This window comes from Mycobacterium triplex (genome assembly GCF_000689255.1).
Classification (GTDB): domain Bacteria; phylum Actinomycetota; class Actinomycetes; order Mycobacteriales; family Mycobacteriaceae; genus Mycobacterium; species Mycobacterium triplex.
This window is the reverse complement of sequence record NZ_HG964447.1, coordinates 1-55,581: the sequence shown is the minus strand read 5'-3', so window position 1 is coordinate 55,581 and position 55,581 is coordinate 1. Positions and strand designations below refer to the sequence as shown.

The window sequence follows — 55,581 nt, the reverse complement described above, 5'->3', positions numbered from 1 at the left end:
CGAGATCACCCACCACGGGCACCCGGTCGCGCAATTGATTCCCGCTACCAACGACGCCTGGTCGGCCCTGATCGCCAGCAAGGAAGTCACGCCCGCCCGCCTCACCCCGGCCCAGATCCTTGACCACCCGCACCGCCGCTACAGCCCCCAGTCCCCGCCGCCGTGATCTACCTGGATCCCACCGCCATCATGAAACTCATCACCACGACGCCTGAGTCCCCGGCCCTCGCCGACTACCTGCGCTCGCGCACCGACACCACCTGGTTCACGTGCGCCCTCAGCCGCGCCGACGTCATGCGCACCGTGGCCACTCTTCACCCCGACGCCGCCGAGCACGCCCACCACGTCCTGGCCGGCCTGGACCTCGTCGCAGTCACCGACCGGCTCCTCGACGTCGCGATCGAGCTCGCCCCCGCCCCGGGGCACACCACCAACGCGCTCCACATCGCCGCCGCCCTGTCCGCCGGCCCCCGACTCCACACCTTGATCACCTACAACCCCGAGCTGACCCGCGACGCCGCAGCCCACCACATCACCACAACTTCGCCCGGAGGTTCACCGTGATACGCGCCCTGATCGCCGCGGTGCTGCTCACCGGCGCCGCCGTCCACTTCTTCGGCGCCCCCGAAGACGCCGCGCTCGGTTACAGCCTTCTGCTGTGCGGAGCGCTCTGGTTCACCTGGCCCGCCGCCCGCGTGGCCGCCCGCCAGATCCGCCGTGTGCGCCGCCGGCGCCATCCCCGCCGCGCTCCCGCCAAGGCCGCCGCTCCCGGCCCCCACCTGACGCAGATCAACCACCATCACCACTACTACAGCGGTCCGCCTATGGCGACACCGCCGGTCACGCTACGCCCGGACTACAGCCGCCCGGCACTACCTGAGCGCAGCAGCCAGCAGCTCGCCCATGACGCCATCTACAACACCATCGACAGCGACACCCTGTAGCCCATGAGCAGCACAGACCAAGTCCTCCACACCGACCACGGCTGGGAAAACGGCCGCCTCATCTTGGCCTCGCTGGCCCCACGCACAACCACCCGGCCCGCCCGCCGCGGCCTACCCCCACCACCCGACGACGACACCCCCAACGACAGTCAACCGCCGGACAAGCCGGGCCTGCTCACCCGCGCCCTACGCGCGTCCGGACGCGCGGCCCGCGCCGGCGGCCGCGCGTTCAACAAGCGAGTGCCGCCCGATCGCCGAATGCACACCGCATTCATCACCGCGGCCGCCGTGGTGATCCTGCTGGTGGCCCTGGCCGCCGTCAACTACCTCACCTCTGACATCAACCCGCAACCCCACATCACCACACCGGCCGCGACCGCACCGCCACCACCCTCACAGGCGCCGCTACGGCAAGACACCATCCTCAAAGGGGTCACCGCCAGCGACGTGTGCCCGCGCGACGCCAACTACTCCGACGCCAACCGGGCCTTCGACGGCGACTTCAACACCGCATGGGTCTGCACCCGGGTCAAGAACCAGGACGGACAAACCCTGCAAGTCGACTTCGGCCGCCAAGTCACCCTGACCCAACTCCGGGCCATCGGCGGCTTCGACGCCACCGCGCCCGACGGCTCCGACCAATGGTCCAAGCACCGCATTGTCACCCAACTCGAGGTGTGGTTCCCCAAGGACCTCAAACGCGACCCCGTCGTCATCGACACCGCAGGGGCCAGGGATTGGCGCTTCATCACCTTCAATCCACCAGCCACTGTCAGCAAACTACTCATCCGCGTCAAAGCAACCTCTGATCCGCCTCAATCCGCAACGTCCCCAAGCCCAACCGCGTCGGGGACTCCCGATGAGGTGACCACCGTAGCTATCAGCGAGATTCAATTCATCGGCACCGAAGGCACCCACCCGACGTGAGGTATGACGTGCAGATCCGTCGCGCCGGCGAAGCGCCGCGGAATATCGTCCACGCCCACTAAGCCGTGATGCAGGCTGCATCACCGGACCATCACCACGCAGATAGATCCCACCGCCGAGCGGGCGGGTACCGTCGATCCGGTGGCCACCCAGACGCCTGTGCGAAATCCGGCATGGGCACCGATGCTGGCGACGCTCGGCACCCCGCCACGACGCGCGGATGGCTGGGCCGTCGAGTGGAAGTTTGACGGCCAGAGAGCAACCGTCCACGTCCAGCACGGCGCGGTCACGGTCTTCACCCGCCATGGTGCAGACGTGTCGCGGACCTTCCCCGAACTCGCCGGCGTGGCCGCCGCCATCGGCGATCGCCAAGCGGTTCTCGACGGCGAGATCGTCGCCGTCGATCACACCGGCCGGCCATCGTTCACCCGCCTGCAGCGCCGCTGGCCACAGCAACGTCGACCACACCCCGAGCTGCTGCGCGAAGTGCCCGTCCGCCTGCTGGCTTTCGACCTCCTAGCGCTCGACAACCGCAGCCTCACCACTCAGGCGTATATCCAACGCCGCGAACTGCTCGACGCACTCATGGTCGTCGACAAGTCGCCCACCCTGACCATTCCGCGTGCCCTGACCGCGGTGGTCCCGGCAGACATGCTCGACGTCGCGGCCCGCCACCAGATGGAGGGAATCGTCGCCAAGCGCCTTGACGCGCCCTACCGGCCCGGCCGCACCACCCAGTGGATCAAGTCCCTCGTCCGCCCAACTTGCGAACTGATCATCGTGGGCTACTGCCACGCCGCCGGTCCCGGGGGACGCACCAGTATCGGCTCACTGCTGCTAGCCGGCCACAACGACGACGGCGACCTGATCGTCGTCGGACAAGTCGGAACCGGATTCAGCGACACCACCCGCCGGTACCTCTATGCCATGCTCCACCCCATCACGCGCACCGCCACACCCGCCGCCAATCCCGTTGAGGCACACGGGGTGTCGTGGGTCGAACCCGAACTGGTCTGCGAAGTCGCTTACCGCGAATATGTGGCCCACCGCTGGCTTCGCCACGCCAGCTTCAAAGGATTACGGAACACCGACCCCGCCCACATCCGTATCCCGAGCGACCGCTGAAGCAGCTACGACGCGGTTGCCTCAGGCGGGGACAAACCCGGACCCTGTTGGGGGACCTCACGCTTTCTCATCGAACCCGGGGCGAACCGCCTTCTGGTGACTCGCGACCGGGCCGTACCGCGGGTATATATCGCGCGCCTCCCTGTATATACTAGGCACGTGGGCAAGCATCTGATCGACATTGACGAACAGGCATTGGAGATGGCTCGCGCAGAACTGGGAACAACCACGATCAAAGAGACGGTGAACGCGGCTCTGCGCCGCGCGACGTCGCACCGCGCAGAACACGTGGCCTCCGCTCTGGATGCACTGGCCGCCGCGCCGTCCGAAGATCGCGCCGAGGCATGGCGCTGACGTTTCTTATCGACACCAGTGTGATAAAGCGACTCAGCCAGCCCAGCGTCCGGGAGGTGGTGGAACCGCTCGCGGCTTCGGGCGAACTCGCGCGGGCCCGTATCACCGATCTCGAGGTCGGCTATTCGGCGAGGAATGAAGCCGAGTGGGACGACTTAATAGCGGCGTTGGATGCATTCGAGCTTGTGGAATCGACCGAATCGCATCATCGTCGCGCGCTTCAGGTCCAGCGACTCCTGGCTCAGCGAAGCCAGCGCGGCCGCAAGATTCCTGACCTACTCATCGCCGCCGCCGGAGAAGAACACGGACTCACTGTTCTTCACTACGACGCAGACTTCGACCTGATTTCGGCAGTGACTGGCCAACCTTGCCAGTGGGTGGTGCCTGCTGGGACCGTCGACTAGAGCGCCCTTGACCAGTTACGGGCACAACGACAGCCCGTCACGTGACGAAACGCGGAGAGGGTCAGAGGACGCGTGAAATCGACGCCATAACCTTCAGACGCCGGTGCGATACTTGTCCGATCTCAGTGAACCTTGGGCAGCATTCTCATCGAAACTGGGGAATCTGGCCATGTCCGCGATTAGCTGACAGCGGATCCAGCGCCGGCTACGACCGAGGCTCTTTTCCCCGCCCGCTAAACCGAACTGCCCTCAATCACGTTGAAGCGCAACGAAGCTGCTACAAGCCGGACGTTGGGATGGTGGTGACCCCACCATCACGCGGTGGTTGGTCAGCGACCCTTACGCTCGCGAGGCCCACGATTTATAGCCACGTATAGGCGCGTATAGCAATCGGCTATACCGCGCTGGGGGCCGGCCATCCGGGAGATGCCGGTTGGGTAGGAAAGTCGCCGCGAGGATATCGGCCGCCGCGTTTGAGATCGGGGTGTTGAGGCGCCTTGGCGATACAGGTGTTTTCGTCTTCGATGACATTTGGCCATTCGTCGCCGATCCCGGTCTGCGCGAAGTAGCCGCCTTGATGGCTGGTGATCCGCCAGCCGTTGAAGACGTCGGCCGACGGTGCGCGAGCCGGTCCCTGCTGGGGGAATTGGGGTGCCGGCTTTGCGGGAGCCGTCATGGTGATCCGCATGGATGTAATGCCTGAATGCGGTGGCGGCAGAGCGATGTTGGGTTCGTACCCGTCTCGGGCTAGTTGAGCTGTGCCAAACGTGTATTCGCAAGCCAGCACCGTCACGTCGCGGCCGGACGTCGTTACAGAGGAGATGTGCACCTGGTCAGTGCCCACCCACGGGTGTTCGCGTTCGTAGTGCTTCGGCCAGAGGTATTGCGTGCCGGTGGGATGGTCGATGGATTGGTTGGGATCGACGGACTGCTGGAAGCCGGGATACAGGTAGCGATTGTCTCCTGTGATGGAGGCGAGTAGGTAGGACTCGGCGTAGGCGCGTACCGCTACCACGGGCCCGGTCGTGACGTCGATGCCGGGTTCAGCGGTCCAGACCACCGTGAAGTCGTTCAGGGTTGTCGGCCAGCCGGAGGCGCGGGCCGTCGGCGTTGGACTTCCCTGAGCGTGACGCGTTGAATCGCAGCTCGCGGTGGCACAAAGGGTCGCGATGATGGTCGAGACCGCGGCGAACCTGGGCAACGCGCGATGGGTGGCGGTCATCCTTGGTCCTTGTCTGGCCCGCGCAACCGAGCCGTACATCAAAATTGGCTCGACGAGCGGGAGATGCGCCAGAATCCCGGATCGAGTTCTTCGGCCAGGTCTGCCAGCTCGTCGACGAACTGCGCGGCAGACGGACCCTCGATCACCAGCGTCACGTAGTCACTGCCTCCTCGAGAGGAGGTCATGTGTGCGCCTTCACGCCCGGCCCAGGCCGTAGCGGTGAGCTGCTCGACCCGCGCCACGTCATCACTGGTCTCCAAATCTCCTGTGGCAACAGACAAATAGTGCTTCCCGTGCGCCGCATCCTCTGCTTCGGCGACCAGCTCAGCCTGCCGAAGCTGTTCGAGATATGCCTCAACCGCGTTGCGCGGCCGCCCAGCGTTCCCATCCTGCCGCATCCCTGGATTATGCGGTCCACCGCTGACAAGGTGATGCAGCCTGCATCACGTGACGATTGAGGGAACAAATCCACCTATCTGGCTCGTACCTTCAGCGGGCCTCTTGCGATAGCTTCCGCTGGGCCGGGGCGAGGATATGCGTCTCTTTCTTCTCGGGCAGGTCGCCGGCGCAGGTGCTGATCCCTTCAATGGTGGGGGAGGGCTGCTCGTTGATCTGCCGCCTCACGGGGATCGCCAGCCGACCGGGCCACCGGTATATCCGCTGCTGTCGCTTCGCGGACTTACAGTCCCACCAACGAAAGGCGGAAGACACATGACTCACCTCGCGAGCGCACACCACACCGGTCACGGATTTTTCAACACGCTGGTACACGGATTCGCTTGGCGCACTGGCAGTGACGCGGCCGGCGCTCTCTTCCGCCTAGCGCCAGGACTCGTCATCCTCACGGTGGTCGCGGTGGTGATTTTCATCGGCGCGCGTTGGCTGCGTCGCCGCAACCTTTGACCGACTGAAGGTCGGTGCGAGCGCCTTGTCCTGGCCGCTGCCAGTTGTCGACGGTGTCTGGGAGCCAGCCTGGGTGGCGGATGTCGGCGCCGTCGGTCAGTTCTCCATCGGGCTGCGGGAGTCGGCCTTCGACGTGGTAGCGGCGCACGGTCCCGTGTGCGAGGCCGCGGCGGTTGGCGAAGCCACGCAGGGACAGCAGCTCGATCACACGCACGACTTTACAACACAATTGACCTTACAGCGTGTTCGCTGTAAGGTTCGTGGTATGCCCACCCCCACGGTGCCTTTCAAGGCCGGCGACTATCTCAGCGCCGGCGAAGCATGCCAGGACGCCGTCAGCCGGCTCGATGCCTTCGACGACGTCGCAAAGATCGTGGCCAGAAACGCCGTCGTCGAACTCATCAACCTCCAAAACGGCACCATCAACTGCCACCAGGTCGCGGTCATCGCCAGCATTACGCCAGTTGGCCAGCCTTCATGGCGAAGGCGACATCAAATCAGAAGCCGGCGCGCTTCGCGCGTTGCTCCACGCCGGCGCGGAAGCGGTGGGGGAGCGCGTGCTCGACGTCGGGTACGCCGAACTGGCGGCCGAGTTCAACAGTGAACCCGCCAGCGTTGAGCGGCGAACTGCGCGCAACCTGCACGTCCGTAGGAGCAGGGCCGAGCGGTGAATCGCGGGGTGCGGAGCAACGTATACCGCGTCGATTTTGGACACGGACCCGAATCCTGGGTGGTCCTGAGCAACAACTCTCGCAACAGGAACCTCGACACTGTGTTGGCGGCGCGGGTCACCACGACGACCATGAGTGAACGCCGCCTACCCACCGTTGTCTCGTTGACCGACGCTGACCCGCTCGACGGCTTTGTGCTTGTCGACGACATCGTGCAGCTCTATCACGACGAACTCATCGAATCGCTCGGCAGCCTTTCGCTACCGACAATGCGGGAGATCAGCGCAGGGCTGCGGATATCTCTGCCCTAGGGGATGGAATCGGAGGGGATCTGAATGCTCACCATGTCACTGGACCGGGATACCGCGATCGCGTTGATTGTCCGAGCGCGCCAGCTCCCGGCCGCGGACTTGGATGCCCTCGACGACCGCGAGTTGCAGGACCGACTCCGAAGTGTCGATATCCGCCGCATGCTTGCGATCACTGACGGCTCGACAGAGGAGCCCGCTGCACATACAGTGCGGCACAACGGAATCGGGCTCGACATGCAACTCACCCCGCCTGAGGCGCGAGTTGTCGCCGACGAGTTGGTGCTGGTTGGGGATAACCTGATCCGCAAAGCGCTCGCCCAGCTCGACCGCGGCGCGGTGCTCGATGAGCTGATGCGGGCGGCGAACGGCCTGCTGCAGCGCGGGAACGAACTCCTTCTTGCCGCGGAACGGGCTGAGAACGGGCAGGCGGCGCTCTAAGCGTCTATCGGTTTCGACGCCCAGTATTCGCGCAAGCTGGCGATCCGATCGCCGTCGAGCTCGAGGATGGCCACCTCTCGCATCAGTTTGCGGTGGCCTTTGACGAGGTCGTCGAATCGGGCTTCCCATTCCGCGATGACGGTGGATCCGTCGACGTACAAGGTGATGAGCCGCGCGTCGATGTTGGCCTGCTCGCGCGCAACTTTGGTTTCCCAGTACCGTCGAATCTCGGCGGTGGTGCGCATCGGCTCGTCGAGGACGCGTTCGTGATACGTCGCCCCGGGCGTGAAGATCGTGACGATCAGGTCGGGGTCTTGCGTTGTCCATGCGCGCAGATAGGTGTCGATGAGTTGGCGCACGTGCTGGTGGCGTGTGGGTGCGTTCACGGGTGCTCCGTTACCTGGGCGAGCGGGATTGGCCCGTCGAAACGTGTTCGGTCGCTGAGGATTTGGAAGATCGTTTTGGGTTCTGCCAGCTTCACGGTCGTTAGATCCACGCCCGCGCGGGATCCAGGATCTACTCGAGCCCATCGCCATCGCTCCGAAGTGACCTCGGTGTCGGTTAGGACTGCGGTGTAGTAGCCGTCCATTGACGTTTCGCCGGGCAAGACGGCCAGATGGATGGAGCCATAGAAGTAGCGGTCGTTGACATTGCGCCACTTTCCGATGATGTGGCGGCCGAAGACTTCGGCTTCGATGTCGTTGGCATAGCCGCGTTCGTGGTCTTCGAGTCGTGGGCTCGGTGGGTAGTTGGTCGCTGTTATGCCGCCTTTGGTGACGTCGACCTGTGATAGATCGGCGTGATGCAGCCCGTCGACCATGTAGCTCGTCACCCATAGGCCGGCGAGGTCGGTCGGTTCAATGCCGGGCCGGACACCGGTCAGCAAATCGCCCCGGTGCGGGGTGTCGGGGTGTCCAAACAGTTCTTTGGCGGACCAGCCGGGGAACATCCGCTCTAACACGGCGCAATGGTAGCCGCGTGGGAGATTCTGGATTTCGCCTCCGAGCCAGCGGTAGTACTGCGCCTTCGTGGGGGGTGCTGCTTGGCGTGAGACGCCCAATTCCTTTGCGGTCCGGTTGTATTCGGCGACGAACTCTGAATAGGCGTGCAGGTGGCGTTCCTCGAGGAGGGATTTCAGAGCTATCACACGCACGTTGATCAGCCTACCTATCAACGAGACTGAACGAGACGCAGAGAGACTTACCGCGCACTCCACGCGCCCCTTCGAAGGGCTAGACGCCTACGGCTTTAGGTCGTCTTTCCCTAGGCTATATGTCCATATTATATTGACTGTCGGTTTTATCCGGACATATGATCGGTTTATGCGTACTGCGGCGCCGGCGTTGCTTCCGGTCTTTCGGTCCCAGCACCAGGGCGAACTCCTGGCGCAGCTGCTGCTCAATCCCGACCGGGAGTACACGGTCACCGACCTCGCGCGCACACTTGGCGTTTCGAAGCAAACCGCCCAACAAGAGGTCGAACGCCTCGTCACCGCCCACGTGTTGCGCGATCGCCGCCAGGGCCGCAACCGACTGATCAGCGCCAACACCAGTCATCCTGCCTACACGCCACTGACCCAGCTCGCGCTGCTGACTTTCGGTCCGCACACGGTCATTGCCGAGGAATTCGGCGCCATCCCCGCTGTGGAGCAAGTCCTGATCTTCGGGTCCTGGGCCGCGCGCTACACCGGGCAGCCCGGGCCGCCGGCCAATGACATCGATGTCCTCGTCATCGGCCAACCCACGCGTACCGATCTGTTTGATGGGGCCGACCGCGCCCAGAAGCGCATCGGCATTCCGGTCAATCCCGAGCAGGCCACACCGGCGCAATGGGCCGACCCCAGCCAGTGGGCTCTACTTGCCGAGATTCAGCGGCGACCCTATGTCCAAGTCTTTCCCACACAGGACGCAGCATGAGCGGTTGGAAGACGGGCCGAGCGGAGATCTCTGCGCTGGTTGAGCGCGGGCACCTTGAGCGGGTCAGCGGGGACGCCGCCAACGGCGCTTACCTGCTTCAACAGGCTCGACAGCGGTTGGCCGGTGCACGCGCCGCCCTCGCTGCAGATCACATCGGGGCTTTTGAGCTGGCCTACGACGCTACCCGCCAGGCGCTCACCGCGCTCCTGGTGCAGCAGGGCCTGCGTCCGACGACTGCAGGGGGCCACATCGCTGTCGCCGATGCGGCCGAAGCACAGTTCGGCGCATCGTTTCGGGCGTTCAACCGAATGCGCAGAATCCGTAACCAGCTCGAATACCCACGCAGCACAACCGATCTCGATCTTCCTGCCGCAGACACCGACCATGCGCTCGCTGACGCCGAACAGATCATCGACGCCGCCGACAAACTTCTCCCCGAACTGGGGATGTGGCCATGACCTCGACAAGGCGCAGGTCAGCGTTCAAAGCGGTTTCCATTGTCGGCAGATGCTGGGACAATGCACCCATGGGGACCAAATCGAAGCTGCAGATCGACACCCAAGAGTTGGCGTCTGCGGGCGGTAAAGCAACGCAGACGCTGACCGGTAGCGCCGCGCCGACGTTCGCCCCGCCACCGCCTGCCGCCGCATCCAAACTCGACGCAGCATTGGTTGGCGTGATCGCGAAAACCGAAGCTGTACGCACGAACGTGGACACCCAAGACTCGCTGTGGGCCACCAAGCAGCAAGCGGCACTCACCCAGTCACCACCGGTGCTGGCCCAACAGGATCAGCACGCCGCCCAGGACTACAACCAGGTCCAGTTCCCGATGCCGGTCATGAAACCAGGCAGCGGACCCAACCTGCCAAAAGCTACTTAACCAGGAGTTTTCACCATGTCGATCGCCCCACCGGCCCAACCCGCGTGGCCGCCGCCCCCACCGCTGCAGCGGCTGCGCCGCTGGCCGGCGATCGCGGCAGCCGCAGGCGTCGGGGCAGTCATCGCCGGAGTCATCACCACACTGGTCACCATCGCCGCCACACCCCGCGTGGCCAATAACAGCACGCCAGCCCAGGCACCGACGGTCACCGTGACCGCCGCACCCCCAGCACCAACCGCTCCACTGCCGGCCGCTGAGGCCGACAAGAAGACCTGCCAAGCGTGGGCGATCACCGACGACCTGGTCACCACCGCGGCCTCGGGCCTCAACGTCATCCCGCAGAACATGCCGTTCACCGACCCCGCCGTACAGGCCAACCCCACCTGGAAGGCAGCAGTGGACCGCGCCAGCCAGCTCTACGGCCAGGCCGCCGAAACCCTGGCAGGCCAGATCGCGCCCGGCACCAGCCCAATGCTGGCTGGGTTCGCTGACAGCACCGTCAGCGCGCTACGCACCCTCGCGGTGGCCTACAAGACCTTCGACCCCACCTCAGGAAAAGTTGTCGACATGTTCACCGCCGGCCGTGACTCCCTCGATTGGGTGTGCGGACGATGACTCAGCACCACACCGTCGACATCGCTTTCCCGCCGCCGCTGCCTCCGCCGCCGGATCCAGGGAAGTGGCCGCCCCCGCCCGGGCCGCCGCCACCTCCTCCTCCTGGCGGGTCGCGGCGGAGCTGGCCCGCACTCGCCGCCGCAGCAGCGGCGGGCGCGGTTGTGGCCGCGATCATCGCCGCGGTGATCACCATGCAGGTCCGCGACACCACGCCGGCCGCCGCGCCGACGCACGCGCCCGTGACGAAGACCGTTCAGCCGCCGGCGCCGGCGTCCCCGGCGCCTCTGCCGAGCGCGCAAGCAGACCACCAGACCTGCTACCAAGGCTGGGACTCCGCCGACCACTACGCCAACATGGCGCACGATGCACTGCCGGTATTGCCGAAGGACGTCAAGATCGGCGACCCCGCGATCCAGTCCAATCCGGATTGGACAGCCGCCTTGCAAAAGTCTGGCAGCCTTTACCAGCAGGCTAGCGATGCCTTGCGCTCACAGATTGCGCCGGGCACGACGCCGGTTCTGCTTGAAGCGTCAAACACCGCAGTCAAAGCACTGCAGACGTTAGGAACCGCTATCGCCACCGGCTCGCCTGCCAATGGCAACGCGTTCGGCATCGCCGACGCCGCCGCCAAGGAAGTTGGCACTCTGTGCAATCGCTTGGCACCTTAGGCCGAAAGGACTGGAATGGCTTCTGGCGCTGGCGATCCCGCAAAACCTACTACTGAGCACTCGCAGGCGATCTTGGGGACGTCCTGGCCGTTGCAGATGGCCTCCGCGTGGTCGGCTTATGCGGAGAGCTTCATGGGCGCGGCAAACAAGTTATTCCCTGAACTCCATACGCAGCACGACATCCGCAGCATCGTCGCGCCGATGGAGGGCGCCTTTATCGATGCGGCCCGCAGACTCGTCGACGGTCGTCAGACGACGCTGGAGAATCGTATTGAGGGCTACCGTTACCTCGCCAAGAGAGCGTTGTGGGCCTCGGGCGAGATCCATGCCACGAAGGCCGATTTGGTCGAAATCGTCAATAAGGCCGAAGAGGACATCAAAGCCGCACGCGAGGCCGCCGAAAAGGCCAAGCAGGCGGCCGCGGCCGTCCCGGGTGCTGCTGCAGCGATCGACGCTCAGCTCAAGGCGGACATCGCTTCAATCGTTGCCGGCGCCGCGGGTCTGGCCCAGGCGCGCGATGCCGAGGGTGCAGGGAAGATAGCGACATTGGCGGCCGATGTCGGCAAGTGGGCGGTGCCGTACGGCAACCCAACACTGCCCGAATCCGGCGGCGTCCCCGGCGTCGGCGCTCCCGCGCCTGCCGCACCAGCTCTACCTGCGCCTCAAGGCGGTGGCCCTAAGGTCGAGTCCGTTCATAACGGCACCGGGCTAAAAGATAGCCCGGATACAACCCAGTTCAACAAGGGTGACACTCCGCAGTCCCAGCAGCAGAATCAGGTGCAGCAGACCGCCTTTCACAAGCCGGATGGAACTGATCAGAACGGGACTAACCCGAAGCAGGCACCGGCTGCTCCGCAGATGGGATCGGGCGGTAGCAATCCGAGTTCGGTGATCGGACAGATGATGAAACCGATCTCGTCGGGCGCCGGGGGAGGCGGATCGCCCGCGTCGATGGGATCGATGATGTCGCCCGGATCGGCAGGTGCTGGCAACGGTATGGGTAACCCGGGTGGGATGAATCCTGCTGGGACACAAGCCGGGCAGTTCCCCAACGCTACCGGCGCGGGCACTGGAGTCGGGACCGGCACCGGCGCGGGCGCGGGGGCCGGTCGTGCGCCGGGGTTGGCGGGTTTGGGGTCCGGTATTGCTGAGACATCGGCGCGGATGGCGACTGGAGCGGTCAGCGGTGTCGCGAATGGTCTTGGCGCGGCAGCCAATGTGGGTCACCAGGTCGCGCAGAATGTTGCCGCGGCGGCGGTGCCGGCTGCTACCACTGTCAGTTCGTCCGCGGTAACAACTCCTGCGGCTGCCGCACCCGGCGTTGGTGGTGCCCCGATGGCGATGATGCCGTCGGCCGCCGCGGGTGCGACACCGGTGACTCCGGTGAGTAGCACGGGGCCGGCCGGGCCTGTGACGCCGTCAACGCCCGCGGGCGGTCCGCCAGGGGGTAGTGGGCCGCCCCCGGCGGCGGGCGGCGCGCCGAATGGGGCGCAGGTGGCGCCGTTGGCGATGCCCCAGCAGCATGCCCGTATTCAGGCCATCGGTGCCGACGGTGCCAGCGGTGAGGTGTTGTTCCAGCAGGCCATGGACGCCGGCCATGACGTCATCGAGGCCATGCTGGCCCAGACCCTGGCCCAGGGCTATATCCAGACTCACTACGCGGTCTCGCTGATTTACGAACGCACCGGGGGAGTTACGGCGTGGCTGGCGACAAGCGAGGGCCCCTCGAGCATCCCGCTGGGGGTACGGGTGCCGCAGGATGTGCGGCTAGCGGTCACCGATCCGGTCGTGGGTCGCGAGCTGTGGGAGGCCAGCGCCGCCGTCGGCGGGATCAATCCCCTTGATGTGGTGGTGCGTCACGCCCAAGCCCGAGAGATGGCCGCTCCAGGTGCACGCGTGTTGGCGATCGCCTCATCACTGCCTATGCAGCAGATGACCGACTGGACCCATCAAGTCAATGCGCGGGCTGTCGAGGTCAACCCTCGCGACGTCTCGCCGACCACCAACCCAGGCGGGCATTTTGTGCATCGCTGCCAAGTCGCGATGCCGTGGGAGTGGCGGCAGGCCAACGCTTTTGATGAGCAACAGCGGTTGCAGATCGCGGCCCGGCACATGCACATGGCGGCCCTTTCTGGTCACCTGCACGGGGCTGCGAGCGAGAAGGTTATGCGGCTGTTCGAGGAACGCAAACCGATCGGGGACGAGTTATGGGCGCAGGTTCGCCAAGAGCGGTTCATGGCGCTGATCGAATACGAACAGGCCATAGGCGGCCAGGGCCATGGCGGATCAGAGCCAGCGTTGTCCTTGGCGACGGTGCGGGCCGCTGAAGTAATTGAGTCGTTGCGTCACTACGACACCGCGGAGGGGTGTGCGGACTTGTTGTATGCGACGCGGTTGGCCGGCGCCCCGTTGAGTCCCGCGGCCGCCGTCGCCTGAGCAGGGGCGTGTGGCGGGTGGAGTACGGCAGTGAGTGTTGGCAGAAGGCGGCAACCGTCACCTACGTCGAACGGCGCCGCAGCTGCGCGGAATCGATTCTCGATCGGTCGCGGCGGGGCGCGTTGGAGGTTGATTGGCGCGACCAACTCGTCGACGCGGCTTTGCTGCGCGTCGCCGCGGTTCCCATCATGCAAACCTACGTCGACATCGATGTGATGGTGGCGATGGAGGTGGCCGGCTGGCCCTGTCGGCCGTGGGAGCCGTATGCCGCCAACGGCGACTGGCGGCTCGCGCTCGAGACGTGGTATGAGGATCGGTTGGCCGTCGAGGAAGCTTACGAGGCGGCCGGGCGGACCGGGCTGATCAACCTTGCCCGTGCAAGAGAGAGCAGCTGGTGGCGCGACCAGCAGCGCGGCCGAGACTTCATTGGCGCGTGGTATCGCGCCGGACTTGCCGCCGGCGGCGAGCCGTGCGACTGGAGGAGCTGGTTCAAACAGCGGATCAGATTGCGTGAGGAGACCGATCCGCTGCGGATCCGCGGCCGCGATCGCAGCTTAGCGGGCGTCGACGCGAACAGCTGGATGGAGGTTCTTCCCGAATGTTGGACCCGCACTCAGCCTTGACGTCAGGCGGCGCTCGCCTTGCATGCCACGCCGATCCTGCTGCGGCAGTGTTGAATTCGCCGAGGAGTCGTTGAGTGCCGCCCACTTCATTGCTTGACGCGGCACTGCCGGCGACTCCGGTAGTCCCTGCGGTCGATGAGCGTTGGGTTGCACCACCAGCTAGCAGCGTGCGTCGACAGCAGACCGTCTCGACGCCGGCGGCCACAACGACGATGGCGGGCGCCCGCCACGCGTTCTGGCTCAACCCTGATGATCGCAACGCTCATCAGGCGCAATTCCGTGTCCGACGGCCCGATAACACCGCAGGCCCGAGCGTGCTGCTTTCAGTGACCGTTGAAAGCACGAAAACCGTTGTCACCCAGCGCGGATCTGATAAGTCCGGTTTCTTGTCGTTCGAGCTGCGTAGCGACACCGCGATGATGACGGGAACATTCACTTTCACACGGGCCGGCATCGTAGGGGCCAAAGTTGTTGACGCGCTACCGAGCATCGAGCTACTTCAGGACTTTCGGGCGCCGAACGTGTTACAGGTGTCCTGGGCGTCGGGGGAGTTCGTCGACTTCCAGGAGCTCCCGCCTTCGGACGAAATGTTCCCGGAATCGCTGATGGAGTACTTGCGCGCGTTGGCGAGCCTGCAGCCATACGCGGGTACGCCGGTGGTGATTCCCGACTTGAGCAGGGTGAGCCGCCGGGACGCGCGAGCTGTCAAAGACGCTGCCCGCCTAGTCGGAGGCGACACAGTCGAGGGCGAATGGGAAGCCTTCACTCTGGCGCCGGGAACAGCCATCGACCCCAGGGCGCACTACGAACTGATCATCGTTGAGCCGCTAATCGTGCCCGTCGGCACACACACCTACACGCTGGGCGCCATGCACACACACTTGCCGTCGGTACGGTTCGTCGTCGACGACGAACGCCTGCGGGCCCAGCCCTTCCTCAACGACACGATGCGGCGGACATTCGCGCCAGGGGAGCCGGTACCGAAGCGTTCCCATCGCCCCGTGAAAGGCAGACCGGTCGGCTTCATCGACCACCCCGAGGCGAGCGCGGCGTCGGCAGAAGCTGAGAGGCCTGAAACGTTGCCTGAGCGCGACAGCGTCGCGGTGCATGCGGCGCTGCGTACACGCGTCTTGGTCGATGCGCTGGCCGAACCGGTGTCACTGCGGCAGGCGTTGTGGCATGCCGTCGACGAAAGCCCCTTCGCGACACGGCAGCAAGCGTGGGCTGATGCCGCGGCGGCGGTGCGGTCGCTGGCCGCCGACGGCCTGATCACCCTCGCAGACGAGACCACCGGCGACGCGACGCCGCTGGCCGACGAACAGGAACACCTCAACGCCGTTTTGGACACAGTCACCGCGGAGGTTGAACAGGGCGGGCGGCCAGCGTGGACCGAGGGTCCCTGGCTCACCTTGACCGGCAACGGTCAACAGGCGGCCTCGCAGTTAGCGCCACATCCTGAGCGGCCCTCGGCGAGGCGCCGGCGGCGTTTGCATGCCGCGGCCGCCGGGCGCAGCGCGCGCAGTGATAGCTCCGAGCGTGTCGACGAAATCCTGGCCAATGAGGTGTGGAAATAACCGCGGTCATCGTCGACGCCGGGCCGTTGATCGCCTACGGCAACGCCGGCGATAAACATCACGAGACGTTCCTCGATTTTCTCGAAACCCATTCGGGCCCTTTCATTGTGCCCATGCTCGTCATCGCGGAAGTCACTCATGTTCTGTGTCGCGACCTAGGTGTAGTGGCCGAGCAGAAGTTCCTCAACGACCTCGATGAGGACGACTTCCAGGTGGAGCCCGTCGTCGATGAGGACTGGCCGCGGATCCGCGAACTGGTCGCCCAGTACCGAGGATTTCCGCTCGGCACGGTGGACGCATCGGTCGTTGCGACTGCTGAACGCCTCGAAATCACCCAGGTCGCGACCGTCGACCTAAGGCACTTTCGGAACGTGGAACCTCGCCACTGCCCAGCGTTCACGCTTCTGCCTTACGACGACACCTAGCCGTGTCCACACCCCCTTAATGTTACCTTAAGATACTCTTATTTTTCTTAAATTTGGTGTACGGTCGCTCGTCATGGGCTTGAGAGGCCAGCAACACGCCTTTGCGTTCGGGGCCGGTCAAACAACCCGTTTCGGGTCGACATCCCGCACGCCCGAGGGCCCACCGCGTTGATCGGCAACCAGAAAAGGAGAAGCCTATGCACGACTCAGCCGGGACGAATACGGACTTTGAGCAGCGGTTGTCAGTGATGACCGCCGCAGCGTTGCAGCGACGATGCGTGGTTCGTGACGACTTGCTCGCCGTGCTGGCAAGCAGTGACGATGACCTGCTCGATGTGATCGCCGCGGCGGCACGGGTGCGGCGCAAGTTTTTCGGTCGGCGGGTCAAGCTCAATTACCTGGTGAACATGAAATCCGGTATGTGCCCGGAGGATTGCGGGTACTGCTCGCAACGACGCGGCTCAAGCGCTGAGATCCTCAAGTACTCCTGGATCAACCCCGATGAGGCCGCCGGCCACGCGCGCTGCGCGATCGACGCCGGCGCCAAACGCATCTGCCTGGTCGCCGCCGGCCGCGGGCCCGCCGATCGCGATATCGAGCGCGTCGCCGACACGATCGCCGCGATTAAAAGCTCCGCCCCAGAAGTGGAGGTGTGCGCCTGCCTGGGATTACTGAAACAGGGGCAAGCCGAGCGGCTGCGTGGGGCCGGCGCCGACGCGTACAACCACAACCTGAACACCAGCGCAGAGAACTACGCGCGGATCTGCTCAACCCACACCTTCAACGATCGGGCCGCCACCGTCGCCGCTGCCAAATCCGCTGGTCTGTCGCCATGCTCAGGGGCCATCGTTGGAATGGGCGAATCCGACGACGACATCGTCGACGTCGCGCTGGCATTGCGCGAGCTCCAGCCGGATTCGGTGCCGGTGAACTTTCTGATCCCGTTTGAGGGCACCCCGCTGGGTGGGCATTGGGAATTGACCCCGCAACGCTGTCTGCGCATCCTGGCGATGTTCCGGTTCGCCTTCCCTGACGTCGAAGTGCGCATCGCCGGTGGACGCGAAATACATTTGCGCACACTGCAACCGCTGGCCTTGCACCTGGCCAATTCGATGTTCCTCGGCGATTACCTCACCAGCCAAGGACAGCCAGGCCAGGACGATCGGGCGATGATTGCCGAAGCCGGTTTCGTGATCGAAGGCCTCGAGGAACCCGCGCTGCCAGTCGAGCGCCACGACCTGGTCATCACCCGCCAGCGCGGTGCCGGCACCACCACTCCGGCCAACACCTAAGCCGTTGATGACTTCGCACAACGAGGTGAACTCAATCGTGTCGCACAAACCGGTGATCATCGTCGGTGGCGGCCCCGTCGGATTGGCCGCCGCCCTGGAACTCGCCAGGTTCTCGGTTCCCAGCGTTGTTGTCGAGCGCCATGATTCGACGTCGTGGCATCCCAAGGCGCGCAATCTGAATGCGCGGACGATGGAGATCGCCCGAGGGTGGGGAAGTGTGGTGTATCAACGGCTGCGCGGCATCGATACCCCGCCGGGCTGGAAGAGCCCGATGAGGTATATGGACACGATTGTCGGCCAGCAGGTGGGTCAGATCGAGACGGGAGGTTTCGAAGGGCCCGGGCCGGCGATCAGCCCGGTGCTGCCGATCATGTCGTCGCAGGATCTGACCGAAGCCATCCTGCGCGACGCGGCACGGGCCACGGGCATCGTCGACCTTCGGTTCGGTCACCAGGTCACCGACATTCTGTCCGGGTCACGCGAGCACGACGTCGAGGCGGCCGTGGCGGTGCGCGTCACCGCCACGGGAGACACCTACACCCTGGCCGGGGATGCGCTGGTGGCCGCCGACGGTGCCGACAGCACGGTACGTCGCCAGCTGGGCATCGCCTTGAACGGCGAGCAGGGCATCCATCATTTCGTCAACTGCTACTTCCGCGCCGATATCGAACACCACGTCGGAGACCGCCGGGGAGTCGTGTTTTTCGTCGCCAACCCCGACGCCGCCGGTCTGCTGCAACCACTGGACGCGCGCGGGCGCTGGCTGTGTCAGATCGGTGTGTCGCCTGACCAGTGGGTGCTCGAGCTCTGGGACGCCGAGCGGGTGAGGAGCTGGGTCCGCGGCGCGGTCGGGGTTCCAGATCTCGAGGTTGAGGTGAAAGGCGTTGGGCTGTGGCAGATGAACGCCGCGGTCGCCGATCGTTGGGTCCAAGGGCGCGTGGTGTTGTGTGGCGATGCCGCTCACCAGTTTCCGCCCACCGGGGGACTGGGCGTCAATACCGGCCTGCAGGGCATGCACAACGCCATGTGGAAGTTGGCCCTGTGCGTGCGTGGGCTGGCTGGGTGGTCGTTGCTCGAGACCTATGAGCACGAGCGGCGAGAACCCGCGATCACCACCATCGAACAGTGTTTGCAGAATCACGGCAATCTCGCGCGGCTTGCCGCGGCTTACTACTATCCGGCCAGCAGTGACCTAAGTGCCCAGGAGGCCGAGCGGGCCAGTCGACGCTTCGGTAATCATTTCGGCGTCGAGTTCGGCACCGCGTATCGCTCGACCGCCGTCATCTCCGATGGCACACCGGCTCCCGACGTCGACGACGACTACAGCGACTACGCGCCCTGCGCGACACCGGGCTGCCGGGCCCCACATGTCTGGCTCGGCGCCGAGTCTGAACCGGTCTCCACACTCGATCTCTTTGGCGCCGGGTTCACGGTGCTTACCGGTCCAGGCGGGACGATCTGGCGAAAAGCAGCCGCGGTTGCAGCTCGAGAGCTCGGCGTGCCTATCGCCAGCTACGCGATCGGCGATCCGGGATTGGCCGACCACACCAACACGTTCTTCGACCTTTATGGAATCGGCTGCGACGGGGCGGTCCTCGTGCGTCCCGACGGGTATGTCGCCTGGCGCAGCTCGGCCGGCTGCTGCGACGGCGCGCCGCTCATTCAAGCCGTCGAACAGATCCTGGATCGCCGCACGTAACTGGACTTTCCGGGGACCAGCGAACACGAAAGGTTGCATGTGGCAGACCATGCGGTAGTTGTTGCCGGCGCGGGCCCGACCGGGCTGATGCTGGCCGGTGAGTTGGCGCTGGCAGGAATCGACGTTGCGATCGTCGAGCGCCGCGGCAACAGCGATGAGTTGATCGGCTCGCGCGCGGGCGGGATGACGTCGCGCACGATTGAGGTTCTCGATCAGCGCGGGATTGCTGATCGATTCCTGTCGCAAGGATGGACGGGCCAGATCGGGCACTACTCAGGGATTTCGATCGACATCAGCGACTTGCCCACCCGGCATAACTATGGGTTGGGGCTGCCGCAGTACCGCATCGAGGGCATCCTGGCCGACTGGGTGAGCGAGTTGGGGGTGCCGATCTATCGCGGCCGCGAGGTGAAAAGTTTCACCCAAGACGACGCTCGTGTCGACGTCGAGATCTGCGACGGCCCGCCGCTACGGGCCGCATATCTTGTCGGGTGCGACGGAGGACGCAGCGTCATCCGCAAAGTCGCCGGCATCGAATTCCCGGGGTGGGATCCATCGATGAGTTGCCTGCTCGCTGATGTCGAGATGGACGATCACCCGCCGTGGGGCATGCACCGACACGGCGGATTTCATTCATTCTTCAAACTCGAGGATGGCGGGCCGGTTCGGGTCATGGTCGCCGAACCGCATCTCGAGCAAACCGGTGAGCCTACCTTGCGTGAACTCAGGGATGCGCTTATCGCCGTTCGCGGAACCGATTACGGAATACGCAGTGCCATCTGGGTTTCCCGGTTCACCGATGTGACGCGACAAGCGGCGTACTACCGGGACAGGCGCGTGCTTTTAGCCGGCGACGCCGCGCACGTGCACTTCCCGGTCGGCGGGCAAGGCCTCAACACCGGTATCCAGGACGCGGCGAACCTGGGCTGGAAGCTGGCCCAGGTCATCAACACGACCTCGCCGGAACGCCTGCTGGACACCTACCAAGACGAGCGGCACCCGGTCGCCGCTGGTGTGCTACGCAACACCATGGCCCAAACCGCGCTCATCGCCCCCGGCGAACGTCTCGACGCGTTGCGCGACACCGTATCTGAGCTGCTGAACATGGACGAGCCGCGCAAGCGAATCGCCGCGATGATGACTGGTCTCGACATTCAGTACGACCTCGGCAACGGACACCCACTACTCGGGCACCGGATGCCTGATCTCGACCTCCTCACCCCCACTGGTCCACTGCGACTATTCACACTTCTCCACGACGCCCGTGCGGTGCTGCTCAACCTCGGCACGCCTTGGGATTTCGACATCTCTTCGTGGGCACATCGGGTGAAAGCCATCGACGCCGAGTACGCCGGGCCGTGGGAAATTCCCGTTCTGGGCGAAGTAACAGCCCCCGAAGCCGTATTGGTTCGACCCGATGGATACATCGCCTGGGTGGGAGATGGCACCGATACGGGCCTGCACGCGGCCCTGACTACGCGGCTCGGGCTCAAGGAAAATTGAGAGTCAATCGATGGTGGGCGGCATAACTGCTTCGCCGGCCCCCGGGTCATAACCGGGGAAGACTTCATTTCTGCGAGAACTCGGGGGAGTCGCGCGGCGATCTGTAGTGGCGGGGTCTCCGCCAGCGCCGAGCCGGACCGGCGCAGCCGTTCAGCGCGCGATGTCGCTGTCGTCGGCGACAATCAACGGCAGTCGAAACAACAGGTAGGAGGACGGGGTCGTGGGTGCACTCGATGCCAACCCAGCTGACCTGTTGCGGTTCGCCGACGCCTATTCCGAGCTGGCCACGCGTGCGGCACAGATTTCCCCGCAGGCAGCCCAGGAGGTGCAGCGCATCGCCGACACCCACGGCCTGATGGGTTATCCCACCGCGGTCGGGATCGCTGCGGGACTCGCGAAGGCGGAAGGTCCGCTGCAGGCGAAGGTCGACGACTTCGACGCGTATGCGCAGCGGTTGACTGAACACGCCGCCACCTACACCACCGCCGACGGCAGCGGGACCGCGAAACTCGACGGTCTTGACTTCGATCCCAGCAACCCTCCACCCAACGGACACACCGGCGATGTCCATGAAGCGGGCTTCGGAGAGCGCGGGCCCGGCATCGACGGAGGACCGGTTCCCCTGGACACCGGTGGTGGCATCGAGTTTCACCGGCGCTGGACCGATAAAGATCTGTTCCCTCACCCGCCCTCGGCGGCCGACATCAAGCAGGACAGCGTTGGTGACTGCTACTTTGACGCCACGATCGGGGCGATCGCGGAGGCCAACCCTCAGTGGATCAAAGACCGGGTCCATTTCGACGAGGACAACAACTCCTTTGATGTGACGTTGTGGAACGGCCATGCGTGGCAACACATTACGGTCACCCAAGACGACATCCAGACCGATATCGACCATCACGGAGCCAGTTGGTTGGATAACGGGCAGCCCAATGCGCCGTTGTGGCCCAGCGTGATGGAGTCGGCGTACGCGAAAATGCAATGCCCTGGCGATGACCTCGGACATGCACTCGATTACGGGATCGGGCGCGGCGGCTCAGCCCCAGATGCGTTGCAGGCGTTGACCGGTAACCGCGGGGTGAGTATCGACCCGCGGGAGGTGTGGTGGACCAATCAGCACATCGATCAGTCGATTTCAGGGGCGCTGGCAAGTCATCAACCGGTGACGATCTCGACCACCCCCACCGGTGGCCCACTGCTGAACACTCACGTCTACATCGTCGAAGGCATCAGCGGCAGCGGCAGCGACGCCCAGCTGACGCTGCGTAACCCCTGGGGAAACAACCCCAACGATCCGGGGAACCCTCTGATTCAGGTTCGGCTTGGCGATGTCATCGGCTCCGGACCGACCGGCAAGTTCGGCGGGCTAGGAACCCATCCAACGTTCAATGTCAACATTGGAGAACTGGGGAAATGAACCGTTCAACAAAGCTATGGGCTTTGGCGGCAACCACATTGGTCATCATCGCGGCCGCAGCATATATCGGGGCGCAGTATGTGTTCGCGCACAAGCCGTCCTCGCTGGCCAGCCTGCCCGAGTATCCGTTCGTCGGCTCCGCCTACCCACTCGATGCCGTGCCCGGGCCCGAGCGTGCCCGTGCCGAAGCGGCGTTGCGTCAATTCGCCGCCGGTGTTGAGCCCGGCTACCGGCCGACCGCGGAACGGTTTCTGGCGAGCAAGGGCGACTTCATCTGGGACGCAGTGCGTAACAGCGTTGGCGGCTACCTGTCCGCAACGAGCTTGCGGGTTCACAACGCGGGGCAAACCAGGCCCAATGGTGAGGACCTTGCATTCGTGGTGTGGTCGCGCACCAACCGGTTACAGCGGTGGTTTAACCCCACCCAGATCCTGGCCGTCGGCTCTCAAGACGCCCTGCAGCCCGCAGCGCCCGGCGACCAAGTCCACGTCTACGCCTACTTCGACCTCACACCGGAGCGCGCATGAGCATCGACCAAGATCGGATTGACCAGGACGACGCCTACTGGCTTCGCATGATGGGCACCCGGTGGTCACAGCCGGAGCTGTCTGCCGGCGACGTCGCCGAGCTACTCGATATCGGTGACCCCGCAGACTTGCCGCGGCGCGCACCCCGGCTGCCCAGCCCGCAGCGTGAGCCTGGCGGTGCTCAACGGTGGTCGCACGCAACGATTTACAACTACATTCTGCTGCACCAACCAGAACTGCGGGACCGGGTCCCTCGGCTGTATCCGTTCACCGCGGCACTGGCCCCGGCCGCGTTCCTGTTCGGTCAGGTTGTCGACGGGATGGCCGTGCACGCGTGGCAGCCCGGCGATGGACGGGGCCCGATCGCGGTGGCCTATGCCGGACACGAGCAGCACGAAAACGAGCTCTATCCGCTCGCCGCACCGTTGTTGGCGCGCCTGCCGTGGGCCACGGCGGTCTACCTACCGGAAATGTCGACCCACAGGGCCAACGACGGCGGTTCAGCGCCCTACGTCGCCGTGGCAGACCGCCATCATCGCGTGGCCACCTGCGGCTGGTTCGAGGTGGCCGGGCTCCTACGGGTCGACCTCCCGTGGTGGCCGCCGGCGTTGCGGAACGTCGACGCGATCGCGGCCTGGCAGCCGGGTGCCCCGGTACAGCGCATCCGAGCCCGGGTGGGAGATGGCCCGGATCCGCGACGGCTGGCAGCTCTTGTCACCACCGACACGACGGAATACGTGAGCTCTCTGGTGGGCCGTGCGATCGAGTACCTCAACCGGGACGCGGCATCGGGATGCATCGGTGATCAGGATCGCCAGCAGATACCCGCCCGGCCCGGTCTGCTGCATGCCGCGGTAGCCGATGTCGACCTCAGCCGCCCGGCAGTGCAGATCACCAAGGCGGAGGTGGCGGTGCTGCTGCACCAAGTCTGCGACGATCCCGCGATCGCCGAGGACATGCTCAAGCTGCTTGTGGGTCATAGCCCGATCTCCGACGTTCTTGCGATCCCCATCGCTTCCAATCCGTTGGCACAGGAATGGATCACCCGCCTCGAGCCTGCTGATGGCCGCGAGCTCGGGTTCTGGCGGGCGCGGGCCAACCGCGCCGCCGCGGCGGACATGATGACCTACCGGGACCCGTTCAATCCCCACTGCTGGGTCATGGCGAGCCGGGACACCATCTACTCGACGGTGGGGCGATCGGTCCCGGCGACTGGCCAACTGACCGAATTGTTCTACGAGCGCGACGGCGGTATGTTCCGCGACTCACGGGGCGCGGTGTGGCCTTTGCCCGCAACAGGTTTCGGAGTGACAGACACCGGGCCTAGCGGCGGCAGAGCAGGCAAGCAGACGTTGGTGCAGATCCTGACGAACTTGATTCTGGACGCCAGCGGCGACATCACACGCTACGAGGTGCCCTACAGTCCCACCTCGCCGTTGGCGCAGCTGGTCGCTGGCACGAAGCCGCCGTTGGTGATCAGACCGGGCGACCCGGTCCTGGCGATCGAGAATTGGGGACGACACTGATGCTGCCTGAGCCACCGCAAACCTGGGAGGAAGCCAGGCCGTTGTTGCGGTCCATCTTGCGGCCGTCAACCTACGCCAGCTTGCGCCGACCTGGTGAGGCGGTCGCGTGGCGGCAGCCGGTGTCGGCGTTCGCACATGAGTTGGTGGCGCTGGACTTCCCGCAGGCGCGCCTCATCGTCACCGTCGCGAACACCAAGCAGTGGGGTGTGAGTTGGCGGGAGGCTTTCGCCGCCGGCCGAGACAATGTTGCAGCGCTTCACCCGGTGAGCACCGAGGTGTCGTGCACCGAGGCGCCGGCCTTCTACGACGTCGAGCAGGCGACCTACATCAGCTCGGCGATTCTGACGCCCGGGTGGCTGGCAGGGTTCGGCCGGCCTGAGGGTCCGCGCCCGGTGGCGTTTGTGCCCAGCGAAGACGTCTTGATCATCGGCAGCGACGACCCTGATGAGGGGGCGAAGTTCTTCGAGGTCGCCGAGAAGATGTATTGCGAGGCCGAAAGACCGGTCTCCCCAGAGGGATTCACCGTCCACGGCGGGCGGCTGGTCCCCTTCGACAAGGCCGGTCCGCATCCGTTAAGACGGTTGGCAGTGCGGGCGCGCACGTGCGCGGCGTTTCGCCAATACGAGGAACAGACCGAGTTCTTGAAGCAGGCCTACGAGGATGACCTGGTCGCGGTGTATGTGGCGGCCGCGCAAGTCATCGAAACCGGGCACGGCCTGGCCTCGGCCACCGTGTGGGGTGAAGGCGTGACCTACGACTTACCCGAGGTCGACTACATCGTGTTCATCGACAACAACCACGAGCAGTTCCTGGTGCCCTTCTCGGTGGTCGTCGACGTGGTCGGGATCGCGCCAACCTCGGCGGTGTTCCCGCGGCGCTATCGGGTCTCCGGGTGGCCCGAACCAGCACTGATGGAGTACCTGCGCCTGCACGCCGTGCCGCTGAATGCGCCCTGAGCGCCGCGTCGGCCGACGACGGTTCTACCGGCCACGGTCACCGATAGGTGATCCGGGAAGCCCGGGCGGCTGGTGGGTCAGCGCGCCGTGCGGTCGTCCGAGTAACGGCATCAGAAGTGGCGGCGAACCACTGCCCAAAATCCAGTTAAACCAAGCAAGCACACCGACACCGCGCTAAACAATGCGCCGAAAAAAATTCCGGCAACGATCTCACCGGCCGCGTAGCCGACCATACCTCCGGTCGCACAACGGATCACAGAAGCTACGACAGTGCTGACGCCAAGCAGTCCCGCAGTCAGCCATAGCCCATAGACGACACCACGCCGTCGCTGGCCCTCCGACGTCGCAGCCGCACGGTAAATAAACGAACCGAGCAACATACACACCGCCGAAGAAGCCATCAGAAGCTCAAAGACAGTCATGCCAAGCATCATCCTCTCGCGGTACGACATTCATCCTCGAAGGCGGCCGGCGACGCAGCACGCTGTGGTTGATGCCGCGCATCGGGCTAGGTGGGCGCCCGCGGGGCCGGTAGCATCGAATCCGCTGGTCGAGTCGTCAAGGAGGTGTGCCCCGTGGAACGTAGAACGCCGAAGAAGGTCGTGGTCTCGAAGGCTGCGGTGAAACGCTCTGCGATGCGCGCTGTGAAGGCGTCGGCCAAGTTGGAGGGACGGGTCGTTCCGGCCGGCCACCAACGATCGGCCGCAGCGCAGGCCTACCTCGCAAAGCAGCAGCCGCCGACGCGCTGATGCCCCTTCCGCTCATCGAGGGCCTGGGCGCGGCGCTGGAGGATCTGCGACGCCTATCCAGAAGACGCTGGCTCCGGTGTGGGTAGCCACACCTGGGGTCTGAGCGGGTGGATTCCGACTAAAATTCGTCCGGATCGTTCCGACGGAAACGGTCGCTCGGGTCGGTACTTCGTAGGTAGGTGCCTAAGAAGGGGCACCGTTGATCTCATGGAAGGACCACACAGCCGATGACCGAGCATCAGGACACCACCCCCGAACCGACATCCGAACGGCGTGGCCGGGTGGGCGCGATCACCCGCGCGGCTATGGCCGTGGCCGTCGGCATCGGCTACGGGTATTGCACCCACGATGTCGGCCAGGCCCTCACCGCTACCGGTGTGGCGCTGAGCTTGCTGCGCGAGACCTTCGGGCGGCCGTCGCGGTGAGCGCGGACTCCTGCCTGGTGTCCCGCGTGCGTGCCACACTTATGCCATGCCCGGCAATCGCACCAGGGTGAGCACAACGGTGGACGCCGATCTGCTCGCCAGCGCGCGCACACTGCGGGCCGGCGCCAAGGACCACGCCTTGTTCGATGAGGCCCTGGGGGCGCTCCTGGCCGCCAACCGGGCCGCCGAGGTCGACGCGAGCTACGCCGCCTACGACGAGCACCCGGCCGACGAGCCCGACCAGTGGGGCGAGGTCGCCGACTGGCGCCGGTCTGCGGGTCGAATATGACCCTGCCGGCGCGCGGTGAGCTGTGGTGGTGCGAGATCCCCGGCTCGGGCGCGCGGCCTGTCGTGGTGCTGTCCCGTGATGCGGCGATTCCGAAGTTGCGGCGTGTGCTCGTGGCGCCATGCACGACGACGGTGCGGGGACTGGCCAGCGAGGTGGTGCTCGACCCGAGTGGCGATCCGGTGCCCCAGCGTGCGGCGGTGAATCTGGATCTGGTGGAAAGTGTGCCGGTGGCGGCGCTGGGGACGCGGCTGGGTCGGCTAGCGGATTCGAGGATGGCGGCGGTGTGCGCCGCGTTGATCGTGGCGGTGGGCGGCCGTTGATTCAGCGGCGCCGGCGGCGTTCGGTGTCGAGGTCGACGACGTGCTGATGCTCGATGCCCCCGGCTGCGGTGGCGGTCTGGTGTTCGGCGACGGCGGCGGCGATGCGGTCAGCCATCTTGCTGATCATGTCGTCGGTGATGTAGACCTTGGCAGCCTGGCGGCCGATGCGCACGAGGCGGGCGACGTGGTCGAGGTCGTCAGAGATGTCCTGGCGGGCGGTGTCCTCGCTGACGGTGAGTCCGTGCCGGTCGGCGAGCAGGGAGACCAGCAGCGCGGCGCGGTCGTCGAGCCAGGGGGAGCGGCGTGCTTTCGTCATCGTGGCTGAACCGTACCGGCCGAGGGCGGCGCCGCGCGCCGTTCGGGTACTAGCAGTGCTCGCGCGTGATGGAGGCCATCGCACGGTTGCAGCGGGTCCTGGTGGCGCCGTGCACGACGACGGTGCGCGGGCTGTGCCAGCGAAGTGGTGTTGCAGCCCGAGGATGAGCCCGTGTCCCGTCCCGGGGCGGTGAACCTGGATCTGGTCGACTGCGTTCCCGTCGTCGCGCTGCATGCCCGCCTGGGGCGACTGGCTGAGGAGCCGATGCGGACGGTGTGCGCGGCGCTGGCTGTCGCTGTGGACTGGCGGGCTTGAGAAAAGGACGCTGCAATCGGCGCGCAAGTGTCGCCTGGTGTCACAGTTATCGGGGAGAATCGGGGCTAGTTGTTGGATTGATCCAGGTAGGAGACGTGGTGTGGCTGAGTTAGACGCCAATCCGGCTGATTTGGTGCGCTTCGCTGACGCCTATTCGCAGTTGGCGCACCGTGCGGCGCAGATTTCGCCGCAGGCCGCCGACGAGGTGCAGAAGGTGATCGACACCCACGGACCGATGGGCTATCCCACCGCGGTCGGGATCGCGGCCGGTCTGGCCAAGGCTGAAGGGCCGGTGCAGGCCAAGGTTGCTGATTTCAACACCTACGCCCAGCGGCTCACTGAGCACGCCGACACCTACACCCGGGTCGACGGCCAGGACGCACAGCGGTACAAGGCAGCGGACTTCTCCACCGATCTGCCCGGTACTGGGCAAGGCAAAGACTCCCCGGCCACGCCGTTGGACTCCAAGACGTGGAAGCCCGGCGACAAACGCCACATGCCTTACATCGCAGGCAAAGGCGGAAAGGGGCCGCCGAACACTGCCGATGCGCCGCCGTGGGTTGATATCTACGACAGGACCAAAGATCCTGATCAAGTTCCGCACAGTTTCGTGCGCTCCGATGAGATCCCCGGGGTGAAAGTCCTGCCGCCCAATCAATTAGGCCCGGCGCCGTTCTATGACGAACATGGCAACGAGATCCAATACGTTGAGCTGACCCCGAAGTCGGGGGTGTGGGTGCCGCAATCGGATTTCCCTGGCGCCAAGATGTATTCGCCGGGTGTTACGCCAAACCCTTTGCCGCCCTACGGGTATGACGAATGGCTGCCGGGCTCAGGGATCTATCTGTGGCATGGAGATATGGTTCCCGAGCCGTATAACCCGCATAGCATGCTGCCCGGGCAGACCACACCGCAATAACGCGCGCCCCTTCCAACCCTCCTGGGGGCGGGGAGGTTTTTGTCAGCTACGGCCCTGGGTGTGCGTTCGCCCAAAAGCACGCCCCAGTAGCGATTTTCGGGCGGCGGCCTCGGCGGCGGCACGAGTACGGCGTTGCGCGCGAAGGTCTCGGTCGAAGCGGCGGCGCAGGATGCGTTCTTCGCGCCAGCTGTGTTCGCTGTTGATCAGCCGGCTCATCTGAGTGTCGGTGAGGCTGGCAAGATCGCCGGCGCTATCGTGGGCGGCGATGACGATGTCGCCGCGCAGCAGGGGCACCTCGTGGGCGGTGAAGCGGGTGGTGGCCAGCAGCAACCCCGTCGCCTGACGGTTGACCCGCAGCCACGGGCTGTGACTGAACCAGAAATCGAGCACGCCGTCGCTACTGGTGAGCACTTGCAGTCGATCGCCGCGGACCAGGTCGGCGATGTCGGCCACACACCAAGGCTCGATCTTGTACAGCTCTTCGTTATGGCTGGCCAGAAGCGTAATCATGATCTTGGATCCTTCGCTACTTTCCTTCAGGTCGAACCTCGGACGGGGAGCGGTAGACAACAGATCGGCCGGAAAGAATTGCGGCGCAGACTAATCGCATTCGTCTAAATTCGGATGGTAACAACCCGAGCGGACACCGTCGGTCGATCAATGACCGATGGCTGCAGAGGCCCTATAAGGTACTCGTTTGCCCGGTGAGTTTTGGTGACGCGAGTGCGGGCCGGGCCGCCGCCAATGCCATGGCTCGATAGCCGGATACGACTGCGCGGTCTCCCGCTTTCCGCTTAGATCGGGTCCATGGATCTTGATCGGCTCCGTGACGGAGATGTCACAAGTCATCGCCGTATTGACGCTGATCTTGGGGTACTCGGGCGCCACCTCGTCGTCATCTCAGGGATAGCTTGTCCGAACTGGAAGATCAACGACGATAACCGCCATGCGGACAAGTGCGTTCTTCATCTGCGCGAGCGGGTCGACGACATAGAAGGCACGCCCGCGGTGTTCGTCGGATTGGCGAGCGTCGCCAATGGGGAATCGGAATACACCTTCGCCACCGACGCCGCGACCGTCGACGTGGACGACGCCGGCGAGCTTGTGCTCCATACTGACCTCGTCCTCATCGGTGAGTGGTCGGCGCTTTCCCGTTTCAGCTACCAGATCGTGCTGACCACACGCAAAGTGGTCGCGGAGATCTCAGGCACCATCTCGTGGCCGACACAGTGGTTCCGGCCGCCTACACCGGATCCCGCTGGCGTTTCGGGAATCTTCACCGTGGTGGCCAATAGGCGGGAGATTACCGAAAAAAATAGTGGCCCCGGGCAATTCGGTGAATTCACTGAGGTGCTCACACCGATTACGCCTGGGGAGATTGTTTCTGTGAGCATCGATGAAGAAACCACCCGGGCTGTATATCGAATCGTCGAACCTCCCAAGGGGCTCGAACTGAAAGTCACCGTGGCACAAGATGGCAGCCTCGGCGACGGTGTCCTATTCGATGCACCACATGGCGACCTCGTGACCCTCACCGTCGCCCAGCCGACGCGCTCCGACATCGACTTCACCGCTTCTTTGAAGAAGAAGCTGGGATGACTGCACCGCTTATCCCGCCAGAATCGCAGGTCCTGCGCATACCAGTCGCCGGCCCCTACCCGTATAACACTCTCGCGTACGTCCAGTATCTCGTGACGAGGGAAGATCTTGAGAGCCTTACGATTTCCATCGCGGCCGGCCAGATTGTGCGCGAGACTTTTCGTTCTCCCAGCCCACTCATACTGCACGGATTTGACTCGACAGACCAGCGCCAAAAGCGCGTAGAGCACTCCTCGACGGCAGTCTTGACGTCCCTGGCGGCCAGCGACGCCGAACCCTTCACCGCCGCAGTCGACAGCATTGGGATTGACGCGCAAGTTGATGACGAGAGCGGCCAGGTGTTCTTCACGTTCTCGCAGGCGAAGCGGTATGTCTACAGCAGCCCTTTTTTCGACAAGCAACTTAACTTCGCGATCCGGTTCAGCAGCTGGGTGCTGCTCTACGAGCCGCGCCCCGAGGGGCCCGACGAACGGGACAAAGCGCGCAACCTACACGCCCGTGTGCCCGTTGGGCCGCCCCCTGTGAAGCACTTTGGCGACGTCGGCGGGCAATGACATCGCCGTTATCGAATCAGCTGGCCGGCCGTAGGCTCGACCCTGCACAACTGTCCGTTGTGCCTAGCCAGAAGCGTGATCATGCTTCTCTTCTGCGTTGGTAGGTGTGACCCGAGCGCGCCGCGTCTACCCGAACGTATCGCCTGTTAGGCCGCTGTGCGCCATTGTGGGCCATCGAACGGCGAAGGCCCGCGGAGTACTCCATCCAGGCGCAGCAGGAGCCGCAAATGCGGGTTGGTCTCCGGAGGGTTTGCCTGCACGACGCTTAGACGCGCTTGGCCGCCGGAGATCACTGCGCTGACGTAGTCGATCAGGGGGTCGGGCACGTACCCCAAGTGCAGGTCGCGGTGAGTGATCCTGATGGCCGATGGGTTCACCGGGTTGTCGGGTACACGCTGTAGTCCCAGCACGGTGTCGCGTGTCAGCGCCGAAATTGCGCGGCTGGCCTCATCAGTGCAGTAACGGATGCCGTGCGCCAAGAACCGCGCCTCGGTGCGCCCCCTGGCCTGGTCAATCTGTGGTAGCGCAATGAGTTCGATCGTGTCGCCCTCTCGATATCCGCCCGAGGCGGTGAGAATCTCCCACGAATCAGCGTCTTCAGCCAGGTTCAGGCTCGCCAAGTACTGTGGCCTGTCGGCTCGCTTGGCGCCGATGACGCGCTCGGCGAACGCGGAAAACAGGTGGGCGCGACGATAGCGGCGGCCGACGTCGCTGAAGCCGATCAGCGGCACAAACGACGGATGCCGCACTGCCGCCTGCAAATACGCGAACTCGAAGGTTCCGTCGACGAGTTTGTCGAGGAAGCCTATTGCCCGATACGTGCCGTCAGGGTCGCGTCGGGTCACGATGAGCCGCGCCACCGTTGCGGGAGTCCGGATCCCGTTGGTGCGAATCAGAAGACCGCTATGCGCCATCGATCAGCCGCCTCCGATTCACTGCGAGAACTTCGGTAACAAACCTACGGGTTACCTCTGACATGTCGGGTATTGATTGCACGATATCTTCGCATGCATGGTCGCTGACCTGCGATATTTGCCGCATCCAGTGGGCGCGCGCCGGTGGGCTTGCCGCCTGAAGCGCATGCAACCCCAGCTCGACCAGTGTCAGCGGGCCTGAGTCAGGAAACCGAGAGGCTTTCCCGCGTCGGGACCATGTTTCGATGCCCTCCTCGAGCGCCCGCGCGTGCAGGGCTTCGCCGTACCCGCTGCCCAGGGCACTGCCGTGATCGAAGCTGTGGGCCAGGCGCATGACGCCGCTCGGCGCCTGGACCAGCGCCCAGTTGTAGGCGTGACGGTCGGTATTGACGATCCAGGCGTCCAACACGAGGTAGCCGACGAATACGTCGAACGCCGGCCACGCCTCGTACGGGGTTTCCGGTGGCCCGCTCAGCCCGGCGAGCGCCTGCGCGATCGCGTCCATGGTGTGTCCGTGGCCAGTGTCGGCGTCGAAGGCGTCGTCGAATTCCTCAAGCCGACTCGCTCCTGCGCTGAGCACCCACCCACTCGGCCGCACATCGCGGCTGATCGAGCCCCGGACCGGTCGGTGATCGCTGAGCTGCACCGACAGGGCCAATTCCGTTGTCGCGGCCGGCACCGTCATGAGGTGGGCCAGTTCGAATGAGATCTTCTCCGCCCAGTCGTCCCCTCGGACCAGCACGTCGGGCGTGTCTCCACGCTGTTGGCGCTGTGTGGAGAGCAACAACTCCTTGGTTCGGCGCGGCTTGAACAACCACTCTCGGCCCGCGTACGGGCTGCGTTCGGGGGGAATGAACCACCGCTTGCTTTCATCACCACCAGGTTCGCGTTCACCACGCACCCATCCCGCCCCGGCGAGGTCGACGACGGTAAATGCCACAACCCAGCGTAAACACCCATACGAGCGGGCAGGGTCAACAACGCCGGCGACAAGCACGGGGGTCTCCAACCGTGGGCCGCGGCTCAAATGAACCCCCGCGAGCGCTTTTAGCCGCGGTCCTTGTCGGTAATCGCCTGCAACGCAGAGTGATAACGGACGATCTGCATGCGCACCAGGTCGAGTTGCTGCAGTGTGGCCGCCAGCGTAGTGGTGGTGTTCCCGTAGGTCGCATAGCTCGTGGCGCCGAGGAGATCGACGCCAAGGGGCTCAGCCGGGTGGTCGCGGGCCTCGGTGATGTCGTTGCGGATCGCCTCGAGCTCGACCTCGACGCGCGCGATCAAATCCGCCGCGCGTTGCAGGTGTCGGTCGCGCTGCCGCAGCACGAGCTGTCGGCAGTGCTGCCAGGTGGGCACATTGGCCGCGGGCAGGTAGGCGTGTCCGCGGGCAGATCTCAGCGCTTGCGGCAGCAGCTCATCAGCGATCAGCAACTGCAGCGTGTCAGCGCTGATACCGCAGAGTTTCGCGGCCTCGGAGAGCTTGAGGCCTTGCGGCTCTTGAGGATTGGTCACTGGTCAGCGGCCTTTGCGTAGTACGTGCACCCGGGTTTTCGGGGCGATCAGCGGAGCACCTTTGGGGCCCTTGATGTAGTCGCCGATGTACTTGGGTTTGCGCCAGCTGTGGTTGGGGCCCCAGGCCTGCTGGCGCCAGTGGCCCGCGACGGGGAAGCGGTGGTTGTAGGTGCGGCCGGGCTCGGCGCCGGGTTCATAGGTGGCTGCTCGGGCACGCAGGTCGACGATCGTCACGGTTGAGGGTTCTCGCGGCGGTCGCTCTGGGGGCTGGTGATCATCTTCGATGTCAGCCGGTTGGGGCTCCGGGGGTCGAGGAGATCCGATGGTGCGGGTTTCGGCGACGTTGGCTTGGGCCATGAGTAACCAGGCCGCTCCTACGACGCTGACGAAGGGGTGCGCGCTTTCGGTGTTGTTGGCTTCCTCAGTACGCGGGACGTCGGGTTTGGCCATGATGGTTTGCGCTGCCCAGACCGGGGAGGTGGTGTCGGCGAGCCGTAACACCTCAGGGTTTTGGTCCTCGCGTGAGAACGGCACCAATTGGAGCAGGCCATCTGGTCTGCTCCACCACCACACGCCGTCCCAGGAGATGTCGATGATGGTGGCGACGTCTGGGGTGAGGCCTTGGGCGATGTAGGCCGGGTTGTTCAGCCCGGCCTCCACCGCGTCGGGTTTGAGTGTTCCCGAAGGGACGGTGCCCGCGGATTTCGCCCAGCACAGCATGCCGGTGGGAGCCGGTAACGCGGCTGCCGGTGTCCATTCCGGTAGGGATTGGGCAGCATCCAAAACGACGTCGACCATGTCGCGGGCGACCCAGTAGAGCTCCGCGGTGCGCAGGGCCTGGGCTTCGGCTCTGATGATGGGGGCGGTGTCGGCGAATCTCGCGATCAGACGTTGGATCCTTTTCGCCGTGGCGATGTCGTGCGCTGAGGCATCCGGCGGTGGTGGGACCTTGTACTGGTCGAATGAGATCTCCGCTGTGGCCTCGAGCGCGCTGCACCACTGCCGGCGGATGATCGGAACGCTCGTCGCCGCCCAGGGCGCGCCGCGCCGCCGGCTCATGGCAGCTCGGGGACTGAGTCGATGCGCCTGCTTTCCGCGGCGCTGACGATCAGGCACTTGATGTGGGCGAGCCGCATGCCAAATATTCTGCGACACCATCCGCCCCGGCCGGGCGGCACCTATCGACATTGTGTGGCACGGACGGCGAAGAGATCGCGCGCTCAGTCGCTCTGGCAGGCCGCAGCCGCGGCCGCGCGGTCTTTGACGGTGATCGGCAGCTGGTACTTGACGGTGACGGTGAGATAGCGGATGACGTAGGGGCATTTGTCGATCGCGGGTAGCCATTCGGACAGGGTGGAGTCGCCTTTGCTGCTGTTGGCTGAGCTGGATACCGCGACGAGTTCGGTCATGTCGTTGGCGAAGATCCGGCGCTGCTGCAAATCCCATTGGGCCGCACCTGCATTCCAGGAAGCCCGCAGCGGCACGATGTGATCGACCGCCACGTGTTTGAGGTCGACGATTTGCCCGGTGTAGGGATCGGGCTCTAGCCGGCCCGCGATGACCTTGCAGTTCCGCGTTCCCGGCTTGTATTCGATGTCGTGTAACGCGGTGTGCAGCAGGCGGTTGCGGGTGTCGCAGCCGGTGTGATCGAGGGGATCGTTCCAGGCGGGGCCGAACACGCAGCCGTGTCCTTTTCCGCATCCGCGGTCATACCCGGGTGCGGGGTTTATCTGGTCGACGATGCGTACCTGTGCGAGTAGGCCGGCCACGGAGCCAGTCGCCCGCGGCGGCGCCGCTGGGCCGGCTTGGCTGACACCGAGGTGGGCGCAGCCGACAGTGATCGCCGCGGCCGCAGCCACGGCCCACCGGCTGGCGCGGTGCCTTCGGGTTGTGGTCTCGGTGGCGTGCACGTTGCCGACCGTAACGCCGTCTCATGACAGGGCGATCAATTCGTCCGTCGGCACAGCGCGGTTGCCCCTTGGGGCGTCGAGCTGTTGCGTCGGTGATGTCGGTTCGGTCGTCGATAATGGGCTGGTGTCTGAGCCTTTGCACAGTAGTCGGCAGGCGCCGAAACTGCCTCCCGCGCGAATCCAAGATCTGACGATGTTGGTTCGAGTTCCTGGCCGGCCCGAGGCGATCCGCGCGTTCACTGATGCCGAGCACGCTCTCGCCGAGCACTATGCCTCCCAAGAAGGGGGCGTGATTACCACGCTCGGGAGTGACTGACACTGCTATACGCGGCGGACGCCACGATGGGTGAGCATGAAAGAGGTGGGCGGTGGATCGATTTCAGCCGCGCGGTGTTCGAGTTCGCGTGCGTTCTGGCTGCCACGAAGTCCGACGGCTGGCCGGATGATCCGTGGGAATTCTGGGAGAAGCCGTGGCATTGGGACAACGCGCATGCGCTGTGGGAAAGGCTCGGCAAGCCGCGGCGGCCCCACCCGAGGTGGGCCCGTTTCGTTCACGCGGTGGACACCCATGGCGAGGTTGCGGCACTTGCTGAGCTGGAGGAGTCCGGCGCGCTCACTCCGCTGTGGTGGGAGAACGACAGTGAGTGGTCGGCCTTCGCGGCTGCTTTTGCAGCGGCGGGTCACCGCTACGTCGCCGCGGCGCCGTTCCTGGGCGAGGGCGACACCGGCCTGGTGTTTCGCTGGGTCTTCGACGAACCACATAGAGCCTGGGTGGAGCTCGGCCGGCCCCGGCCACATGCGCGTGGCTGGGCCGAATTCGTGATCGGGTGGAGGTTCGTTGAGCCGACATCTCGAAATGACTGACGGGAGGTGGCGCCGGTACGATCGACGCGAGCGGTTCTTCCGAGGCGGCGATGACGCCCCGCGGAGCGCTCGGCGATGGCTATCTTGTAATGGCGCTCGAAAGCTCCCCTTCAGCATCAACTTTCGTGAGGATTGCTGTGCGCGACGAATTGTTTTCCGGCTTCAGCGAAACCGGGTGGGATGAGGCACCCTGGGATGCCGAACCCAGGTTCACTGCCGACGAGCTGCAGATTCTGCTCAATCCGACGCTATCGGCCGCGGAGGCCGCCGAGCGCGTCGGCTGCGTGGTGCGCGACGTTCTTCGGCTGCGCCGAACAGCCTAAAAGCAACAGGCTGACACCCGTGACTTTCAGCGCTGTTCTGAATCCCTGTGTGGCAGTGAGTCGCTTGCGCCTGATGCTGCGCGCATGAGGACGTCGGTGGCAACGACGAGGTCACCGCGTTGTTCGACGAGGCCGTTGCGGCGCAGCTGGCCGAGGTAGGTCGAAAAGGTGCCGCCACTGACGCTCACATCGGCTGCCTGGGCGATCTGATCTCTGGTCAACCCGTTCGGGTAGGCGTCGATGGCTGCTTGGAGCATTCGCGCCGCTCCGGCGCGCAGGATGCCGAGGTAGTGCTGCTGGAGCTCTTGGGCGGTCATGGGTTTGGGCCGGTGGCCGACGTATTGCCAGCCGGCCTCGGTCAAGGTGAACCCGGTGGCGTTTTCATCGATGAGTCCTGCGCGGCGCAGTTGTCCGAGGTAGGTCGACCAGGTGCCGCCGGTGTGCTTCATTCGCGCGACCGTGGCCCACTGGGATTTGGTGAGTCGCAGCGGGGCCATTCGAGCCAGCGCGGTGATCATGCGGTGCGCTCCGGAGCGAAACCGCAACGGCGCGTCACTGTTTGGTTCGGCCGGTTGGCCGAGGGTGGTGGGGGAGCATGGGTCGCCGTTGTGCTGTGCGGTGGCAGCGTTGGTGGGGCGTGGTTGGCTCGGGTGCTTGGGCTCGGCAGGCCGTGTCGAGGATGTGGTCTCGTGCGCTGGTGCGGTAGGCGGTGCCGGCGCGGTGGTGAGGGTGTGCAGTGCCGAGTTGATCAGTTCGGCCGCTGATCGCAGTGACTTGACGACGTGGGGGTCTTCGTGACGTCGTGTCTGAAGGTCGGTCAGTTGTGCGCGCAGTGTGGCGATTTCACTCTCGCGCTGCTCGAGGAGCTGCGCGGCGGCGGACGCCTGCTGGGTCGCCTGGTCTGCGCGTGCGCTGGCGGCGGCGAGTTGGCTGCGCAGGGACTGTATTTCGGCGTGAAGAGTGTGTGGGTCGTTGTGGTGGGCGCGTTCTCGTGTTGCGGCGATCTCTGCGCCGAGTTTGTCGAGGTCGATGTCGGCGCGTTTCTTCGGGACCACCCGTGTTTGTCCTGGCTTGGGTGTGGCGTGCGAATCGAAGGTGCTGAACATCGGAAACGTTGTGCGCTTGAGGATTCGGAGGAACCCGGGGCTCCACACCCATCCTTCGCCTACGGCCAGTGATGGCAGGGATGCTATGACTTGGCGGGCGGTGGTGTCGTCGTGGTCGGCGTTGACGTTGATCCAGTCTTGGACGGCTTTGATCGAGCGGGGTCCGGTCATGCGGAGCAGGATCACCGTCTCCATCAGTTCCAGTACGGATTTTGCGGTTTCTTGTGCGCGCTGACTGACCACTGTGAGGCCCAGGCCGCGGTGGCGGCCGCGTTTGGCGAGGTCTTCCATTGCACCCAAAAGTCGCGCGGTGTCGGCTGATACGCGCTGGGGGATGAGGACGTCGGCTTCTTCGATCACCACGTGGAGGGGGTCGCGGTTGCGGTGGTAGAGCCGTTCGGCGAATGCGGTGGCAAATGTGCGTGCTTGTGCCTTGCTCATGTGTGATAGGTCCAGCACGGCGGGGATCCGGTCGTCGACGATGAGGTCTGCGAGTAACTGGCCGGCGGTTGGTTCCAGGGGTACGTCGTGGTGGTCTCCGCCGAAGATGACGAAGGGCAGGCCTGGGCCCTTGCCGTCGGCGCTGGAGCGGATGCCCCACCAGTCGCCTTTGACGTCGAGTACGACCACTGGCAGGCCGGCGGTGTGCATGAGTTCGACGAGTCGGTGTGTGACGGCGGATTTTCCGCCGCCGCGGTTGGCTAGTACCGCGACACCGGCGGTCACGATTTCAGGTGGCAGCTGGACGCCAGGCGCGAGGTCGATTGCGCCTGGTCTTGTGGTGTCGGCCTGGGTGCTCATGCTGGCCTCATGGGGCGACGATAGCGCCGTAGAGCGACGTTGCGGCTTTTTACCTGACGCGGGTGGTGGCGGCTGCGACGAAGGCTGTGCAGGCGGCGGGGTCTTTGCGGCCGGTCGCGGATTTGAGGCGGCTGTTGGCGTCGACGCCGAATGGGTGGACGGTGTCGATGGCTTGGCCGACGTTGTCTGCGGCCAGGCCGCCGGCGAGGATGACCGGCAGCGGGTGGAGGCGTTCGACGATGCGACGGCTGGTGGTCCAGTCGTGCGTGAGGCCGGTGCCGCCCAAACGGGTTTCGGTGCGGCTATCGAGCAGGAGCGCGTGGGCGGCGGTGGCTGCTTCGTCGGCTTCGTCGATGCTCTGCGAGCCGGTGATGTGCACGGTGCGAATAATGCGGCGGTGTGCGCGGTGGCGCCAGAGTTCGCGCGCGGCAGTGGCGGTCAGCTCGCCGTGGACTTGGATGGTGTCGACGCCGAGGAGGTCTGCCACTTCGCAGATGCGGGAGGCCTCCGTGAGGTGGGTGACCAGCACCGTGGAAACGAACACCGGGGTGGCCGCGGCGAGGTGTTGGGCTTGTTCGATGTCGAGTTCATCTTCGCTGAGGTGTGTGGTGCCAACGATCAGTCCTATTGCGTCGGCGCCGGCGGTGACCGCGGCCGCCAGGTCGTCAGTGGTGCCGATGCCGCAAATCTTCACGCGCACAGCAGGATTCATGGCGGCGGGTAGTTAGTCGCGTTGGGCGCGTATGTAGAGGAAGAACGGTTGGGTGTTCAGTGCGTGGAGCAGCTCGGCGTCGATGTCAGCGGTGGGCTGGATCTGTGGTTCTTCGACGGTGTCGATGCTGAAGCCTGCGCGTCGGAGTTCACCGAAGATGCTCGATAGGGGCCGGCGGTATGACTGGGCTGTCACCTCGAGGCCACCCCAGTTCCACACCTCGCTGACCAGCTGCGTGCGGTGGTAATCCGCGCGATCTGACAACAGCCATCCGGTGATGGGGTGGTGCATGGAGAAGACCAGCGTTCCGCCGGGCTTGAGGCAGCGGTGAAGCTCTCGCATCAGCGGAGCCCAGTCTTGGATGTAGTGCAGGACTAGCGAGGCCACGACGACGTCCACGCTGGCGGGTGGGGCGATGTCGGTGGGCTGGTCGAGGTCGACGAGTTCGAACTGGGCCGCAGTGCCGAGCCGTTGACGGGCGAGCTCGATCATTTGCGGCTCGGCGTCAACGGCGAGGACCTCGGCGGCTCGTTGGACCAGATGGGTGGTCAGGCCGCCGGCGGCGCATCCCAGTTCGAGAACGTGTTTTCCGCTCAAATCGCCGGCCAGTTCAAGGATGGTGGGCCGGTCGTATTGGTTGTTGACCGGATTCTTCACCGACCAGGCGGCGTAGGCGCTGGCGTGGTCTTTGAACAGCGAGGTGGCGGTCATTGGCTTCATCGTAAGCACCGCGGGCACCCAGTTTGCGCCAAGCGATGTCGCTTCCGGGCCTCTTCTCGTCTTTCGGAGTCGCGTCGAGTCGCGTGGTGAAGTCGCATAGAGTCGCTTTTGGCTTCTAGGCTGGCTTTGTGGCGAATTTGTTGAAGGCGCTTCTCGACGAACGTCACATGCACGCTTACTCCGAATTCATCGCTGAATATAAGCGCGTGGCCCGGGAATTAGACCTGCCCCGCAATGCCGTTCCGCCCACGAAATCGCAGTATTACCGCTGGGTCGGAGGTCAGGTGCGGACCCTTCCCCAAGGGCATCACTGTGTGGTGCTCGAGCAGATGTTCTCGGGCTGGACGGCCAAAGAGCTGTTCGGCCACGGACAGCCTCGCGGCCCATCAGTTGCAGTGGATGACGATGTGCTCGCCGGGATCGGGCCAGGCCTAGATCCTGCGCTGTTGGGAGGGCTCTGGGCGACGGGCTACCTGATCAGTGGCGGCTACCGGCACGTCGATCTGTCGACGGTCACCGTGCGGGGAGCGGGGATCGTGTCCCGCAACTATCCGCCGGCGCCGCGCTTTGAAGGTCATTCGGCCGGGCACGAAACCGATGTGACCGCACGGCTGTTCGGTCGACACCTGATGGGTCATTTCCGTAATCACAACGACCGCTACTTCTTTGGCTCGCTGCATCTTGTGATGCTGCCCGGTGAAACGATTCTCGACGGCTACTACACCGGTTTTCTCAATGACGCTGCGGTAGTGGCCCATCCGTGGCGGTGGGTGCGGGTCGATCCACACTCAGTCGAGGGCGTCGACCTCGATGCGGTCACCTTGGACGATCCCGGCGCTGTCTATGACACCCTCGCCGGGCGTAACCAGTTCGACGGGCCGCTCGCGCTCTCAGACATCGTCGACTCTGCCTGAACGCAGGCCGCAAGACGCGTTAGCCGAGTCGCGTCGAGTCGCGCGATGTGGCGGGACGAAATACGACTTGGTACGCGACCAAACGGGTCTGCAAGACGTCGCGGAACGACCGCCCGATCGCGCATTGTGTCGCTATGTCACCGATATCGAGTAGTGGTGCGGTAGGGGCCGGGACCTGTCCAAGCCAAGGGGTGAAGCCCTCGGGCGCTGCCGTGCTGCCCTGCATGCTTTGGACTACACCCCAGCAAAAAACCTAGCGCAATGTTTCAAACCATTGCACCGCTGTGTTTTTGTTGGTAGCGTCTGCACCCATACCCACCAGGCCCAGGCAAGGAGACCGCGCCCCGTGAGCGCCTCAGAACCACCCCCAAGGACGCCGGAAAACAGCGCGCCAAAGCACAGCGCCCGTGCATCACGGCCCACTGCCGCAGTCCGCTGGGCACCCCTCGGCGCCACCGCCCTGTGCCTGCTGCTCACCGGCTGGCCCCATTCGCCGACCCGACTCCGCCCCCAGCGATTGTTATCGAATCGTTATTGGCGAGTTGTCGTTTTTTCCTTTGCTCACTTTCGTGACTTTCCGCGTTTGACCTGTTGGAATTTTTCTGTACCCAGCCTCGGTGCCGGGGCAAAGGCATAGGGCGTTCGGAGGACCGATGGGAATGGAAAGGCTCGCCAGCAGGCCCGTTGTGGCTGTGGCTGCTGGTTGCGCGCCGGCCCTGCCCCACACGCAGCTCAGCTGCGCGGCGCGTACCGATCGAGGCTATGTCGACCGCAGGGATTTGCTGGGAGTTGCGACGCCGTTACACCGGGGCGCCGGGAGGCCGTTGGCGGGCGCGCTGGTAGGCCGCTTGGTATTCCTCGACGCTGATTCCGAGCCGTTGTGCGAGCTTGGCCGCGTTGGTGTCAGTGAGTGCCGCGTCGGCGCGTTCGATGCCGCGCAGCGTGGTGGTGGCGATCTTGGCGGCCGCGGCCAGCTCGGGCTGGGTCAGCCCTTTGAGGACACGCCAGTCACCGGGGTAGCGCTCGTCGGCGGGGATGGTCACAACCTGCTCGATCGGAGTGTCGAGGATGCGCATAACGCGGGCAAGCAGATCCACCTGAGGGGTTCCCTTGCCGCCTTCCCAGTTGAAGATGGTCGCCGGCGAGACGTCGGCGACCCGGGCGAGGTCGCTGACGCTGATGCCGTTGTGACGGCGGATCTCGGCGAAGGTCTGTGCGTTGAAGCCACGCAGCACACGGCGCGTCATACGAGGTCTACGGCCTGGCGCGTCATAGCTAGACAGGTTCACCGAGGGCTCCCGAAAATTGTTAATCCTAGTGTCTTACTTTATCGTCTTAGTTTAGAGTATGGTGTGCGTAAGACCGGCTTAATGAGGAGGATTTGGTGAAACTGCCTCACGCACTTGGGCATCGCCCAACGCCTCAGATGCCCTCCCTTGCCGGGTTCGAGCCATGCTTCGCCCCCATTCCCACCTCGCGGATCAAGCAGCCCGCCCAGGCCGTGCGTCCCGTGTACTGGTGGACCACTGAACTGCGCCGGCGCGGCGATCTGCTGCTTGGCGTGCACTTCGATGCCAATCAGCTGGCGGCGCGCGTGAGTGTGCGACTGGCCTCGTATCGCCTCGTCGAGGTGGTGCGCAGCAACGACCACAACCCTGCGCTTCCCCATGACGTGCCCACCCTGCTCGCCGAAGCGGTGTGGCGCCTGGGTGCCCTCGGGTGGACTGAGCAGCTCGACGAGCTCCTGGACCTGCTGCGCGGGCTCGGCTTGATGAACGCGCCGGCGCCGATCCGTAAGTGCGTGGCGCCGATTCCGGGGCGGGTGTGCCAACCCGACCGCGGGGTGCGTATCGCGTACTGGTGGGCGCTGGCGTTGCTGCGCCAGGGGTGGCAGCTGCACGCCTGCGGCGAAGATGTTGCTCGGTTTGGGTTCGTTGCCGAGATTCCGGCCCCGGACGGCGAGCCGAGGCTGGTCGTCTACCCCGGGGATATGGCGCCGGACGGCACCGAGGCCGCGGCGCTGGCCAACCACCTTGTCCGGCTTAGCACCCGCCAACGCCAGCTGGTGCGGCAAGCCATCGCCGACCCTGCGGCAGGGGAAGGACGGATCTTGTGATGTTTCTTGGCGCGCAGGGCTTTTCGAAGGTGGTGGTACGGCTGCTGAGCTAGCTGCGCCCGCCGCGGACGCGGCGCTTTTCGCACATGTCAATAGCGATGACCCTGTCCCAGAAAACAGAGAACCCCCCGAAGGGGGCTAACTCTGGGATTTGGACGACGAAGGTACCAGCTTCGCGCCCAAGGGTCTTCCCCCCTGAAGGAGGAGATGACTTTGCTGAGTCAATCTCAGGGTAGAGGCTACCCATCAGCGGAATCAAGCCTTTCTGCCCTCAATGTCCGTTCCACGGTGCTGACGTGCACCAACACCGGCCTAGACGCGGCCGCAGGGGCCGTCGCCGCCTCCTTGGGCCTCAGTCGGCCCGCATCCGCGGCCTTCGCTGACTGCCCGCTGTGCGGCAAGGAGCCGATCGAGCCAGTCCGGGTGGACGGCCAATGGGCCTGCCGTAGTTGCACCAGCTCCTGCCTGCTGTGCAGCTGGCCGTGCGTGCCTGGCGACGAGGCGTGCGCCGAGTGCATCCGGCACCTGGGCCTGGACCGGCAGGCGGTGCTGGTATGAGCACACCAGCGCTGTTCGTCGAGGCGAGCACCATCGAAGACCTCTCAACACCCGCCGAGCTGATGGCGGCCCCCGCGGGCCCTTACCAGTGCGCCGAGCTGGCTATCTGGGAGGAGTTGACCCGAAGCCTGACCGCCTATCCGCGCATCTGGGGATCGGTCGAAGAGGGCGCGATGCTGCTGGGCGAGGAGGTCGACGAGCTCTGGGAGGACGTACGCGCCAACCGCATCGACCACGCCCGCATTGAGGCTACGCAGGCCGGCGCGATGGCCGTCCGGTTCATCGCCGACCTCTACAACCCCATTGGGCCCGCCGGCGACCGGTGTCGTGCCGCACTGGCCGAGCAGCGCGCCGTGCGCGCGGCCGTGGGCCCCAGGCGCGCCTTGTCGTCGAGCCACGAGGGATTCGGCTTCCTGCGACGCGAATACGACGCGCTGTGGTCAGCGATTCGTTTCGACGATCCCGCCCGGCCCGCTGCCGCGCGAGTAGCCGGCATGGCGGTGCGGTTTATCGCTGAAATTACGAGCACACCAATGGTATTGGGGCGTGCGCGATGATGATGGTGATCCGTGAGCAGCAGTGGCGCAAGCAGGCCGTGTGCTACCTGGAGACCTCGGATGCCCCGGAGTTGTGGACCCCTGAGCATCGGCCCAAGCAGGATGTGCGGGTCCACCTCGAGCAGATGTGCCGGCGCTGCCCCGTGGGGCGGCAATGCGCGGGTGACGCAGTCGCCTCTGGGGCCGAGAGCGGGCTGTATGCCGGCGTGTGGGTGCCCGAGCGCCGCAAGAAAACTCAGTGGGCTCTAGCGATGGCCAGGTTGGGTGAGATCGCTGGCCTGCAGGCGGGTTCAGGTGAGCTCACCGGGCTGGGGGTCTCGGCATGAACGCGACCAAATGTGCACCCCCGCGGCGGCCGCGGCCGCAGTCGCAGGATTTCGCTTCGTTCGTGTCTGCGGTCCGGTTGCATCTGTGCGCTGTGGGTGAGGATCCCGAGACGCGTACGCGTCACGTCGCGGCGGTGTTGGCGTTCACACCCATCGAGCGTGTCGGTCAACGGATGCGGATTCACTTCGAGGACGGGCCCACCGCCTTATGGATGGCGCAGGCTCTGGCGCACAAGGATGTCGAGTTGATCGACGTCGGCGCCGACGGCGGCACGATCGTCATCGCCAATCCGCAAACCGTGTTGGGCCGCTATGGCTTTCGTGATGGTCGGTGGCTGTTCGGGCAGGGCATGCCCGCAGCGGTGGGAGTCAGCCGCGGGGCGGTGCATGCCGCGGCGCATTTCAATCGACAAGGGATGAAGGTGGCGTGCCCGAGCGCGTCGATGATGCTGACGCTCACCGCGGTGATGTCGCGGTTAGGAATCCACGCGAAGCCCACTGACGGGCGCCCGCGCGCCGCGGTCGGCCCGGGCCGTGTTCCTGAGGCGTTGGCGCGGCTGGGTATCGCCGACGTCGGCGCGCAGTATCGGCGGCTGCGTGAGAACACGTTGGGGGACCGATCATGAATGAGGTTGCGACAACACCGAATACGCGATCGATCAACCACCGAATCACCGCGCACCGGATGCGCAATCGTGGCCAGTCACCTGATGCGATCGCCGACTACTTGCGGGTCACTCCCCGCTCGGTGCACCGGTATTTGTCGTTGCCTTGTCCAGAACCGCCGCCGGCCAGCGAGGAAGTGGACTTGGTCAGCTTCGTCTCAAAGGGGGCGTGCGCTGCGTTTCCCGAGGTCGACTGGCTAAGCCGTAGTCCGTTGGTGCAGGCCGAAGCCAAGGCGATCTGCCAGTACTGCCCGGTGTTGGACGAGTGCCGCAGCTATGGGCTGAACAAGGGCCGTGATCAGCGCGGTGTCCTGGGCGGGATGACCATGGCCGAACGTGTCCGTGAGTTGCGTCGCCAACGGCGGCGCAGCGCGCAGCGGCCAGGAGTCGTCGCCGAAGACCAGGGGGCGGCATGAGGGCGGCCGGCGGCACGGCGAGACGAGCGCCGGCGGCGGCGGGCAGCGGGGCACCTGCCGATGGGCATGACGCGTACCGGCGTGGGTTGTGCGTGGACTGCAAAGCCACCTGGCACTCACCGGGCCGGACCCGATGCGATGCCTGCCACGACATCTATGCCGGCGGCGGCGTGGAGCGCACACCGGGTGCGCGGCGAGGAAGGACCACAGCAGCATGACGATGAGTGTGAGTGTCACCGCGGCGGCGGCCAACGCGGGCGGCTACATCGACGCGGTGCGCGTCGAGGAGTTGTTCGTCGATCCGTCCTATCAGCGCGCGGTCGATATGGGCCGGGCCCGCAAGCTGGCCGCCGGCTGGGATCGCCGGCTGGCCGGGGTGATCGAGGTCAGCGATCGCGGTCACGACCACAACCCGCGCTACGCGCTGGTTGATGGCCAACACCGTTGGGAGGCTGCGCGATTGCGTGACCCCCAGGCCACGATGGTGGCCCGCATCCATGAGGGTCTGACGGTAGCTGACGAAGCCCGGTTGTTTGATCGGCTCAACCGGGAACGGCGGCGCCCGTCCACCTGGGATCACTGGCAGGCCCGCAAGGCCAGCGGTGATCCTGACGTGCTGGCGATTGAACGCGTCGTGACCAGTTTGGAGCTGCAGATTCATCACGCACCCAAGGCCGGAAACGTGCGCTGCACCGCGACATTGGAGAAGCTTTTTGCCCTCGGCGGCGCCGATCTCATTCGCGACACCCTGGAATTGATTTTTCAGGTGTGGGACCTGCGCATGGATGCCTACGATGCGCCGCTTGTCCATGGCATCGGCTTGATCCAACACCATCTGGGCGACCGTATCGATCCGGAGCGGCTGGCCGACACCCTGCTGGGTGTGCTTCCGCCGGCCCTGCGCACCCACGCTGCCGCGTTGGGGGAGACCCTGACCGGCACCGCAGGTGTGCGGATGGCGATCACGATCATGGTGCTCTACAACAGGAACCGCCGCGTACCAGGACAGCGTGTCTTGGTCTGCGCGCGCACCTTCGGCGGCGGGGCGCGCAACGCGCGCTCACGTCCCCTGCCAGCCAAAAGCGCCTGAGTCGCAGGGCTTTTCACTCATAAGAGGTGTGTTGTGACATTGATGTTGGATCTTCACCTGCCGCACTGGCATCGCCCCGAGCGCCGAGCGCACTTCTCGTCGGATCGGCGCTACCGGTACTGGCTGAGCTGCCGGCGTGGGCCCGGGCCGGCACTGATGTTCATCTCCTTGAACCCGTCGGCCGCCGACGAGCACCGCGACGACCCCACATCGCGGCGTGACATCGGGTTTGCCGACGGTTTCGGCTACAGCGCGGTCACCTTGACCAACCTGTACGCCGCGCGGGCCACCAACCCCAAAGACCTTGGCGGCATGGATGATCCGATCGGGACCAGCGACGATCCGCAGTACGACAATGACGCTCAGCTCGACGCCCAGGCCGCCGCGCACGACGTGATCGTCTTGGCCTGGGGTGCTGACGCCGACCCGGCGCGGGCCCGGGCCGTGGCCAGCCGGATGTGGCGGATCTGTCAGGCCACCGGCGGCAGCCTCGCCGTACTGGGCTGGACCTGCAGCGGACAGCCGCGCCACCCGCTATATCTGCGCAAAGACACGCCGCTGCAATGCCTGACTGCACGAGCGCACCGCGACATGATCGACGTCGACCCGCGGTGGTCTGCACTGCTGACAGACAGCGATGCGCTCGCTGGGTTCGACAGCGTGGTGGCACAGTGAGCGCGCCGCACTACGCCACGCAAGACACCGCGGCGGATGCGGTGGCAATCGCTGACCATATTGTGGCGGTCCTGGGGCGGCGGATCTACCGTGCAGCGCGCGAGATCGCCCTGCAAGACGGTATCGAACAGGTCTTGCAGGAGCACGACTTTCGGGTTGAGCGGGAATTTCGGCTCACCCAGCGCGACCGGCCCGACTTCCTCGTTGATGGTTGCGTGGCTCTCGAGGTCAAGATGCGGGCCAGCGGTTCGTCGGTGCTGGCGCAGTTGGCCCGGTATGCCGCGCATGAGCGGGTGGGGGCGCTGGTGGTCGCGACGCCGCGGCTGTCCTCGCTGTCGGGGATGCCCGCCGAAATTTTCGGGGTGCCGGTGCGGATGGTCGCGCTGCCGGGGCCGGGGTTGGTGCTGTGACGGCGCGCGTCGTCGGTCAGTACCGGTGGGCCCCGGAAGGGGTGTGGGAGATCGAGGCAGAGCCCGACGTCATGATCCGCATCAAGCGGATCTTTCCGCGGGTTGCCGCCACCACCCGTGGCACGGTCACGCTGACGGGCACTCTCGAGGTCGCGCGGGATTTGGAATGGCTGACCGACCGGTGGCCCATGAAGGCCTCGTTGCAGGATCGCCAGCGGCTGCGGGCGATGGCCGGCGAGCATCGGCGCGCCGAAAGCGCTGTGCAGCATGTTCTTTCCGGCGGCGCGCTGTCGGTCGATGCGGGCCCTGGATGGGTGTCGCCGGCGGTGCCGCTGCGGGGCTATCAGCGCACCGCGCGGGATCTGGTGTGGGCGACCGGCGGGGTGCTGGTTGCCGACGAGCTCGGGATGGGCAAGACGTTCACCAGCCTGGCGCTGTTGGAGCGGCCGCAGGCGCGCCCGGCTCTCGCGGTCACGTTGACCGGCACGATGCCCAAGCAGTGGCGGCGCCAGCTGGCCACCTTCTACCCTCAGCTCACCTCGGTCGAGGTCAAGACCGGGCCGATTCATTCGCTGCGGCGCCGCGGGCGCACCGCGGATCTGATTGTGATGAGTTACTCGAAGCTGGCCAAGTGGCAGCACCACCTCAAAGGTGTTGTGAACACGGTGATTTTCGATGAGGTGCAGGAACTGCGCCGGGACCAATCCGACCGGTATAAGGCCGCGATGACCGTGGCCCGCGAGGCCACCTACCGTGTTGGTCTGTCGGGGACCCCGATCTACAACTACGGCGGGGAGATCTACAACGTCATCGACGTCCTGCGCCCGGGCGCGTTGGGCGACCGCTATGAGTTCGCGCGGGAGTGGTGCCACACCTCGGGGCTGGACACCAAAACCCAGGTGTATGACCCGACGGCGTTGAGATCATATTTGACCTCGCAGGGTCTGTTGCTGCGGCGCACGCTTGAAGAGGTCGGTATCGAGGTTCCGCCGATCATTCCGATCGAGCAGTCGGTGCCGTCGGATCCCAAGGTGCTCAGCGAGATAGAGGGTAATGCGGTTGCGCTGGCCCGGCTGATCTTGGACCAGTCTGCTAACCCTCGCGAACGCTGGACGGCGGCAGGTCAATTCGACTGGATGATGCGTCAGCACACCGGAATTGCCAAGGCGCCGTTTGTTGCCGACTTCGTGGAGCTGCTGTTGCAAAGCGAACAGCGGGTGATCCTGCTGGGGTGGCATCACGCCGTGCATGACATCTGGGCCGAACGGCTGCGCTCCTACCGGCCGGCGATGTACACCGGGCGCGAGACGGACAGGGAAAAAGAGCGGTCCTTAGACGATTTCATGGCCGGTCGGGCCCGAGTGCTGATCATGTCGCTGCGTTCGGGGGCTGGTATCGACGGGCTGCAAGAGGTGGTCAACACGCTGGTATTCGGGGAGCTGGATTGGTCCCCGGGCGTGCACAAGCAGGCCATGGGGCGGCCTGGGCGGCCCGGACAGACCAGGCCAGTGCGTGCCTATTTCGCGACCACCGATTTCGGGTCTGATCCGGTGATGCTCGAGACGCTCGACATCAAGACTTTGCAGGCCGATGCGCTCATCACCGGTTCTGGTGATGGCGTGCGCAAGCCGGCCCCGGATCGGATGACCCCGGAGCGCTACGCGCAGATCAGGCGATTGGCCGCCCATGTGGTGGAGCAGGCCGATCGGTTACCGGCAATGGAGAAAACAGCGTGAGACAGCACGATGGGGCTTCGGTGAATACGGTTGCCGCGCAGCGTCGTCGGCAATTGGTCACTGCGCGAGCTCAGCAGGGCGGGGTTGAGGTCGATCCGCGTTGGCTGTCGCCGCCGTCCGGTGCCGGCGCAGTTGCCGCCGATGCCGCCGACACTGCGACGGTGACCCGATGAGTGGCTATGGCGAATCGCGGTTTGCCATCGCGGCGGCCAGCGATGGATTTCAGTCGCGTTGGCACGCGGTGGATGTCGCCGTTTTCGGGCCTCGCGTCGCGGCAGGTGTCGAAGAATGCTACCGGCCCGAAATCTATGCAGTGTGTGGACAACGCTGCAACCACATCGCCACGCGGTTAGGCCCCTTCACCTACGGCAGCCGTTGGCTGGCCTCGCGGCGCTGCGAGCGGTGCGGCTGGGTGGTGGCGTTGAGCCGAGGCACAGTGGAACAAGAAATCGCGCACTACCTCCCTGATGGCGCGCATCGCGATGTCATCGCCGCCACCGCGGGTGGCTACCCCGATCTGCTGCGGCGCATCTTCGTGGCGATTCTGGCTGATGCCCCGCCCGGGCGAGCTGGTGAGCCTGGGCATCGTTCGGATCTGCTCGCACACGCGGCCCGGCACCGCCCCGTGGTCATGGTCTGCCAGGCCTGCAACGAGAGCTCGAGCGCTGCAACGGCCCATGGCGAGGAGACCCTGTGCTGTCCCGACTCTGCCGTGGTCTGCGCCGAGTGCACGTTCAGTGCTGGGCCGTGGGCGGGGGAGCGCGAGGGCGTGCCGACCGGTGAGTGTGTCGTCGGCGCCCCGTGTTCGGTGCTGATCACCCTGGCCCACCACTACGGCGTGGATGTTGCCGACGGCAGCGATGCCGAGCCGCCGGGGCGCGCATTGTCGATGCCCCCTCGGCTCTGAGGTTCCCGCACCCGGCAGGGGTGCAGCTGAAATCGGAAAGGAGTTCTCATGTCATCCGCCAAGAGCGCTGACGGTGCGGCCACCAAAGGACGACCGTCCGGCCATCGTGGCTGGGTCGTCTGTGATCCCGCTGGCTACCCGTACGCCTGGTATCGCAGTGATCAGGCTACAGAGCCCGCGACGGCCATGGCCCTGCTCGAACCCGACCCCCTTCTGCGACAGCAGATGACCGACGCCGGGTGGTCGGTACGCGTCGGCAGCGGCGTCGACCTAGCGCTCGGCGCCGAGCTGACCAAGGCCACCGCGTGATCTGCGCCCGACCCAACAGCGGGTGCTTGCAACAGTTAGCACCAGGCGGTTGGGGTCCCGGTTGTCCGGCCCGACAACCGGGGCCGACCTGGGCTTTTCCCCACGCCCATGGAGGGGCTAGCGCGCCAGCAAACACGGTTTCGAGGGCGTGGAGCCCTTCGGTGCCGCCGGTCGGCCGCCAGCAAACAATGCGTAGAAATGGTGCTCTACCAGCGGTTTTAATTGGCAAATCGTCGGTGGGGGCAGCTCAGCAAACACGATTTCAGCGACTCCGAGCCCCCGTATGACGCCGAGCTAGAGCCAGCAAACAGGAAAGTTCGTGTCGGTCCGCCTTCATCGGTCAAAGGCATGGTCGGATGAAGCCGACGACTCGGATCAGGAAGCCACGTCGGAAAGGAGGCAATAGCCGCCCAACATCCCCGAACACCAGGGGAGAGACGCCACAAAAAAATAGCGGGACCAGAAAACAGAAACCCCCCGGAAGGGGGATCTGGGAATCGATCAGAAGGTCGAATTCGGAGCGCCAACTCCGAGTTTCGTGAGGTCCGAAGCGCCAACTTCGAATCTCGGTCCCCGTGCTGAACAGGGAGAACTGCGTGACAAGTAGTTCCCAGGGTAGCTCTTACCCAGGACACAATTCAACGTATTCAGGCGAAGTGTCGCAGAAACACCGTCTGAACTGCTCAAAGACGCCACATGTCGGCGCGCGCCGGCGCGGCGGAGGCCGGCCGCAGGAAGTTTGCCGGCATCGACAGCGGGTGACGTTTTCCGACGCCGAAATGGTGCGCGGCCGCGTCGAAACACACGCTGCCCAGCTTGGCCTGCGAGGCGCCCGACGCCACGTCCTGACCGCGGTACTCAAGCTGCTGTGCGGCTGGAGCCGAATCACCGACGACCGGGTAGCACTCGGACAACTCGTCGAGCTCATCGCCGCCGGCGGCGGCCGACGCTACGACCTCAAAACCGTCGGGCGCGCGCTAGCGGCGTTGGCGGCCGACGGGCTGATCGTCTATCGGGCAGCCCAAGGCCGCAACACCCGCGCAATGGTGGCGATCAACGACCAATTCACCGGTGATATCGCCGTGCTCGCCCGGGATCGCGACGGCCGGGTCATCACCTCGGGCAGCCACTGCGAGCCCGATTCGGTCACCTTTTCGCGGCGCCTTCCTTATAAGAACCAATCTCTCTACCCCCCTACCCCCCGCAACGACGAGCAGCCCGACAGCTCCCGACCGGTTGAGGTCGAGGTATCCACCGACGAACTGCGCCAGGTGCTGGCCGGCTTGCCCGAGGTGCTGGCACGGCTGCCCAAGCACCTGAGGTTCATGCTGGGTGCGCAGATCCAAAACCGGCTGGCCGCAGGGTGGTTGCCCGATCAGATCCTCGACAAGCTGCACCGGCCGATGCCGGCGGACCTGCAGCGGCCCTGGCGCCTCGCGCTGTGGCGGCTGCACCACAACGTGCCCGGTGCCGGACCCCGGCTGCGCCCCTTGCAACGCGCCTGGGAGCAGCGGGCCCAACGCCAGGCCCGCCAGGAACAGGAACGCACCACTGCGCACTGGTATGCCCAAGTGGCCGCGGTCACCAGCCCCGCCGGCCGCGCCGAGCTCCTCAAGGCACACGAGGTGAAATTCGGCCGTCCCGTGGACCCGATCGCCGCGCTGGCCGCGGCGGGACGGCGGGCCCATCGGTTGTTCCCGCAGATGCCTTTGGCGGCGGCCTTGACCCGCTGGGCGCACGAAACCCTAGCCCAGTTGACAGCGGAACCCGTTGCGGTCGAAGACATTGCGGCTCCATCCGCTATCGACACCGACCTGCTGATGGACCTGGCGATCAGCGGAGGCTGCCAGTGCATGCTGTGCGGTTCACACCGCGCCACCATGCGCCCCGAACTGCCGCTGAAATCGATGGTGTGTGATCAGTGCTGGCCCGTGATCGCGGCCGAACTCGCCGGGGACCGCGACGAGGATCACGACGGCGCCCAGTGGGTGGCCGCATGACCGATCTCGAGATGCCCACACCGACCCGCGCCCGCCAGCGGCTGCAGGCTTACACCGAGCTCGACGATCGGCGCCAGCCCCCGCAGGACCTCGACGCCGAGCAGTCGGTGCTGGGCGGGATGCTGTTGAGCAAGGATGCGATCGCCGACGTGCTGGAAAGGCTGCGCCCGGTTGACTTCTACCGGCCAGCCCACCAGAGCATCTACGACGTGATCCTGGACCTGTACGGCCGCGGCGAGCCCGCCGACGCGGTAATGGTGGCCGCCGAGCTCGACCGGCGCAGCCTGCTAGCCCGGGTCGGCGGTGCGCCGTACCTGCACACGCTGATCTCCGCGGTGCCCACCGCGGCCAACGCCGGCTACTACGCCGGCATCGTCGCCGAAAAGGCCGTGCTGCGCCGCCTGGTGCAAGCCGGCACCCGGGTGGTGCAGTACGGCTACGCCGGCGCGGACGGCGCTGACATCGCCGAGGTAGTCGATCGGGCCCAAGCCGAGGTCTATGACGTCACCGAAGACCGCGCCTCCCAGGACTATGCGCCGCTGGGCGATCTCATCCAAGACACCATGGACGAGATCGACGCCATCCAGTCCCGCGGCGGACTGACCCGCGGTGTTCCCACTGGATTCGCCGAGCTCGACGACCTCACCACCGGTCTACACGGTGGACAGATGGTCATCGTGGCGGGCAGGCCCGGCCAAGGCAAATCCACTCTGGCAATGGATTTCATGCGATCCTGCTCCATCCACCACAACAGGGCCAGCGTCATCTTCAGCCTTGAGATGAGCAAGTCAGAGATCGTGATGCGGCTGCTGTCGGCCGAAGCGCGGATCAAGTTGGCCGACATGCGCTCTGGACGTCTCAGTGATGACGATTGGACCAAAATGGCGCGCCGCATGGGCGAAATCACCGACGCTCCACTGTATATCGATGATTCACCCAACCTGACCATGATGGAGATCCGCGCCAAAGCCCGCCGGCTCAAACAAAAGACCGAGCTACAGCTGATCGTGGTGGACTATCTGCAGCTGATGACCTCAGGCAAGCGTGTCGAATCCCGCCAGACCGAAGTGGCCGAATTTTCCCGCAGCCTCAAGCTGATGGCCAAAGAACTCGATGTGCCGGTCGTCGCCGTCAGCCAGCTCAACCGCGGGCCCGAACAACGCACCGACAAAATCCCCCAACTCTCTGACCTACGCGAGACCGGTCAATTGGAGCAGGACGCCGACATGGTCATCCTCATTCACAGGCCCGACGCCTACGATCGGGACAGCCCCCGAGGAGGCGAGGCGGACCTGATCGTCGCCAAACAACGAAATGGGCCCGCCCCAAGAACTTTGACAGTCGCGAGCACCCTGCACATGTCAAGTTTTCGCGACCTGGCCCGCAGCTGAGTTCGTGGTGGTGGTCTTCGACGACCACGACGGGCGAAAGGCTCATTGAAGGTGGTCACATCGAACTCCATCGCGGCCAGTGCAGGGCCGAAGCGGCACAGGACTGAGCCGCGTTATCCCCACCAGGTGCGCTATCCATCGACGGTGTCCGTTCGGGCTGTTACCATCCGGCCAGGCAAGGCTGCGGTCAACTAATCAGATTGTGCTACAGCTGATTCCGAGCGCGGACAATGTCGTCCGCGGCGTTGTACCCCTCAGGTGTCACCCCAGAGACGGAATAACGAGAACTGAGAAACCCCATGACAGTGCTTGATAACGATGCTCCGGCCCGTAACGGGGCAGACACCGCCGAGCACCTGCGGTCCGCTTCGTCGTGGCCAGGACCGGCGCCCGCGGAGCTTGCGCTCGAGGCGAAGCCGTCGCGGACCCTCGCCCAAAGCGATGTCGTCAAACCCGACGCCACCCGGCGCCACGCAGTGTGGTTTTTCTGGATGTGGTTGCTGTTCGCCACCGTGGTTTCCATCGGCGGCAACGTGATTCATGCGTGGATGACTGCGCCGGCTCCCCACTTGAAGCTGCTGGCCTCGATCGCGGCCGCCGTTCCGCCCGCGATCCTGCTCGGGTCGACGCATTCGGTGGCTCTACTGATCAAGAACCGTCGACACGGCTACCGCCGCGTCGACGCCGCCGTGCTGGGCGCTGCGCTGCTGCTGATGGCGGGTGTCGCCGGCTGTGCGTTCGCGATGTCGTTCGTGTCTCTGCGGAACCTCATGATCTTGGTCGGTATGAGCGCAGGTACGGCGTGGCTGTGGCCGATCGGGGTCGACATGTCGCTGATCTGCTCGACGTTGGCGTTGCTGACCCTGGCCTCCCCACGTAACGGCGGTGAGGGTATCGAGACGCCGGCTGGTGCGACAGTGCCGCTCTCGCCGGCCGCCGGCACTGTCAGCAGCGGCCCGCGATCCGAGGCCGAGCGGCGGCTCTGGTGGGAATCCATCGCCGCAGTCATACGCGAGCAGAACAGCGACGTGCGCAAGATCGGCGAGCTGCCCACCACGCAGCTCGCCGAGATCTTGCACCGTCTCTACGACAAGAGAGATTCCAAACGGGCGGTATGCGCCGACCACGACCTGCACCACCGCGACGTTCGCACCATCACACACACCGCAGACGACGTGCTGGCCCGGCTCGCTGCCATTCCGTCGACGGACGGGACCAACCAACTCTGACTCGGCGCGCTGCTGCAGGCAAAGGCAGTGCAGCACCGCATCTGCTGTGGGACGTGGCCCGCGACGTGCGCCTCAACCGCCGATGGTCAGCGGTTTACCCTGTCCAAAGCGCGCAGTAGGCTGAAGCCGGCCCGAGCGCAGACACGGCCGCGGGCAAAGACACCATGGGGGGGTGGACATGGCGGAGCTAAACGCCAACCCGGCTGACTTGTTGCGGTTCGCTGACGCCTACTCTGAGCTGGCCCAGCGTGCAGCGCAGATTTCACCGCAGGCCGTCACCGAACTACAGCGGGTCATGCAGACTCACGGGCCGATGGGCTACCCCACGGCGGTGGGCATCGCCGCCGGCCTGGCCAAGGCCGAGGGCCCGCTCCAGGCCAAGGTCGCCGACTTCAACACCTACTCGCAGCGCTTCACTGAGCACAGCGCCACCTACACCAAGGCCGACCAGACCGGCGCGCAGGCACTGGACAACGAGTTCCGCCCCGTCGACAACAAGGACGCTGCGAACGACCCCGACCAACCCCAGCCCGCGATCGACCCCAGGAATCCCTTTGTGGGAGACGAACGATTCGGTCACT

General features: G+C 65.2%; 68 protein-coding genes and 1 pseudogene (1 of these 69 only partly in view). 51 read left to right on the top strand and 18 right to left on the bottom strand.

The window, feature by feature from the left end:
• The 7 genes from BN973_RS27775 to BN973_RS27745 all read left to right on the top strand — a co-directional run.
• Positions 1-166, top strand: the 3' portion of a protein-coding gene (locus BN973_RS27775; protein ID WP_196771116.1) for a type II toxin-antitoxin system Phd/YefM family antitoxin. Its footprint begins 77 nt before the window's first position; only the last 166 of its 243 coding nucleotides appear in the window; its start codon lies off the left edge, out of view; its stop codon occupies positions 164-166.
• A complete protein-coding gene (locus tag BN973_RS27770; protein WP_051641673.1) occupies positions 163-564 on the top strand; it encodes a PIN domain-containing protein in 402 nt (133 codons plus the stop codon). The genes BN973_RS27775 and BN973_RS27770 overlap by 4 nt, the downstream gene beginning before the upstream one ends.
• Entirely contained in the window at positions 561-944 is a 384-nt protein-coding gene (locus tag BN973_RS27765) for a hypothetical protein (protein WP_036473426.1), read from the top strand. Before BN973_RS27770 ends, BN973_RS27765 begins: the two co-directional genes overlap by 4 nt.
• Positions 945-947: 3 nt before the next feature.
• Positions 948-1,871 carry a discoidin domain-containing protein gene (locus BN973_RS27760; RefSeq protein WP_036473425.1) on the top strand — a complete coding sequence of 308 codons (924 nt, stop codon included), beginning with the start codon at positions 948-950 and terminating at the stop codon, positions 1,869-1,871.
• Between the two features lie 141 nt (positions 1,872-2,012).
• On the top strand, positions 2,013-2,996 hold the full coding sequence (gene ligD, locus BN973_RS27755; RefSeq protein WP_306460743.1) for a non-homologous end-joining DNA ligase: 984 nt from the start codon (positions 2,013-2,015) through the stop codon (positions 2,994-2,996).
• A gap of 159 nt (positions 2,997-3,155) precedes the next feature.
• Positions 3,156-3,350 carry a hypothetical protein gene (locus tag BN973_RS27750; RefSeq protein WP_036473423.1) on the top strand — a complete coding sequence of 65 codons (195 nt, stop codon included), beginning with the start codon at positions 3,156-3,158 and terminating at the stop codon, positions 3,348-3,350.
• Entirely contained in the window at positions 3,341-3,754 is a 414-nt protein-coding gene (locus BN973_RS27745) for a PIN domain nuclease (protein ID WP_036473422.1), read from the top strand. The genes BN973_RS27750 and BN973_RS27745 overlap by 10 nt, the downstream gene beginning before the upstream one ends.
• 394 nt (positions 3,755-4,148) lie before the next feature.
• Here BN973_RS27745 and BN973_RS27740 read toward each other — a convergent pair whose 3' ends face one another.
• From BN973_RS27740 to BN973_RS31255, 4 genes are all read right to left on the bottom strand, one after another.
• On the bottom strand, positions 4,149-4,976 hold the full coding sequence (locus tag BN973_RS27740) for a hypothetical protein (RefSeq protein ID WP_225337324.1): 828 nt from the start codon (positions 4,974-4,976) through the stop codon (positions 4,149-4,151).
• A 38-nt stretch (positions 4,977-5,014) separates the two neighbouring features.
• A complete protein-coding gene (locus tag BN973_RS27735; protein ID WP_036473420.1) occupies positions 5,015-5,374 on the bottom strand; it encodes a hypothetical protein in 360 nt (119 codons plus the stop codon).
• A gap of 467 nt (positions 5,375-5,841) precedes the next feature.
• Positions 5,842-6,087, bottom strand: coding sequence for a hypothetical protein (locus tag BN973_RS27730; RefSeq protein ID WP_036474016.1), 246 nt, complete (start codon positions 6,085-6,087; stop codon positions 5,842-5,844).
• A 92-nt stretch (positions 6,088-6,179) separates the two neighbouring features.
• The gene (locus BN973_RS31255; RefSeq protein ID WP_156959195.1) at positions 6,180-6,326 is read right to left on the bottom strand and encodes a hypothetical protein; all 147 of its coding nucleotides are present in this window, start codon (positions 6,324-6,326) and stop codon (positions 6,180-6,182) included.
• A 17-nt stretch (positions 6,327-6,343) separates the two neighbouring features.
• On the opposite strand from BN973_RS31255, the gene BN973_RS31250 reads away from it, so the two are divergent.
• Genes BN973_RS31250 through BN973_RS27715 form a run of 3 tightly spaced genes read left to right on the top strand, consistent with a single transcriptional unit; the run spans position 6,344 to position 7,299 of the window.
• On the top strand, positions 6,344-6,550 hold the full coding sequence (locus BN973_RS31250; protein ID WP_139813875.1) for a hypothetical protein: 207 nt from the start codon (positions 6,344-6,346) through the stop codon (positions 6,548-6,550).
• Positions 6,547-6,861: a type II toxin-antitoxin system PemK/MazF family toxin gene (locus BN973_RS27720; protein ID WP_036473419.1), complete on the top strand. Its 315-nt coding sequence runs from the start codon at positions 6,547-6,549 to the stop codon at positions 6,859-6,861. Before BN973_RS31250 ends, BN973_RS27720 begins: the two co-directional genes overlap by 4 nt.
• 24 nt (positions 6,862-6,885) lie before the next feature.
• Complete coding sequence (locus tag BN973_RS27715) at positions 6,886-7,299, top strand: hypothetical protein (RefSeq protein ID WP_036473418.1); 414 nt, start codon at positions 6,886-6,888, stop codon at positions 7,297-7,299.
• Here the strand turns inward: BN973_RS27715 and BN973_RS27710 are convergent.
• Both BN973_RS27710 and BN973_RS31860 read right to left on the bottom strand, forming a co-directional pair.
• Positions 7,296-7,685 carry a nuclear transport factor 2 family protein gene (locus BN973_RS27710; protein ID WP_225337326.1) on the bottom strand — a complete coding sequence of 130 codons (390 nt, stop codon included), beginning with the start codon at positions 7,683-7,685 and terminating at the stop codon, positions 7,296-7,298. The two genes, BN973_RS27715 and BN973_RS27710, sit on opposite strands and share 4 nt — an antisense overlap.
• The gene (locus BN973_RS31860) at positions 7,682-8,452 is read right to left on the bottom strand and encodes a hypothetical protein (RefSeq protein ID WP_225337327.1); all 771 of its coding nucleotides are present in this window, start codon (positions 8,450-8,452) and stop codon (positions 7,682-7,684) included. The genes BN973_RS27710 and BN973_RS31860 overlap by 4 nt, the downstream gene beginning before the upstream one ends.
• A 169-nt stretch (positions 8,453-8,621) precedes the next feature.
• Here BN973_RS31860 and BN973_RS27700 point away from each other — a divergent pair, with 169 nt between their 5' ends.
• The 16 genes from BN973_RS27700 (at position 8,622) to BN973_RS27625 (ending at position 25,356) form a co-directional block, all read left to right on the top strand.
• Complete coding sequence (locus BN973_RS27700; protein ID WP_036473413.1) at positions 8,622-9,215, top strand: MarR family transcriptional regulator; 594 nt, start codon at positions 8,622-8,624, stop codon at positions 9,213-9,215.
• Complete coding sequence (locus BN973_RS27695) at positions 9,212-9,673, top strand: hypothetical protein (protein WP_036473412.1); 462 nt, start codon at positions 9,212-9,214, stop codon at positions 9,671-9,673. The genes BN973_RS27700 and BN973_RS27695 overlap by 4 nt, the downstream gene beginning before the upstream one ends.
• A 68-nt stretch (positions 9,674-9,741) precedes the next feature.
• On the top strand, positions 9,742-10,095 hold the full coding sequence (locus BN973_RS27690) for a hypothetical protein (RefSeq protein WP_051641671.1): 354 nt from the start codon (positions 9,742-9,744) through the stop codon (positions 10,093-10,095).
• Between the two features lie 15 nt (positions 10,096-10,110).
• On the top strand, positions 10,111-10,710 hold the full coding sequence (locus BN973_RS27685; protein ID WP_036473410.1) for a hypothetical protein: 600 nt from the start codon (positions 10,111-10,113) through the stop codon (positions 10,708-10,710).
• Between the two features lie 161 nt (positions 10,711-10,871).
• Positions 10,872-11,378, top strand: coding sequence for a hypothetical protein (locus BN973_RS27680; protein ID WP_081284880.1), 507 nt, complete (start codon positions 10,872-10,874; stop codon positions 11,376-11,378).
• Between the two features lie 15 nt (positions 11,379-11,393).
• Positions 11,394-13,814: a hypothetical protein gene (locus BN973_RS27675; protein WP_036473408.1), complete on the top strand. Its 2,421-nt coding sequence runs from the start codon at positions 11,394-11,396 to the stop codon at positions 13,812-13,814.
• 17 nt (positions 13,815-13,831) lie between these two features.
• A complete protein-coding gene (locus BN973_RS27670; protein WP_036473406.1) occupies positions 13,832-14,437 on the top strand; it encodes a hypothetical protein in 606 nt (201 codons plus the stop codon).
• 326 nt (positions 14,438-14,763) lie between these two features.
• On the top strand, positions 14,764-16,011 hold the full coding sequence (locus BN973_RS27665; protein WP_139813873.1) for a hypothetical protein: 1,248 nt from the start codon (positions 14,764-14,766) through the stop codon (positions 16,009-16,011).
• A complete protein-coding gene (locus BN973_RS27660) occupies positions 16,002-16,436 on the top strand; it encodes a type II toxin-antitoxin system VapC family toxin (protein WP_225337328.1) in 435 nt (144 codons plus the stop codon). The genes BN973_RS27665 and BN973_RS27660 overlap by 10 nt, the downstream gene beginning before the upstream one ends.
• A 197-nt stretch (positions 16,437-16,633) precedes the next feature.
• The gene (gene bioB, locus BN973_RS27655) at positions 16,634-17,728 is read left to right on the top strand and encodes a biotin synthase BioB (RefSeq protein ID WP_244904178.1); all 1,095 of its coding nucleotides are present in this window, start codon (positions 16,634-16,636) and stop codon (positions 17,726-17,728) included.
• Positions 17,729-17,765: 37 nt separating this feature from the next.
• The gene (locus BN973_RS27650; RefSeq protein WP_158085874.1) at positions 17,766-19,427 is read left to right on the top strand and encodes an FAD-dependent monooxygenase; all 1,662 of its coding nucleotides are present in this window, start codon (positions 17,766-17,768) and stop codon (positions 19,425-19,427) included.
• 39 nt (positions 19,428-19,466) lie between these two features.
• Positions 19,467-20,930: an FAD-dependent monooxygenase gene (locus tag BN973_RS27645; protein WP_036473399.1), complete on the top strand. Its 1,464-nt coding sequence runs from the start codon at positions 19,467-19,469 to the stop codon at positions 20,928-20,930.
• Positions 20,931-21,150: 220 nt separating this feature from the next.
• A complete protein-coding gene (locus BN973_RS30155) occupies positions 21,151-22,347 on the top strand; it encodes a C2 family cysteine protease (protein WP_051641670.1) in 1,197 nt (398 codons plus the stop codon).
• Entirely contained in the window at positions 22,344-22,874 is a 531-nt protein-coding gene (locus tag BN973_RS27635; protein WP_084954312.1) for a hypothetical protein, read from the top strand. The genes BN973_RS30155 and BN973_RS27635 overlap by 4 nt, the downstream gene beginning before the upstream one ends.
• Positions 22,871-24,400: a hypothetical protein gene (locus BN973_RS27630; protein WP_036473396.1), complete on the top strand. Its 1,530-nt coding sequence runs from the start codon at positions 22,871-22,873 to the stop codon at positions 24,398-24,400. The genes BN973_RS27635 and BN973_RS27630 overlap by 4 nt, the downstream gene beginning before the upstream one ends.
• Positions 24,400-25,356 carry a DUF1444 domain-containing protein gene (locus tag BN973_RS27625; RefSeq protein WP_036473395.1) on the top strand — a complete coding sequence of 319 codons (957 nt, stop codon included), beginning with the start codon at positions 24,400-24,402 and terminating at the stop codon, positions 25,354-25,356. The genes BN973_RS27630 and BN973_RS27625 overlap by 1 nt, the downstream gene beginning before the upstream one ends.
• 110 nt (positions 25,357-25,466) lie before the next feature.
• On the opposite strand, the gene BN973_RS27620 is transcribed toward BN973_RS27625, so the two are convergent.
• The gene (locus BN973_RS27620) at positions 25,467-25,778 is read right to left on the bottom strand and encodes a hypothetical protein (RefSeq protein WP_139813872.1); all 312 of its coding nucleotides are present in this window, start codon (positions 25,776-25,778) and stop codon (positions 25,467-25,469) included.
• Positions 25,779-26,332: 554 nt separating this feature from the next.
• On the opposite strand from BN973_RS27620, the gene BN973_RS27610 reads away from it, so the two are divergent.
• The 3 genes from BN973_RS27610 to BN973_RS27600 are packed head-to-tail and all read left to right on the top strand — an operon-like array spanning position 26,333 to position 27,139.
• The gene (locus BN973_RS27610) at positions 26,333-26,530 is read left to right on the top strand and encodes a hypothetical protein (protein WP_036473391.1); all 198 of its coding nucleotides are present in this window, start codon (positions 26,333-26,335) and stop codon (positions 26,528-26,530) included.
• Positions 26,531-26,576: 46 nt separating this feature from the next.
• Positions 26,577-26,819: a hypothetical protein gene (locus BN973_RS27605; RefSeq protein ID WP_036473390.1), complete on the top strand. Its 243-nt coding sequence runs from the start codon at positions 26,577-26,579 to the stop codon at positions 26,817-26,819.
• Complete coding sequence (locus BN973_RS27600) at positions 26,816-27,139, top strand: type II toxin-antitoxin system PemK/MazF family toxin (RefSeq protein WP_036473389.1); 324 nt, start codon at positions 26,816-26,818, stop codon at positions 27,137-27,139. The genes BN973_RS27605 and BN973_RS27600 overlap by 4 nt, the downstream gene beginning before the upstream one ends.
• Before the next feature lies 1 nt (position 27,140).
• Here BN973_RS27600 and BN973_RS27595 read toward each other — a convergent pair whose 3' ends face one another.
• Positions 27,141-27,455, bottom strand: a complete 315-nt coding sequence (locus BN973_RS27595; RefSeq protein ID WP_036473388.1) for a hypothetical protein — start codon at positions 27,453-27,455, stop codon at positions 27,141-27,143.
• Here BN973_RS27595 and BN973_RS32130 point away from each other — a divergent pair.
• Positions 27,454-27,770, top strand: a pseudogene (locus BN973_RS32130) (type II toxin-antitoxin system PemK/MazF family toxin). The gene BN973_RS27595 and the pseudogene BN973_RS32130 overlap by 2 nt on opposite strands.
• A gap of 100 nt (positions 27,771-27,870) precedes the next feature.
• Positions 27,871-28,689, top strand: a complete 819-nt coding sequence (locus BN973_RS30150; protein WP_051641669.1) for a type VII secretion target — start codon at positions 27,871-27,873, stop codon at positions 28,687-28,689.
• A gap of 42 nt (positions 28,690-28,731) precedes the next feature.
• Here the strand turns inward: BN973_RS30150 and BN973_RS27580 are convergent, their stop codons facing one another.
• Complete coding sequence (locus tag BN973_RS27580; protein WP_051641668.1) at positions 28,732-29,199, bottom strand: hypothetical protein; 468 nt, start codon at positions 29,197-29,199, stop codon at positions 28,732-28,734.
• Between the two features lie 297 nt (positions 29,200-29,496).
• Between BN973_RS27580 and BN973_RS27575 the strand changes: the two genes are divergently transcribed.
• Both BN973_RS27575 and BN973_RS27570 read left to right on the top strand, forming a co-directional pair.
• Complete coding sequence (locus BN973_RS27575; RefSeq protein WP_139813871.1) at positions 29,497-30,288, top strand: hypothetical protein; 792 nt, start codon at positions 29,497-29,499, stop codon at positions 30,286-30,288.
• The gene (locus tag BN973_RS27570; RefSeq protein ID WP_036473380.1) at positions 30,285-30,842 is read left to right on the top strand and encodes a hypothetical protein; all 558 of its coding nucleotides are present in this window, start codon (positions 30,285-30,287) and stop codon (positions 30,840-30,842) included. Before BN973_RS27575 ends, BN973_RS27570 begins: the two co-directional genes overlap by 4 nt.
• 146 nt (positions 30,843-30,988) lie before the next feature.
• Here the strand turns inward: BN973_RS27570 and BN973_RS27565 are convergent, their stop codons facing one another.
• The 5 genes from BN973_RS27565 to BN973_RS27545 form a co-directional block, all read right to left on the bottom strand.
• Positions 30,989-31,756, bottom strand: a complete 768-nt coding sequence (locus BN973_RS27565) for a hypothetical protein (protein WP_051641667.1) — start codon at positions 31,754-31,756, stop codon at positions 30,989-30,991.
• Positions 31,746-32,753, bottom strand: coding sequence for a HipA domain-containing protein (locus BN973_RS27560; RefSeq protein WP_051641666.1), 1,008 nt, complete (start codon positions 32,751-32,753; stop codon positions 31,746-31,748). The genes BN973_RS27565 and BN973_RS27560 overlap by 11 nt, the downstream gene beginning before the upstream one ends.
• A 50-nt stretch (positions 32,754-32,803) precedes the next feature.
• Positions 32,804-33,265 carry a MerR family transcriptional regulator gene (locus BN973_RS27555; protein ID WP_036473376.1) on the bottom strand — a complete coding sequence of 154 codons (462 nt, stop codon included), beginning with the start codon at positions 33,263-33,265 and terminating at the stop codon, positions 32,804-32,806.
• Positions 33,266-33,268: 3 nt separating this feature from the next.
• Positions 33,269-34,324 carry a hypothetical protein gene (locus BN973_RS27550; protein WP_036473372.1) on the bottom strand — a complete coding sequence of 352 codons (1,056 nt, stop codon included), beginning with the start codon at positions 34,322-34,324 and terminating at the stop codon, positions 33,269-33,271.
• Between the two features lie 161 nt (positions 34,325-34,485).
• The gene (locus BN973_RS27545; protein WP_051641665.1) at positions 34,486-35,175 is read right to left on the bottom strand and encodes an HNH endonuclease family protein; all 690 of its coding nucleotides are present in this window, start codon (positions 35,173-35,175) and stop codon (positions 34,486-34,488) included.
• A 342-nt stretch (positions 35,176-35,517) separates the two neighbouring features.
• Between BN973_RS27545 and BN973_RS27540 the strand changes: the two genes are divergently transcribed.
• A complete protein-coding gene (locus BN973_RS27540; protein ID WP_084954308.1) occupies positions 35,518-36,039 on the top strand; it encodes a hypothetical protein in 522 nt (173 codons plus the stop codon).
• A 137-nt stretch (positions 36,040-36,176) separates the two neighbouring features.
• Complete coding sequence (locus BN973_RS27535; RefSeq protein WP_036473362.1) at positions 36,177-36,362, top strand: hypothetical protein; 186 nt, start codon at positions 36,177-36,179, stop codon at positions 36,360-36,362.
• 26 nt (positions 36,363-36,388) lie between these two features.
• On the opposite strand, the gene BN973_RS30145 is transcribed toward BN973_RS27535, so the two are convergent.
• From BN973_RS30145 to BN973_RS27520, 3 genes are read right to left on the bottom strand one after another with little or no spacing between them, the layout of a single operon-like run.
• Positions 36,389-38,269 carry an ATP-binding protein gene (locus tag BN973_RS30145; RefSeq protein WP_051641664.1) on the bottom strand — a complete coding sequence of 627 codons (1,881 nt, stop codon included), beginning with the start codon at positions 38,267-38,269 and terminating at the stop codon, positions 36,389-36,391.
• A gap of 49 nt (positions 38,270-38,318) precedes the next feature.
• Positions 38,319-38,969, bottom strand: coding sequence for a phosphoribosylanthranilate isomerase (locus BN973_RS27525; RefSeq protein WP_051641663.1), 651 nt, complete (start codon positions 38,967-38,969; stop codon positions 38,319-38,321).
• A gap of 24 nt (positions 38,970-38,993) precedes the next feature.
• Positions 38,994-39,692 (bottom strand): class I SAM-dependent methyltransferase, encoded by a 699-nt coding sequence (locus tag BN973_RS27520; protein ID WP_176234870.1) that lies wholly within the window; start codon positions 39,690-39,692, stop codon positions 38,994-38,996.
• 137 nt (positions 39,693-39,829) lie between these two features.
• On the opposite strand from BN973_RS27520, the gene BN973_RS27515 reads away from it, so the two are divergent.
• Positions 39,830-40,615, top strand: a complete 786-nt coding sequence (locus BN973_RS27515) for a hypothetical protein (RefSeq protein WP_036473359.1) — start codon at positions 39,830-39,832, stop codon at positions 40,613-40,615.
• 800 nt (positions 40,616-41,415) lie between these two features.
• Here the strand turns inward: BN973_RS27515 and BN973_RS27510 are convergent.
• Positions 41,416-41,862 carry a helix-turn-helix domain-containing protein gene (locus tag BN973_RS27510; RefSeq protein WP_064939214.1) on the bottom strand — a complete coding sequence of 149 codons (447 nt, stop codon included), beginning with the start codon at positions 41,860-41,862 and terminating at the stop codon, positions 41,416-41,418.
• Between the two features lie 137 nt (positions 41,863-41,999).
• Between BN973_RS27510 and BN973_RS27505 the strand changes: the two genes are divergently transcribed.
• The 15 genes from BN973_RS27505 to BN973_RS31240 all read left to right on the top strand — a co-directional run.
• On the top strand, positions 42,000-42,731 hold the full coding sequence (locus tag BN973_RS27505; RefSeq protein WP_036473353.1) for a hypothetical protein: 732 nt from the start codon (positions 42,000-42,002) through the stop codon (positions 42,729-42,731).
• Between the two features lie 554 nt (positions 42,732-43,285).
• The gene (locus BN973_RS27495) at positions 43,286-43,846 is read left to right on the top strand and encodes a hypothetical protein (RefSeq protein ID WP_225337332.1); all 561 of its coding nucleotides are present in this window, start codon (positions 43,286-43,288) and stop codon (positions 43,844-43,846) included.
• A complete protein-coding gene (locus BN973_RS27490) occupies positions 43,843-44,172 on the top strand; it encodes a WhiB family transcriptional regulator (protein ID WP_051641662.1) in 330 nt (109 codons plus the stop codon). Before BN973_RS27495 ends, BN973_RS27490 begins: the two co-directional genes overlap by 4 nt.
• 62 nt (positions 44,173-44,234) lie before the next feature.
• Positions 44,235-44,798, top strand: a complete 564-nt coding sequence (locus BN973_RS27485) for a hypothetical protein (RefSeq protein ID WP_225337333.1) — start codon at positions 44,235-44,237, stop codon at positions 44,796-44,798.
• Entirely contained in the window at positions 44,795-45,253 is a 459-nt protein-coding gene (locus tag BN973_RS27480; protein ID WP_225337334.1) for a WhiB family transcriptional regulator, read from the top strand. The genes BN973_RS27485 and BN973_RS27480 overlap by 4 nt, the downstream gene beginning before the upstream one ends.
• Before the next feature lie 214 nt (positions 45,254-45,467).
• Positions 45,468-46,343: a DUF6551 family protein gene (locus BN973_RS27475; protein WP_036473344.1), complete on the top strand. Its 876-nt coding sequence runs from the start codon at positions 45,468-45,470 to the stop codon at positions 46,341-46,343.
• Between the two features lie 42 nt (positions 46,344-46,385).
• A complete protein-coding gene (locus BN973_RS27470) occupies positions 46,386-47,018 on the top strand; it encodes a DUF1643 domain-containing protein (RefSeq protein WP_225337344.1) in 633 nt (210 codons plus the stop codon).
• On the top strand, positions 47,015-47,428 hold the full coding sequence (locus BN973_RS27465; RefSeq protein ID WP_051641661.1) for a hypothetical protein: 414 nt from the start codon (positions 47,015-47,017) through the stop codon (positions 47,426-47,428). Before BN973_RS27470 ends, BN973_RS27465 begins: the two co-directional genes overlap by 4 nt.
• Positions 47,425-49,164, top strand: coding sequence for an SNF2-related protein (locus tag BN973_RS27460; protein ID WP_051641660.1), 1,740 nt, complete (start codon positions 47,425-47,427; stop codon positions 49,162-49,164). The genes BN973_RS27465 and BN973_RS27460 overlap by 4 nt, the downstream gene beginning before the upstream one ends.
• A 169-nt stretch (positions 49,165-49,333) precedes the next feature.
• Positions 49,334-50,071 carry a hypothetical protein gene (locus BN973_RS27455; RefSeq protein ID WP_051641659.1) on the top strand — a complete coding sequence of 246 codons (738 nt, stop codon included), beginning with the start codon at positions 49,334-49,336 and terminating at the stop codon, positions 50,069-50,071.
• 48 nt (positions 50,072-50,119) lie between these two features.
• Positions 50,120-50,380: a hypothetical protein gene (locus tag BN973_RS31245; RefSeq protein ID WP_084954305.1), complete on the top strand. Its 261-nt coding sequence runs from the start codon at positions 50,120-50,122 to the stop codon at positions 50,378-50,380.
• A gap of 758 nt (positions 50,381-51,138) precedes the next feature.
• Positions 51,139-52,380 carry an oxygenase MpaB family protein gene (locus BN973_RS27450; protein WP_036473337.1) on the top strand — a complete coding sequence of 414 codons (1,242 nt, stop codon included), beginning with the start codon at positions 51,139-51,141 and terminating at the stop codon, positions 52,378-52,380.
• A gap of 11 nt (positions 52,381-52,391) precedes the next feature.
• The gene (gene dnaB, locus BN973_RS27445) at positions 52,392-53,771 is read left to right on the top strand and encodes a replicative DNA helicase (RefSeq protein WP_051641719.1); all 1,380 of its coding nucleotides are present in this window, start codon (positions 52,392-52,394) and stop codon (positions 53,769-53,771) included.
• 299 nt (positions 53,772-54,070) lie between these two features.
• Positions 54,071-55,000, top strand: a complete 930-nt coding sequence (locus tag BN973_RS27440) for a DUF2637 domain-containing protein (RefSeq protein ID WP_036473331.1) — start codon at positions 54,071-54,073, stop codon at positions 54,998-55,000.
• A 178-nt stretch (positions 55,001-55,178) separates the two neighbouring features.
• The coding region (locus tag BN973_RS31240) for a type VII secretion target (protein WP_232232238.1) at positions 55,179-55,581 on the top strand (403 nt) is incomplete at its 3' end.

Coding starts and splice junctions, on each gene's coding strand:
- dnaB (WP_051641719.1), top strand. CDS start 52,392: ATGCCCACACCGACCCGCGCCCGCCAGCGGCTGCAGGCTTACACCGAG.
- BN973_RS27565 (WP_051641667.1), bottom strand. CDS start 31,756: ATGGCGCATAGCGGTCTTCTGATTCGCACCAACGGGATCCGGACTCCC.
- bioB (WP_244904178.1), top strand. CDS start 16,634: ATGCACGACTCAGCCGGGACGAATACGGACTTTGAGCAGCGGTTGTCA.
- BN973_RS31255 (WP_156959195.1), bottom strand. CDS start 6,326: ATGACCGCGACCTGGTGGCAGTTGATGGTGCCGTTTTGGAGGTTGATG.
- BN973_RS27575 (WP_139813871.1), top strand. CDS start 29,497: ATGGATCTTGATCGGCTCCGTGACGGAGATGTCACAAGTCATCGCCGT.
- BN973_RS27675 (WP_036473408.1), top strand. CDS start 11,394: ATGGCTTCTGGCGCTGGCGATCCCGCAAAACCTACTACTGAGCACTCG.
- BN973_RS27520 (WP_176234870.1), bottom strand. CDS start 39,692: ATGACCGCCACCTCGCTGTTCAAAGACCACGCCAGCGCCTACGCCGCC.
- BN973_RS27600 (WP_036473389.1), top strand. CDS start 26,816: ATGACCCTGCCGGCGCGCGGTGAGCTGTGGTGGTGCGAGATCCCCGGC.
- BN973_RS27740 (WP_225337324.1), bottom strand. CDS start 4,976: ATGACCGCCACCCATCGCGCGTTGCCCAGGTTCGCCGCGGTCTCGACC.
- BN973_RS27635 (WP_084954312.1), top strand. CDS start 22,344: ATGAACCGTTCAACAAAGCTATGGGCTTTGGCGGCAACCACATTGGTC.
- BN973_RS27595 (WP_036473388.1), bottom strand. CDS start 27,455: ATGACGAAAGCACGCCGCTCCCCCTGGCTCGACGACCGCGCCGCGCTG.
- BN973_RS30145 (WP_051641664.1), bottom strand. CDS start 38,269: ATGAGCACCCAGGCCGACACCACAAGACCAGGCGCAATCGACCTCGCG.
- BN973_RS27745 (WP_036473422.1), top strand. CDS start 3,341: ATGGCGCTGACGTTTCTTATCGACACCAGTGTGATAAAGCGACTCAGC.
- BN973_RS27715 (WP_036473418.1), top strand. CDS start 6,886: ATGCTCACCATGTCACTGGACCGGGATACCGCGATCGCGTTGATTGTC.
- BN973_RS27605 (WP_036473390.1), top strand. CDS start 26,577: ATGCCCGGCAATCGCACCAGGGTGAGCACAACGGTGGACGCCGATCTG.
- BN973_RS27475 (WP_036473344.1), top strand. CDS start 45,468: ATGACGATGAGTGTGAGTGTCACCGCGGCGGCGGCCAACGCGGGCGGC.
- BN973_RS27570 (WP_036473380.1), top strand. CDS start 30,285: ATGACTGCACCGCTTATCCCGCCAGAATCGCAGGTCCTGCGCATACCA.
- BN973_RS27470 (WP_225337344.1), top strand. CDS start 46,386: ATGTTGGATCTTCACCTGCCGCACTGGCATCGCCCCGAGCGCCGAGCG.
- BN973_RS27540 (WP_084954308.1), top strand. CDS start 35,518: ATGGGTGAGCATGAAAGAGGTGGGCGGTGGATCGATTTCAGCCGCGCG.
- BN973_RS27455 (WP_051641659.1), top strand. CDS start 49,334: ATGAGTGGCTATGGCGAATCGCGGTTTGCCATCGCGGCGGCCAGCGAT.
- BN973_RS27685 (WP_036473410.1), top strand. CDS start 10,111: ATGTCGATCGCCCCACCGGCCCAACCCGCGTGGCCGCCGCCCCCACCG.
- BN973_RS27495 (WP_225337332.1), top strand. CDS start 43,286: ATGAGCACACCAGCGCTGTTCGTCGAGGCGAGCACCATCGAAGACCTC.
- BN973_RS27690 (WP_051641671.1), top strand. CDS start 9,742: ATGGGGACCAAATCGAAGCTGCAGATCGACACCCAAGAGTTGGCGTCT.
- BN973_RS31245 (WP_084954305.1), top strand. CDS start 50,120: ATGTCATCCGCCAAGAGCGCTGACGGTGCGGCCACCAAAGGACGACCG.
- BN973_RS27735 (WP_036473420.1), bottom strand. CDS start 5,374: ATGCGGCAGGATGGGAACGCTGGGCGGCCGCGCAACGCGGTTGAGGCA.
- BN973_RS27610 (WP_036473391.1), top strand. CDS start 26,333: ATGACCGAGCATCAGGACACCACCCCCGAACCGACATCCGAACGGCGT.
- BN973_RS27700 (WP_036473413.1), top strand. CDS start 8,622: ATGCGTACTGCGGCGCCGGCGTTGCTTCCGGTCTTTCGGTCCCAGCAC.
- BN973_RS27440 (WP_036473331.1), top strand. CDS start 54,071: ATGACAGTGCTTGATAACGATGCTCCGGCCCGTAACGGGGCAGACACC.
- BN973_RS27490 (WP_051641662.1), top strand. CDS start 43,843: ATGATGATGGTGATCCGTGAGCAGCAGTGGCGCAAGCAGGCCGTGTGC.
- BN973_RS27630 (WP_036473396.1), top strand. CDS start 22,871: ATGAGCATCGACCAAGATCGGATTGACCAGGACGACGCCTACTGGCTT.
- BN973_RS27580 (WP_051641668.1), bottom strand. CDS start 29,199: ATGATTACGCTTCTGGCCAGCCATAACGAAGAGCTGTACAAGATCGAG.
- BN973_RS27510 (WP_064939214.1), bottom strand. CDS start 41,862: ATGACGCGCCGTGTGCTGCGTGGCTTCAACGCACAGACCTTCGCCGAG.
- BN973_RS27550 (WP_036473372.1), bottom strand. CDS start 34,324: ATGAGCCGGCGGCGCGGCGCGCCCTGGGCGGCGACGAGCGTTCCGATC.
- BN973_RS27620 (WP_139813872.1), bottom strand. CDS start 25,778: ATGACTGTCTTTGAGCTTCTGATGGCTTCTTCGGCGGTGTGTATGTTG.
- BN973_RS27760 (WP_036473425.1), top strand. CDS start 948: ATGAGCAGCACAGACCAAGTCCTCCACACCGACCACGGCTGGGAAAAC.
- BN973_RS27480 (WP_225337334.1), top strand. CDS start 44,795: ATGAATGAGGTTGCGACAACACCGAATACGCGATCGATCAACCACCGA.
- BN973_RS27695 (WP_036473412.1), top strand. CDS start 9,212: ATGAGCGGTTGGAAGACGGGCCGAGCGGAGATCTCTGCGCTGGTTGAG.
- BN973_RS27625 (WP_036473395.1), top strand. CDS start 24,400: ATGCTGCCTGAGCCACCGCAAACCTGGGAGGAAGCCAGGCCGTTGTTG.